The sequence below is a fragment of the Xanthomonas sp. NCPPB 3582 genome (assembly GCF_041475735.2).
Lineage (GTDB): Bacteria > Pseudomonadota > Gammaproteobacteria > Xanthomonadales > Xanthomonadaceae > Xanthomonas > Xanthomonas codiaei.
Map to the genome: position 1 here is coordinate 4,510,075 of NZ_CM192968.1, position 56,636 is coordinate 4,566,710.

At 66.7% G+C, this 56,636-nt stretch carries 51 protein-coding genes, 1 other RNA gene and 2 pseudogenes (1 of these 54 running past the window's edge); 25 read left to right on the forward strand and 29 right to left on the reverse strand.

The genetic code is table 11. From position 1 onward, the window contains the following. Positions 1-262 precede the first annotated feature (262 nt). Positions 263-655: a 30S ribosomal protein S9 gene (rpsI, locus tag ACCQ05_RS19115; RefSeq protein WP_005990700.1), complete on the reverse strand. Its 393-nt coding sequence runs from the start codon at positions 653-655 to the stop codon at positions 263-265. Positions 656-657: 2 nt separating this feature from the next. Further along, positions 658-1,086: a 50S ribosomal protein L13 gene (gene rplM, locus ACCQ05_RS19120; protein WP_016902424.1), complete on the reverse strand. Its 429-nt coding sequence runs from the start codon at positions 1,084-1,086 to the stop codon at positions 658-660. Between the two features lie 181 nt (positions 1,087-1,267). On the opposite strand from rplM, the gene coq7 reads away from it, so the two are divergent. Continuing rightward, complete coding sequence (gene coq7, locus ACCQ05_RS19125) at positions 1,268-1,921, forward strand: 2-polyprenyl-3-methyl-6-methoxy-1,4-benzoquinone monooxygenase (RefSeq protein WP_372392118.1); 654 nt, start codon at positions 1,268-1,270, stop codon at positions 1,919-1,921. A gap of 496 nt (positions 1,922-2,417) precedes the next feature. Here the strand turns inward: coq7 and ACCQ05_RS19130 are convergent, their stop codons facing one another. Both ACCQ05_RS19130 and speD read right to left on the reverse strand, forming a co-directional pair. After that, a complete protein-coding gene (locus ACCQ05_RS19130) occupies positions 2,418-2,732 on the reverse strand; it encodes a DMT family transporter (protein ID WP_104541689.1) in 315 nt (104 codons plus the stop codon). A 162-nt stretch (positions 2,733-2,894) separates the two neighbouring features. Continuing rightward, complete coding sequence (gene speD / locus ACCQ05_RS19135; RefSeq protein WP_007967854.1) at positions 2,895-3,689, reverse strand: adenosylmethionine decarboxylase; 795 nt, start codon at positions 3,687-3,689, stop codon at positions 2,895-2,897. 137 nt (positions 3,690-3,826) lie between these two features. On the opposite strand from speD, the gene crp reads away from it, so the two are divergent. After that, positions 3,827-4,519, forward strand: coding sequence for a cAMP-activated global transcriptional regulator CRP (gene crp, locus ACCQ05_RS19140; protein WP_372392119.1), 693 nt, complete (start codon positions 3,827-3,829; stop codon positions 4,517-4,519). 366 nt (positions 4,520-4,885) lie between these two features. Here crp and ACCQ05_RS19145 read toward each other — a convergent pair whose 3' ends face one another. The 12 genes from ACCQ05_RS19145 to rpe form a co-directional block, all read right to left on the reverse strand. Beyond that, positions 4,886-5,602: a haloacid dehalogenase-like hydrolase gene (locus ACCQ05_RS19145; RefSeq protein ID WP_228964865.1), complete on the reverse strand. Its 717-nt coding sequence runs from the start codon at positions 5,600-5,602 to the stop codon at positions 4,886-4,888. Continuing rightward, positions 5,595-6,392 carry an indole-3-glycerol phosphate synthase TrpC gene (trpC, locus tag ACCQ05_RS19150; RefSeq protein ID WP_104541693.1) on the reverse strand — a complete coding sequence of 266 codons (798 nt, stop codon included), beginning with the start codon at positions 6,390-6,392 and terminating at the stop codon, positions 5,595-5,597. Before trpC ends, ACCQ05_RS19145 begins: the two co-directional genes overlap by 8 nt. 135 nt (positions 6,393-6,527) lie before the next feature. Next, the gene (gene trpD / locus ACCQ05_RS19155; protein ID WP_372392122.1) at positions 6,528-7,565 is read right to left on the reverse strand and encodes an anthranilate phosphoribosyltransferase; all 1,038 of its coding nucleotides are present in this window, start codon (positions 7,563-7,565) and stop codon (positions 6,528-6,530) included. Between the two features lie 120 nt (positions 7,566-7,685). Continuing rightward, positions 7,686-8,318 (reverse strand): flavin reductase family protein, encoded by a 633-nt coding sequence (locus tag ACCQ05_RS19160; RefSeq protein ID WP_372392124.1) that lies wholly within the window; start codon positions 8,316-8,318, stop codon positions 7,686-7,688. A gap of 169 nt (positions 8,319-8,487) precedes the next feature. Continuing rightward, entirely contained in the window at positions 8,488-9,066 is a 579-nt protein-coding gene (locus tag ACCQ05_RS19165; protein WP_104541699.1) for an anthranilate synthase component II, read from the reverse strand. Between the two features lie 10 nt (positions 9,067-9,076). Continuing rightward, positions 9,077-9,838, reverse strand: coding sequence for an SIMPL domain-containing protein (locus ACCQ05_RS19170; protein ID WP_372392125.1), 762 nt, complete (start codon positions 9,836-9,838; stop codon positions 9,077-9,079). Positions 9,839-9,869: 31 nt separating this feature from the next. Continuing rightward, positions 9,870-10,931, reverse strand: a complete 1,062-nt coding sequence (locus ACCQ05_RS19175) for a threonine aldolase family protein (RefSeq protein WP_372392126.1) — start codon at positions 10,929-10,931, stop codon at positions 9,870-9,872. After that, positions 10,931-12,406, reverse strand: coding sequence for an anthranilate synthase component I (trpE, locus tag ACCQ05_RS19180; RefSeq protein WP_372392128.1), 1,476 nt, complete (start codon positions 12,404-12,406; stop codon positions 10,931-10,933). The genes ACCQ05_RS19175 and trpE overlap by 1 nt, the downstream gene beginning before the upstream one ends. 237 nt (positions 12,407-12,643) lie before the next feature. Then, complete coding sequence (gene yegS, locus ACCQ05_RS19185) at positions 12,644-13,573, reverse strand: lipid kinase YegS (protein ID WP_372392130.1); 930 nt, start codon at positions 13,571-13,573, stop codon at positions 12,644-12,646. 228 nt (positions 13,574-13,801) lie between these two features. After that, positions 13,802-14,782 (reverse strand): hypothetical protein, encoded by a 981-nt coding sequence (locus tag ACCQ05_RS19190; RefSeq protein WP_372392132.1) that lies wholly within the window; start codon positions 14,780-14,782, stop codon positions 13,802-13,804. Positions 14,783-15,037: 255 nt separating this feature from the next. After that, positions 15,038-15,529 (reverse strand): GNAT family N-acetyltransferase, encoded by a 492-nt coding sequence (locus tag ACCQ05_RS19195; protein ID WP_228964874.1) that lies wholly within the window; start codon positions 15,527-15,529, stop codon positions 15,038-15,040. Next, on the reverse strand, positions 15,526-16,227 hold the full coding sequence (rpe, locus tag ACCQ05_RS19200; protein WP_228964875.1) for a ribulose-phosphate 3-epimerase: 702 nt from the start codon (positions 16,225-16,227) through the stop codon (positions 15,526-15,528). Before rpe ends, ACCQ05_RS19195 begins: the two co-directional genes overlap by 4 nt. 373 nt (positions 16,228-16,600) lie before the next feature. On the opposite strand from rpe, the gene ACCQ05_RS19205 reads away from it, so the two are divergent. Beyond that, positions 16,601-17,440, forward strand: coding sequence for an outer membrane protein (locus ACCQ05_RS19205; protein ID WP_372392133.1), 840 nt, complete (start codon positions 16,601-16,603; stop codon positions 17,438-17,440). Positions 17,441-17,542: 102 nt separating this feature from the next. Here the strand turns inward: ACCQ05_RS19205 and ACCQ05_RS19210 are convergent, their stop codons facing one another. Continuing rightward, a complete protein-coding gene (locus ACCQ05_RS19210) occupies positions 17,543-17,872 on the reverse strand; it encodes a J domain-containing protein (RefSeq protein ID WP_104541715.1) in 330 nt (109 codons plus the stop codon). 209 nt (positions 17,873-18,081) lie between these two features. Between ACCQ05_RS19210 and ACCQ05_RS19215 the strand changes: the two genes are divergently transcribed. From ACCQ05_RS19215 to ACCQ05_RS19240, 6 genes are all read left to right on the forward strand, one after another. Beyond that, on the forward strand, positions 18,082-19,008 hold the full coding sequence (locus ACCQ05_RS19215; RefSeq protein WP_372392134.1) for a phosphoribosylaminoimidazolesuccinocarboxamide synthase: 927 nt from the start codon (positions 18,082-18,084) through the stop codon (positions 19,006-19,008). A gap of 196 nt (positions 19,009-19,204) precedes the next feature. Continuing rightward, a complete protein-coding gene (locus ACCQ05_RS19220; RefSeq protein WP_372394187.1) occupies positions 19,205-19,855 on the forward strand; it encodes a hypothetical protein in 651 nt (216 codons plus the stop codon). Positions 19,856-19,915: 60 nt separating this feature from the next. Continuing rightward, a non-coding RNA gene (locus tag ACCQ05_RS19225) (sX9 sRNA) lies at positions 19,916-19,992 on the forward strand. 270 nt (positions 19,993-20,262) lie between these two features. Continuing rightward, positions 20,263-20,757 (forward strand): hypothetical protein, encoded by a 495-nt coding sequence (locus ACCQ05_RS19230; protein WP_372392135.1) that lies wholly within the window; start codon positions 20,263-20,265, stop codon positions 20,755-20,757. A gap of 613 nt (positions 20,758-21,370) precedes the next feature. After that, a complete protein-coding gene (locus tag ACCQ05_RS19235; protein ID WP_228964881.1) occupies positions 21,371-22,966 on the forward strand; it encodes a M4 family metallopeptidase in 1,596 nt (531 codons plus the stop codon). Between the two features lie 108 nt (positions 22,967-23,074). Then, positions 23,075-23,563 carry an Mpo1 family 2-hydroxy fatty acid dioxygenase gene (locus ACCQ05_RS19240; RefSeq protein ID WP_104541724.1) on the forward strand — a complete coding sequence of 163 codons (489 nt, stop codon included), beginning with the start codon at positions 23,075-23,077 and terminating at the stop codon, positions 23,561-23,563. A gap of 262 nt (positions 23,564-23,825) precedes the next feature. On the opposite strand, the gene ACCQ05_RS19245 is transcribed toward ACCQ05_RS19240, so the two are convergent. Beyond that, positions 23,826-24,728 (reverse strand): NAD-dependent epimerase/dehydratase family protein, encoded by a 903-nt coding sequence (locus tag ACCQ05_RS19245; RefSeq protein ID WP_228964895.1) that lies wholly within the window; start codon positions 24,726-24,728, stop codon positions 23,826-23,828. Between the two features lie 167 nt (positions 24,729-24,895). Here ACCQ05_RS19245 and ACCQ05_RS19250 point away from each other — a divergent pair, with 167 nt between their 5' ends. Genes ACCQ05_RS19250 through ACCQ05_RS19275 form a run of 6 tightly spaced genes read left to right on the forward strand, consistent with a single transcriptional unit; the run spans position 24,896 to position 30,842 of the window. Further along, a complete protein-coding gene (locus ACCQ05_RS19250; RefSeq protein WP_372392136.1) occupies positions 24,896-27,724 on the forward strand; it encodes a monovalent cation/H+ antiporter subunit A in 2,829 nt (942 codons plus the stop codon). Further along, the gene (locus tag ACCQ05_RS19255; protein ID WP_372392138.1) at positions 27,724-28,098 is read left to right on the forward strand and encodes a Na+/H+ antiporter subunit C; all 375 of its coding nucleotides are present in this window, start codon (positions 27,724-27,726) and stop codon (positions 28,096-28,098) included. The genes ACCQ05_RS19250 and ACCQ05_RS19255 overlap by 1 nt, the downstream gene beginning before the upstream one ends. Next, positions 28,095-29,639: a monovalent cation/H+ antiporter subunit D gene (locus tag ACCQ05_RS19260; protein WP_372392139.1), complete on the forward strand. Its 1,545-nt coding sequence runs from the start codon at positions 28,095-28,097 to the stop codon at positions 29,637-29,639. The genes ACCQ05_RS19255 and ACCQ05_RS19260 overlap by 4 nt, the downstream gene beginning before the upstream one ends. Then, positions 29,636-30,142 carry a Na+/H+ antiporter subunit E gene (locus tag ACCQ05_RS19265; protein WP_228964884.1) on the forward strand — a complete coding sequence of 169 codons (507 nt, stop codon included), beginning with the start codon at positions 29,636-29,638 and terminating at the stop codon, positions 30,140-30,142. The genes ACCQ05_RS19260 and ACCQ05_RS19265 overlap by 4 nt, the downstream gene beginning before the upstream one ends. Further along, entirely contained in the window at positions 30,139-30,423 is a 285-nt protein-coding gene (locus ACCQ05_RS19270; protein ID WP_228964885.1) for a K+/H+ antiporter subunit F, read from the forward strand. The genes ACCQ05_RS19265 and ACCQ05_RS19270 overlap by 4 nt, the downstream gene beginning before the upstream one ends. After that, the gene (locus ACCQ05_RS19275) at positions 30,420-30,842 is read left to right on the forward strand and encodes a Na+/H+ antiporter subunit G (protein WP_228964886.1); all 423 of its coding nucleotides are present in this window, start codon (positions 30,420-30,422) and stop codon (positions 30,840-30,842) included. The genes ACCQ05_RS19270 and ACCQ05_RS19275 overlap by 4 nt, the downstream gene beginning before the upstream one ends. Before the next feature lie 153 nt (positions 30,843-30,995). Here ACCQ05_RS19275 and ACCQ05_RS19280 read toward each other — a convergent pair whose 3' ends face one another. Then, positions 30,996-31,610, reverse strand: a complete 615-nt coding sequence (locus tag ACCQ05_RS19280; protein WP_372394189.1) for a lectin — start codon at positions 31,608-31,610, stop codon at positions 30,996-30,998. 165 nt (positions 31,611-31,775) lie between these two features. Between ACCQ05_RS19280 and ACCQ05_RS19285 the strand changes: the two genes are divergently transcribed. Next, complete coding sequence (locus ACCQ05_RS19285; protein WP_372392141.1) at positions 31,776-32,330, forward strand: hypothetical protein; 555 nt, start codon at positions 31,776-31,778, stop codon at positions 32,328-32,330. 214 nt (positions 32,331-32,544) lie between these two features. On the opposite strand, the gene hmgA is transcribed toward ACCQ05_RS19285, so the two are convergent. From hmgA to hppD, 3 genes are all read right to left on the reverse strand, one after another. Continuing rightward, positions 32,545-33,849, reverse strand: coding sequence for a homogentisate 1,2-dioxygenase (gene hmgA / locus ACCQ05_RS19290; RefSeq protein ID WP_372392143.1), 1,305 nt, complete (start codon positions 33,847-33,849; stop codon positions 32,545-32,547). Positions 33,850-33,915: 66 nt separating this feature from the next. Then, positions 33,916-34,308 (reverse strand): endonuclease domain-containing protein, encoded by a 393-nt coding sequence (locus tag ACCQ05_RS19295; RefSeq protein ID WP_372392144.1) that lies wholly within the window; start codon positions 34,306-34,308, stop codon positions 33,916-33,918. A 272-nt stretch (positions 34,309-34,580) separates the two neighbouring features. After that, positions 34,581-35,696, reverse strand: coding sequence for a 4-hydroxyphenylpyruvate dioxygenase (hppD, locus tag ACCQ05_RS19300; RefSeq protein ID WP_372392145.1), 1,116 nt, complete (start codon positions 35,694-35,696; stop codon positions 34,581-34,583). Positions 35,697-35,818: 122 nt separating this feature from the next. Between hppD and ACCQ05_RS19305 the strand changes: the two genes are divergently transcribed. Continuing rightward, positions 35,819-36,307, forward strand: a complete 489-nt coding sequence (locus ACCQ05_RS19305) for a MarR family winged helix-turn-helix transcriptional regulator (RefSeq protein ID WP_228964891.1) — start codon at positions 35,819-35,821, stop codon at positions 36,305-36,307. 536 nt (positions 36,308-36,843) lie between these two features. On the opposite strand, the gene ACCQ05_RS19310 is transcribed toward ACCQ05_RS19305, so the two are convergent. From ACCQ05_RS19310 to ACCQ05_RS19320, 3 genes are all read right to left on the reverse strand, one after another. Further along, positions 36,844-37,434 carry a thioredoxin family protein gene (locus ACCQ05_RS19310; protein WP_228964892.1) on the reverse strand — a complete coding sequence of 197 codons (591 nt, stop codon included), beginning with the start codon at positions 37,432-37,434 and terminating at the stop codon, positions 36,844-36,846. 11 nt (positions 37,435-37,445) lie between these two features. Continuing rightward, the gene (locus ACCQ05_RS19315) at positions 37,446-38,966 is read right to left on the reverse strand and encodes a peptide MFS transporter (protein WP_372392146.1); all 1,521 of its coding nucleotides are present in this window, start codon (positions 38,964-38,966) and stop codon (positions 37,446-37,448) included. Between the two features lie 380 nt (positions 38,967-39,346). Further along, positions 39,347-40,243, reverse strand: coding sequence for a tryptophan 2,3-dioxygenase (locus tag ACCQ05_RS19320; protein ID WP_372392147.1), 897 nt, complete (start codon positions 40,241-40,243; stop codon positions 39,347-39,349). Between the two features lie 665 nt (positions 40,244-40,908). On the opposite strand from ACCQ05_RS19320, the gene ACCQ05_RS19325 reads away from it, so the two are divergent. From ACCQ05_RS19325 to ACCQ05_RS19355, 7 genes and pseudogenes are all read left to right on the forward strand, one after another. Next, complete coding sequence (locus ACCQ05_RS19325) at positions 40,909-44,490, forward strand: lamin tail domain-containing protein (protein WP_372392148.1); 3,582 nt, start codon at positions 40,909-40,911, stop codon at positions 44,488-44,490. A 177-nt stretch (positions 44,491-44,667) separates the two neighbouring features. Then, positions 44,668-45,756 carry a pyruvate dehydrogenase (acetyl-transferring) E1 component subunit alpha gene (gene pdhA, locus ACCQ05_RS19330; protein ID WP_372392150.1) on the forward strand — a complete coding sequence of 363 codons (1,089 nt, stop codon included), beginning with the start codon at positions 44,668-44,670 and terminating at the stop codon, positions 45,754-45,756. Further along, a complete protein-coding gene (locus ACCQ05_RS19335; RefSeq protein ID WP_228962129.1) occupies positions 45,749-46,819 on the forward strand; it encodes an alpha-ketoacid dehydrogenase subunit beta in 1,071 nt (356 codons plus the stop codon). The genes pdhA and ACCQ05_RS19335 overlap by 8 nt, the downstream gene beginning before the upstream one ends. 1 nt (position 46,820) lies before the next feature. Beyond that, on the forward strand, positions 46,821-47,204 hold the full coding sequence (locus tag ACCQ05_RS19340; RefSeq protein WP_104541782.1) for an SH3 domain-containing protein: 384 nt from the start codon (positions 46,821-46,823) through the stop codon (positions 47,202-47,204). After that, positions 47,201-47,881: pseudogene (locus ACCQ05_RS19345) on the forward strand (biotin/lipoyl-containing protein); the annotation flags it as partial. The gene ACCQ05_RS19340 and the pseudogene ACCQ05_RS19345, both read left to right, overlap by 4 nt. 189 nt (positions 47,882-48,070) lie before the next feature. Further along, a pseudogene (locus tag ACCQ05_RS19350) lies at positions 48,071-48,904 on the forward strand (dihydrolipoamide acetyltransferase family protein); the annotation flags it as partial. 311 nt (positions 48,905-49,215) lie between these two features. Continuing rightward, on the forward strand, positions 49,216-50,493 hold the full coding sequence (locus ACCQ05_RS19355) for a DEAD/DEAH box helicase (protein ID WP_372392151.1): 1,278 nt from the start codon (positions 49,216-49,218) through the stop codon (positions 50,491-50,493). 314 nt (positions 50,494-50,807) lie between these two features. On the opposite strand, the gene ACCQ05_RS19360 is transcribed toward ACCQ05_RS19355, so the two are convergent. From ACCQ05_RS19360 to ACCQ05_RS19375, 4 genes are all read right to left on the reverse strand, one after another. Further along, positions 50,808-51,140, reverse strand: a complete 333-nt coding sequence (locus ACCQ05_RS19360; RefSeq protein ID WP_029218563.1) for a DUF6172 family protein — start codon at positions 51,138-51,140, stop codon at positions 50,808-50,810. Between the two features lie 434 nt (positions 51,141-51,574). Continuing rightward, positions 51,575-54,664 (reverse strand): efflux RND transporter permease subunit, encoded by a 3,090-nt coding sequence (locus ACCQ05_RS19365; protein ID WP_372392152.1) that lies wholly within the window; start codon positions 54,662-54,664, stop codon positions 51,575-51,577. Further along, on the reverse strand, positions 54,661-55,797 hold the full coding sequence (locus tag ACCQ05_RS19370) for an efflux RND transporter periplasmic adaptor subunit (protein ID WP_372392154.1): 1,137 nt from the start codon (positions 55,795-55,797) through the stop codon (positions 54,661-54,663). The genes ACCQ05_RS19365 and ACCQ05_RS19370 overlap by 4 nt, the downstream gene beginning before the upstream one ends. A gap of 76 nt (positions 55,798-55,873) precedes the next feature. After that, positions 55,874-56,491, reverse strand: a complete 618-nt coding sequence (locus ACCQ05_RS19375) for a TetR/AcrR family transcriptional regulator (RefSeq protein WP_104541768.1) — start codon at positions 56,489-56,491, stop codon at positions 55,874-55,876. 88 nt (positions 56,492-56,579) lie between these two features. Here ACCQ05_RS19375 and ACCQ05_RS19380 point away from each other — a divergent pair, with 88 nt between their 5' ends. Next, on the forward strand, positions 56,580-56,636 hold the start of the coding sequence (locus tag ACCQ05_RS19380; RefSeq protein WP_372392155.1) for an efflux transporter outer membrane subunit. The gene runs 1,404 nt beyond the window's last position; 57 of the gene's 1,461 nt are visible here — the first part of the coding sequence; the start codon lies at positions 56,580-56,582; its stop codon lies beyond the right edge, outside the window.

The window sequence follows — 56,636 nt, forward strand, 5'->3', positions numbered from 1 at the left end:
AGCAGCGCCCACCACGCCGTGAGGCGCATCCGGCGCCAGCAGCTCAACGGCACCCGCGAGCGATGCCGCCCTCAATTCCCGATCCATCCCGCCCGCAACGTCATTGCCGCCCACACGCCATCGGCATGACGCCACCTGGCTGCCCTGCCGGTGGCGACCCGAGCGCAGGATGCACCGCAAGCCCCAAAACGACAAAAGCCCGGCATGGCCGGGCTTTTGAAGCAGGCATCCCGGCGAACCGGGACGCACCAAACGCGATGGATCAGCGCTTGGAGAACTGGGTCGCGCGACGGGCCTTGTGCAGACCGACCTTCTTACGCTCGACTTCACGGGCGTCGCGGGTCATGAAGCCGGCCTTGCGCAGCTCGGACTTCAGGGTTTCGTCGTACTCGACCAGCGCACGGGCGATGCCCAGACGGATCGCACCGGCCTGGCCGGTGGTGCCGCCGCCGGACGCGGTGACCAGGATGTCGAAGCTTTCGGTGTTCTTGGTGAGCTCCAGCGGCTGACGCACGATCATGCGCGCAGTCTCACGGCCGAAAAACTCGTCCAGCGGACGGTCGTTGACAGTGATCTTGCCAGTGCCCTTGCGCAGGAACACGCGAGCGGTGGAGGACTTGCGGCGGCCAGTGCCGTAGTTTTGCGTGATAGCCATGATTAGATATCCAGAACTTGCGGCTGCTGGGCGGCGTGCGGATGCTCGGCACCCGAATAGACCTTGAGCTTGCGGTACATGGTGCGGCCCAGGGGGCCCTTCGGCAGCATGCCCTTGACGGCGATTTCGATCACGCGCTCCGGGTGGCGCTCCAGCGCCTGCTCCAGGCTCTCGGTCTTGAGGTTACCGATGTAGCCGGTGAAGCGGTGATACTTCTTGTCTTTCAGCTTGTTGCCCGTGACGACGATCTTCTCGGCGTTGATCACCACCAGGTAATCGCCGGTATCGACGTGAGGGGTATAGACCGGCTTGTGCTTGCCGCGCAGGCGGCGGGCCAGTTCGGTGGACAGACGGCCGAGCGTCTTGCCGGCGGCGTCGACGAGATACCAGTCGCGCTGGACGGTCTCGGACTTGGCGGTGAACGTAGTCATGAGAAAACTCTTGAGTGGTCGGGCGGATTGCAGCGGCAATGACCGCTGGAACTTTGCCACGCGTTGTGAAGGCGAAACAGAAGAGGCGGGATTGTACGGGACGGCCCGGGGCGGCGCAAGTTGCCCGACCAGGCAGCGGCTGGCGGTTGGCAGCGGCACGGTCGAAGGCCAGAATCCGGACATGACCCAGACCTCCCCTATCCGACAGCAGAACCCGCTCGACCGGCTGCTGATCGAAGCCCAGCGCGCGCTGGAGACGGTGTTCGGCAACCCGCCGGCGCAGCGCCCCAACCCCGCTGCCGACACCCCGGACGCCGACTTGACGGCCCCGCAGCGTGCGCACGCCGCCGGGCTGATGCGCATCAACCACGTCGGCGAGGTCTGCGCGCAGGGCCTGTACTTCGGCCAGGCCGCGGTCGCCCGCGACGCGCATACCCAACAGCACCTGCTCGAAGCGGCGCAGGAAGAGACCGACCACCTGGCCTGGTGCGCCGACCGCCTGCACGAGCTGGACAGCCGCCCCAGCCTTTTCAACCCGCTCTGGTATGCCGGCAGCTACGCGCTCGGCGCCCTGGCCGGGCTGCGCGGCGACGACTGGAGCCTGGGCTTCGTGGTGGAAACCGAGCGCCAGGTGGAAGCCCACCTGGACGAGCACCTGGAAACCCTGCCGGAGATCGATCAGCGCAGCCGCGCCATCCTGCGCGTGATGAAGATCGACGAAGCCCGCCACGCCGACCACGCAGAACAGGCCGGTGCCCGCATCCTGCCACCCCCGATCCCCAGCGCCATGGCCCTGGCCTCCAGGCTGATGAAGACGGTGGCCTATCGGCTGTAGCCGGGAATCGGGAATCGGGAGTGGGGAATCGGCTGCGGGCTGCAAGCGCTCAAGCCCGGCAACCAACCTGCGCACGCACCAGGGTGAAAGCCGGTAAGGCGCAGGCTGAAAGTGACTGCACGCCTGCTGACGATATCCAGGCAGACAGCCGGAAACACAGCTCTGTCCGGCACGGCACCAAAGGCGTCCAGGCTGCAGCGCAGGACAGCGGCGGGCCACATTCGGCCTGGGAGCCAGTGAAACCGAGGAACACACTCGCCTCAACCCCATGTCGCCCCCGCCCCCCGCCTATCACCCCCTGGGGTAGAGCCCCTTTGTAAGCGGGCGTGTCGATTGGGGGGGGATTAGGGGTGCCAAGGAATCGGGGCCCACGGTTCGCGAAGCAAACCGCCTGGCGGGCGCGGCCACGGCCGAAGGCGGGGCTCAGGGTGCCGCGCAGCCGGGGCCCCAGGTTTGCGCAGCAAACTGGGGGAGCAGGCCCGCACAGCGGGGCCGACTAACCGACCAGCTTCAAGCCGATCACACCCGCCACGATCAGCCCGATGCAGGCCAGGCGCGACCACGAGGCGCTATCGCCGAACAGGGCGATGCCGGCGATGGTCACGCCCAATGCGCCAATGCCGGTCCAGATCGCATAGCCAGTACCCACCGGGATGGTCTTCAACGCCTGGGTCAGCAGCCACAGGCTGATACCGGCCAGGCCAACCGTGAGCACGGTGGGCCACAGCCGCGTAAAGCCGTCGCTGTATTTCAGGCCCATGGCGAAGCCGATTTCGAACAGGCCGGCCAATAGCAGATAGATCCAGGGCATTGCGGTACTCCTCGACAGAAAAAACGGACAAAAAAAAAGCGACCCAGTGTCTGCACACTGGGCCGCCGTCGGCTGTGGAACGCGAGGTCATCGCGTGGCGGGCCGTCCCGCCTTGCATGTTGGGCACGCCTGCGAGCAGGCGGGCCAGAACGTCAGCTGCGCTTATTCGCTCAGGTTGCGTCCGTGGAACAGCTCTTCGATCTCGCGCTTGAGCAGCGTCTCGATCTTCATGCGCTCCTTGAACGAGAGGTTCTTGGCGCGCTCTTCGAACAGATATTGGTCCAGATCGAAGTCCTTCAAGTGCATCTTGGTATGGAAGATGTTTTCCTGATAGACGTTCACATCGAACATCTCGTAACGCGACTTGACGTTCTTGGCCAGGAACTGCTGGATCGAGTTGATCTTGTGATCGATGTAGTGCTTCTTGCCCTTCACATCACGCGTGAAGCCACGGACGCGGTAGTCCATGATCACGATGTCCGACTCCAGGCTTTCGATCAGGTAGTTCAGCGCCTTCAGCGGCGAGATCACGCCACAGGTGGCAACGTCGATGTCGGCACGGAAGGTGGCGATACCTTCCTGCGGATGCGTCTCCGGGTATGTATGGACAGTGATATGACTCTTATCCATATGGGCAACTACGGCATCGGAGATCAGCTCCTTGCCGGCCTGCTTCTTGTCGATCACCGGCTCTTCGGAGATCAGGATCGTCACCGACGCACCCTGTGGATCGTAGTCCTGGCGTGCGATATTGAGGATGTTGGCGCCGATGATCTCAGCCACATCGGTCAGGATCTGCGTCAGCCGGTCGGCGTCGTACTGCTCGTCGATGTACTCGATGTAGCGCTGACGCTCCTCTTCGGTACGCGCGTAACAGACGTCGTAGATGTTGAAGCTCAACGCCTTGGTGAGGTTGTTGAACCCCTGTAGCCTCAGGCGAGGCAACGGCTTGACCACGTCGGTCTGTCCTTTTGGAAGGCGGGAAAGGAGTCAATTATGAGCCAAAGATCCCAGCAACGAAATGCCGTCATTGAGAATGGTTTACCTTGCATGACTCATGCCGTTAAGCTTCAGGAATTACACGCGGAACTACCATGAGCCCAGGAAACACGACGGTTGTGACTACGACGGTACGTAACGCTACCCCCTCGCTGGCGCTGGACGCAGGCACGATCGAGCGTTTTCTGGCCCACAGCCACCGCAGGCGCTATCCGACCCGGACCGATGTGTTCCGGCCCGGAGACCCGGCCGGCACCCTCTACTACGTGATCAGCGGCTCGGTGAGCATCATTGCCGAGGAAGATGACGATCGTGAGTTGGTGCTGGGCTACTTCGGCAGCGGCGAGTTCGTCGGCGAGATGGGGTTGTTCATCGAATCCGATACCCGCGAAGTGATCCTGCGCACCCGCACCCAGTACGAGCTGGCAGAGATCAGCTACGAGCGTCTGCAGCAGCTGTTTCAGACCAGCCTGTCGCCGGACGCCCCGCGGATTCTCTACGCGCTCGGCGTTCAGCTTTCAAAACGACTGCTCGACACCACCAGGAAAGCCAGCCGACTGGCCTTCCTGGACGTGACCGACCGCATCGTGCGCACCCTGCACGATCTGTCCAAGGAGCCCGAGGCGATGAGCCACCCGCAGGGCACCCAGCTGCGCGTGTCGCGGCAGGAGCTGGCACGCCTGGTCGGTTGCTCGCGCGAAATGGCCGGCCGCGTGCTCAAGAAGCTGCAGGCCGACGGCCTGCTGCACGCACGCGGCAAGACCGTCGTGCTGTACGGCACGCGCTGACGGCTGAAGACCAACGGTCGATGCGGCTGCCGCATCGACCGTTTGCTTGATCGCAGTCGCGCCTGGAAGGTGCCACCCAGGCACAGGCGTGGCCGTGGCCCGCCTACACGTCCAAGCCCAGCTACCTCCCGTGGGCGGACAGATACGCGGCGGGCGAACGAGTTCTGCGGGACGTGCCATTCCTGCCCGCCGACCGGGGCCACCGCGCGTGGTGGCCGGCCAGTGGGCAGGCACGCGCCGACCGTCGTGCAGCGGCCATGTCGCCGCTTGCGCTGGCTTGCCGATGGCGGCACTTGCGCCCGCTGCGACACCCGAGCGTATCGCGGCGCTGTCTTCGCTTACGCCCGCTCGAGGCGTCCGGGCGGACTAGAGCGCCTTGCCACCACGGTCGCGGCAACCCCAGTTGAGGATCGGCGTGCCGGCCGGCAGCACCTGGCGGAACAGGTCTTCGCGATTGGCCTTGGGATTGACCACCACCGGTGCGCGCGCCGCCTTCAGCAGCGGCAGGTCCGCGGTGCTGTCCGAATAGGCGATGGCGATATCGGCATAGCCGCGCTCGCGCAACATGCGCATCTTTTCTTCGTTGTGGCAGTGGCGCCGCGCAGTGACCGCGCCCAGGCGCGGGCCGACCAGGCTGCCGATCACCGGCACGTCCTGATGGGCCACGAAGCCGAGGATGGCGCGCGCCAGCTCGGGCGGTGCGCCGGTGGCGACCACCACGCGGTCGCCCGCGGCACGATGTTCGGTGAACACCTTCAGCGCATGCGGCAGCAGGCGCTGACGGATCTGCGCCTCATGCTTGAGCACGTAGGCATCGATGAAACGATTGAATTCGCGCGCGCGGTGCAGGCCGAAGGTGGCAATCCAGACATAGCCGGACACGCCGCGGCGGCGGGTGGGCAGCATGGCCACCATCGGGCCCAGGACCGGGGAGGCCAGCAGCGCCACCAGCAGGCGCAACGGGTTGCGCTTGATCAACCAGGCAAACAGATGGCTGCCGGAGTCGCCGTCGTACAGGGTGTGATCGAAGTCGAAGACCACCAGCGGTGCGTCTTCGCGCGGGGCGGGAAACGAGTCAGTCATGCGCAAAGAATAGCTGACGCAAGGACTCGCCCGGCTCGGCTGCGCGCATGAAGGTCTCGCCGACCAGAAACGCGTTCACACCGTTGCGGCGCATCAATTGCACGTCGTCGGGGGTAACGATGCCGCTTTCGGTGACCAGGATGCGGTCGCGCGGCACCGCCGCGCGCATGTCCAGCGTGGTCTGCAGCGAGACCTCGAAGGTGCGCAGGTTGCGGTTGTTGATGCCGATCAGCGGCACCGGGACCTGTACCGCGCGCTCGAGCTCGTCGATATCGTGCACTTCCACCAGCACGTCCAGCTCCAGTTGCATGGCCAGGCCGGACAGCTCGGCCAGCTGCGCATCTTCCAGTGCCGAGACGATCAGCAGGATGCAGTCGGCCCCGAGCGCACGCGCTTCGTAGACCTGGTAAGGGTCCACGGTGAAATCCTTGCGCAGCACCGGCAGCGTGCAGGCATCGCGTGCCTGCCGCAGATAGGCATCGGCACCCTGGAAGAAGTCCACGTCGGTCAGCACCGACAGGCAGCTGGCGCCGCCGAATTCGTAGCTGACCGCGATATCGGCGGGGTGGAAATCGGGCCGGATCACGCCCTTGGACGGGCTGGCCTTCTTCACTTCGGCGATCACCGCCGCATCGCCGGCCGCGATGCTGGCCTGCATGGCCGCGGCAAAGCCGCGGGTAGGCGGCAGATCCGCGCAGCGCGCGACCAGCTCGGCCAGCGGCACGCGCGCGCTGCGCTCGGCGACTTCTTCGGCCTTGCGGGCAAGGATGGTGTTGAGGATGTCGCTCATCGTATGGGGTCCTGGCGGGCCGGCATTATCGGTCAAGAAGGCCACGGCGCGCTGCGCTGGTGCGCCGGCGCATGCGGCGTACCCGGTGGATGGCAAGGATGTGGCCGTAGACCTGACCTTTGCGGTAGCACGCGATCACGGCTGCACGGCGATCTGGCGGGTGAAGGCCACATAGGCCTCCAGCCTGGCGCGGGCCGAGCCATCGGCCAGCACGGCGCGCGCGCGCGCGACACCGTCGGCGATGCTGTCGGCCACACCGGCCACATACAGCGCGGCGCCGGCGTTGAGCGCGACGATGTCCAGCGCCGGGCCGGGGATGTTGTCCAGCACCTGCAGCAGCATCGTGCGCGATTCGGCCGCATCGGCCACCTTGAGGTTGCGGCTGGCCGACATCGCGATGCCGAAATCTTCCGGGTGCACTTCGTACTCGCGCACCTGGCCATCGCGCAGTTCGCCGACCAATGTGCCGGCGCCGAGCGAGAGCTCGTCCATGCCATCGCGCCCCCACACCACCAATGCGCGCTCGGCGCCCAGCTCCTGCAGCACGCGCGCCTGGATGCCGACCAGGTCCGGATGGAACACGCCCATCAGGATGTTGGGCGAGCCGGCCGGGTTGGTCAGCGGGCCGAGGATATTGAAGATGGTGCGCACGCCCATTTCGCGCCGCACCGGCGCTACCACCTTCATGGCCGGGTGATGCACCGGCGCATACATGAAGCCGATGCCGGTCTGCGCCAGCGATGCGGCCACCTGCTCGGGTTGCAACTCGATCACCGCGCCCAGCGCCTCCAGCGCATCGGCGCTGCCGGACTTGGACGAGACACTGCGATTGCCGTGCTTGGCCACCTTGGCGCCGGCAGCGGCGGCCACGAACATCGCGCAGGTGGAGATGTTGAAGGTGTGCGAGCCATCGCCGCCGGTGCCGACGATATCCACCATGTGCCGGCGATCGTTCACCTCCACGCGGCGCGAGAACTCGCGCATCACGGTGGCGGCGCCGGCGATCTCGCCGATGGTCTCCTTCTTGACGCGCAGCCCGGTGAGGATGGCGGCGACCATCATGTCCGAGACCTCGCCACGCATGATCTGCCGCATCAGCTCGACCATTTCGTCATGGAAGATTTCGCGGTGTTCGATGGTGCGCTGCAGTGCTTCTTGCGGGGTGATGGGCATGGGGCGACCGTGGAGAGCGTGAAGGAGGAAAGCTGCGTGCGGCAGTGGATCAGATCGCGCCGGTGACCCGTGCGCGCCGTGCGCTGCAGGCATGGACAAATGCGAACCCTGCCAACCGATTCATTGGCCCGGGCGCCGCATCCGGAAGCGCGCCTGCGGCAGCACTTCGAAATAATCGGCCGGACCACCGGCCCGCAGGATGGTCTGCACGGCGGCCGGATCGTAGACCCCGTCCTGCAGCGCAGCGCGCGCCAGATGCACGCCGATCACCTCGCCCAGCACCAGCCAGGTCTGGATCGATTCGCCGGCTGCGGTCTGCAGCGGCACCAGCTGGCTCAGCCGGCATTCGAAACTGACCGGGCTCGCCGCGACGCGCGGCACATCGATCAGCCGCGACGGTGCGGCCTGCAGGCCTGCCAGCACGAATTCGTCGACCTGGGCCGGCACCATCGCCGCGCTGGCATTCATCGCCTCGGCCAACGGGCGCGTGGCCAGGTTCCAGGTGAACTCGCCGGTGGCCTCGATATTGCGCAGGCTGTCCTTGCGGCCGATGCTGGCGAACCCCACGATCGGCGGGGTGTAGTTGAACGCGTTGAAGAAGCTGTAGGGCGCCAGGTTGACCACGCCGTCGGCGCTGCGCGAACCGATCCAGCCGATCGGACGCGGGCCGACGATGGCATTGAAGGGGTCGTGCGGCAGCCCGTGGCCCTGGGCCGGCTCATAGAAATGGATGCTGTCGTCGAACGTGCTCATGGGGATGCGGATCCTGGCACCAACGTCCGAGACGGTAGCGACATGGTCATTCGCCGCCGGCGCAGCATTCGACGCGGCGATGTGCCGGCGGCACGGTCGCCGGTCTTCATTGCATCGACACGACCGGACGCTGCATCGCCGTGGCTGGCAGCTGCATACACCATCGCGATCAGCGCTCCAGGAAGTTTTTCAGCAGGGCGTGGCCGTGCTGGGTGAGGATGGACTCGGGATGGAACTGCACGCCTTCCACCGGGAACTGGCGATGGCGCAGGCCCATGATCTCTTCGATGGAGCCATCCGGATTCTCGGTCCAGGCGGTGACTTCCAATGCCTCCGGCAAGGTGGTCTTGTCCACCACCAGCGAGTGGTAGCGCGTGGCCTCGTAGCTGTCCGGCAGGCCGGCGAACACGCCTTTTCCTTCATGGCGGATCGGCGAGGTCTTGCCATGCATGATGTTGCCGGCACGGATCACATCGCCGCCATACACCTGGCCGATGCTCTGATGCCCCAGGCACACGCCCAGGATGGGCGTGGTCTGGCCCAGCCGTTCGATCAGCTGCAACGAGATACCGGCCTCGTTGGGCGTGCAGGGGCCGGGCGAGATCACGATGCGCTCGGGCCTGAGCGCGGCGATCTGATCGACGCTCATCGCATCGTTGCGCACCACCGTGACCTCGGCGCCCAGCGCCTGCAAATACTGCACGAGGTTGTAGGTGAAGCTATCGTAATTATCGAGCATCAGCAGCATGGCAAAGGACTCATTGCGCGATCAGGAAGACCGCATAGATGTTTTCGGTAAGGGTGAGGCTGCCGGCTTCGAGCGACTCTGCCGTCCGCGCTCGCTGGGCACCACTCACCTGGACAGCATCTAGCGAATTGGAATACGCCGAATTTCGGCGCTCGTTTTGCCAGGTACCTGCCTGGATCCCATAAGCAAAGTTGGGCGCGACCTCGGAAATCGTATATAGCCCGCCTAACGACACGCCGTAAGCGCTGGCCAGCTGGCGCGCGGAGCTACGCGTACGCTCGACCGCTTCACGCTTGAGTTCAGCACGTACTTCGGCTTCCTTGGTATAGGCCGGAACTATTCCGGACACCTGCAACGACTGGGAGGTCTTCAAACCAGCCAGAAACTGACGCACATCGTCCAACGTCGAGAAGTCGGCAGACAAGGTGCGCTCCACCTTGGTGCCCTTAAAGATCTTGCGATCGTCCTCGTACTGATATTCAGGCTCTACTGACAAAGTAGACGCCTGCACGCTCTGGCTTAGCGCATTGTGTTGCGCAAATGCCGTCAAGACCGATGCGGCATCAGTCTGCACACGCGTGCGTGCCAGATCGGGCGATTGATTGGTCGCTTCCAGCGCCAGTTTGACGGTGAAGCGATCAGGGATCACCTCACGCTCGGCCTGCCCCTTTACCAGTAGATGTGGCTGCGACGGCAGGCTATTAACCTGTGCCGTCGCAAGCAACGGCGATGCAAACAACGCGGCCAGCATCCAACGAGCGACCTGCTTCATCTATTATTCCCCTGATGATTGATGCGCATACTTACGGTATGCAGTGATGAAGCGCGGCAATATCCGCGCACAGACGATCGACAGCATCGGCCGTGGTCGCCCACGAGGTCACGAAGCGAATGACCAGCCGGCCATCGCTGCGCGTTTCCCAGCGTTCGAAGTCGTAGCGGCGTGCGAGTTGCTCGGCGTGCTGGGCGGTGACGGCGATGAATTGCTGATTGGTCGGCGAGTCGCTGGCGAACTCCACGCCCGCGGCCAGCAGGCCGGCGCGCAGGCGCTGCGCCATGGCATTGGCGTGCGCGGCCAGTTCGAAGAACAAGCCGTCTTCGAACAGGGTGGCGAACTGCGCGCCGAGCACCATACCCTTGGCCAGCAGCGCGCCGCGTTGCTTGATGAGGTAGCGCAGGTCGGCCTGCAGGTCAGGATGGATCACGACCAAGGCCTCGCCGAGCAACGCACCGTTCTTGGTGCCGCCGATGTAGAACGCATCGGTGAGGGCGGCAATGGTCGGCAGATCCAGATCGTTGCCGTTGGCAGTCAGCGCGGCGCCCAGCCGCGCACCGTCCAGATACAGCAGCAGATCGTGTGCGCGACAGAAACGCGACAAGGCTTCGAGTTCGGCACGGGTGTAGATGGTGCCGCTCTCGGTGCTGTTGGAGAGATAGACCAGCCGCGGCTGCACCATGTGCTCGTTGCCGTGCACCGCAAGCACCGGCGCGATCAAGGCCGGCGTCAGCTTGTCGTGCAACGCCGGCACGGTGAGCACCTTGTGGCCGGTGGCTTCGATGGCGCCGGTTTCGTGCGTGGCGATATGCCCGGCTTCGACCGCAATCACCGCCTGATGCGGGCGCAGGAATGCGCTGATCGCAATCAGGTTGGTCTGTGTGCCGCCCACCAGCAGATGCACGGCGGCCTGCGGTTGCGCGATGGCATCGCGGATCAGTGCGGCTGCACGTTCGCTATGCCGATCGGTGCCATAGCCGGCATTCTGCTCGGCACTGGCCTGCACGATCGCCTGCAGCACACGCGGATGCGCGCCTTCGCTGTAGTCGTTACGAAAACCGATGCGCGCAGCGCTGCCCTGCCCGTCCATCACAGCCCCTTGGCGGCCTGAGCCACGGCGCGAAACAGCGCGCGGCCTTTGTTCATCGTTTCCTGCCATTCCAGGTCGGGGTCGGAGTCGTAGACCACGCCGCCGCCGGCCTGCACGTACAGGTAACCGTCCTGGATCACCGCAGTGCGGATGGCGATGGCGGTATCGGCGTCGCCATGCCAGCCGATGTAGCCGACTGCGCCCGAATACACGTTGCGCTTGACCGGCTCCAGCTCGCGGATGATTTCCAGCGCGCGGATCTTGGGTGCGCCGCTGACGGTGCCGGCCGGGAAAGTGGCGCGTAACACGTCGCTGTAATTGAGCCCGGCCTTGAGCGTGCCGGTGACCTCGCTGACGATGTGCATGACGTGGCTATAGCGCTCGATCACGAACTGCTCGCCCACCTTGACCGTGCCCGGTTCGGCCACGCGACCGACGTCGTTGCGGCCCAGGTCGATCAACATCACGTGCTCGGCGCGTTCTTTCGGGTCGGCCAGCAATTCTTCTTCCAGCGCCTTGTCCAGCTCCGGCGTGGCGCCGCGCGGGCGGGTGCCGGCGATGGGACGCACGGTGACCACGCCATCGCGCAGCCGCGCCAGGATTTCCGGCGAAGAACCGACGACTTGCGTGCCGCCGACATCAAGGAAGTACATGTACGGCGAAGGATTCAACGCACGCAGCGCGCGGTACACATCCACCGGGCGCGCACGGAACGGCACGCGCAGGCGTTGCGAAGGCACCACCTGGAAGATGTCGCCGGCGCGCACGTATTCCTGTGCCTTGCGCACCACCGCGTGATATTCCTCGCGGGTGAACGAGGAATGGAAATCGGCTTCGTCAATGGCATCGGAGATCTGCGCCTGCGGGTATCCCGCGCCGCCCTGACGCAGGCGATGCGCCAGTTCGTCCAGGCGCCGGTTGGCGCGTACATAGGCCTGCGGCTGGCGCGGGTCGGCATGTACGATCAGGTACAGCCGCCCCTTGAGGTTGTCGAACACCGCCAGCTCTTCGGAGAGCATCAGCAGGATGTCGGGCGTGCCCAGTTCGTCGGGCTTGTCGCCGCTGCCCAGGCGCGGCTCGATGTACTGGATGCACTCGAAGCCGAACCAGCCGACCAGCCCGCCGGTGAAGCCGGGCAGGCCGTCGAGTTGCGGCACCGAATGCTCGGCACGCAGTGCATCCACCTCGGCCAGGGGGTCGGCGACGTCGCGGGTTTCGATGACTTCGCCGTGTTCGCTGACCTCCAGCGTGTGGCCGCGGAAGCTGTACACGCGCCGCGCCGGCAGGCCGATGATGGAGTAACGGCCGAAGCGCTCACCGCCTTCGACCGATTCGAACAGATAGGTGTAGGCGCCGTCGGCGAGCTTCAGATAGACCGACAGTGGCGTGTCCAGGTCGGACAGCACTTCGCGGACAACGGGGATACGGGTGTGGCCTTCAGCGGCCTGGCGCTGGAACTGCTCTGCAGTGATCAAGACGACTTTCCTTCCGGGACTCTGTGGCGGGGCGGACGACGGCAACGGGCCACCATCGCCACCAGCGGCGAGCGGAAGAGAAGGAGCGTGGGGTCGTCAGGCGGGACACAGGGCTACTGTAGCGCAACTGCACGCCCAGGGCAGCAGCCGGCACCAAACAACCCCACTCAACCGCGATGGCGCGAAGCGCAGCGCAGCGCTTGCGCCTTTGCGATTCCCGATTCCCGATTCCCAGCCTCATCCACCCAGCAGCGGGCAATGCTCAGGCAGATGCATCCGCAACCGCGCCGGCACGCAGTCGATGCGGAACTGCAATGCGGTTTCCGGTTCGCCGTCCAGGTTCAGCGTGAGCGGCTGATGCGAGGCGATCTCCAGCCACGGCAGCCGGGCGCGCACGGCCACACGTTCGAGCGCAGCCTGCTTGCCGCTGGTCACCAGGGTGCCGAGCGTGGCGGCCACCTCGCCGTTGAGTGCGGGCACGATGGTGACGTCGAGCAGGCCGTCGTCGATCAGCGCGTCCGGGCACAGCGCCTGGCCGCCGCCGGCCTGGCGGCCGTTGCCCAGGCCGAGCGCGATGAACTCGCCTTCCCAGCCGAAGTCCGGGCCGCTGAAGCGTGCGCTGATCGGGTCGATCCGGCCCAGCCGCGACATGCCGGTGATCAGGTAGGCCAGCCCGCCGAGCATCTTCTTCAGGCCTTCGTCGGTTTCCACGGTGACCTGGGTGCCGAACCCACCGCTGGCGATGTTGGCGCACCAGTGTGGCCCGTGCGCGGTGTCCAGGCGCAGCAGGTCGATCGCCTGCGCCGGACGGCTGGCGATCAGGTCGAGCGCGTCGAGCGGTTCGATGGGGATGTTCGCGGCCGTGGCGAAGTCGTTGGCGGTGCCCAGCGGTACCAGACCCAGCGAGGGCAGCGTGGCGGCGTCGCCCTGGCGATGGGCGAGCGCGGCGGCCACCTCGCTCAGGGTGCCATCGCCGCCGGCGGCCACCACGGTGTGCACGCCGTCGGCCACCGCTTCGGCAACATAACGCTCGGCGTCGCCCTCTTCCCAGGTCACCCGCACCTCCAGCAGGATGCCACGCTTGCGCAGGCGGCCGACCGCCTGGCGCAGGTCCTCGTTGTCGGTGGACTTGCCGTTGAGGATCAATCGCCAGTGGGACGGGGCCATGCGCACTGCCGATGGTGGGGATGGGGGTGGTCAGAGGCTAGCAGCGGGTCGATGGGTGAATCGTGAATACGCACATCTGGCGGGTTGTCATGCCCGTGTCATCGCCGACCAGGAGCATGGAAGGCCATAGCAGGGACGACGGGCGGAGGCAGGATCAGCCTCCAATTTTCTTGAAGGCCGCTCCGATGGAGCGGCCTTCCTTTTGTGGCCGCCTACCGGCCTGCATGCCTACTTGAAGAAGATGTGCCCGGTCTTGAAGTCGATCACGGCGGCGTTCTCGAACATCAGGCCCGAGGCGAGCACACCGTGGTAGGAGGATTCGGAGCTGGATGAATCGTAGGCATTGCGGTCCCAGGCCTGCAGTGGGGACGGGCGCAGACGCTTGCCGTCGAGCGTCAGTGTGGCCGGGCCGACGACGTCGAAGACCGGCACGACCGCGCCCGCCGGGCCAGCCTGCTCGTCGCGCCGGGCCTGGAGAGTGAGCCGGTATCTGTCCTTGAACGTGACGTCCACCGCATCGCCGCCCACCGTGCTGACCAGCATCTTCGCCGGCACCCGGTTGATGGACGCCAGCACGTAATAGAGCTTGCCCCCATCGTCCCAGTGGAGGGCGTGCTTGCTGTAGCCGGCCTTGACCAGACCGGCATCGAACGCCTGAGCGACGGCGGCGTTTGCAGGGACGGCCAGTCGCTGGCGCCGGTAATCGATGATGGCGCCGCGGTCGTTCAACCACAGGTTGCCAAGCATGCCATCCTTGCGCTTGCCGTCCGCCGCGTTCTGCGGCACTTCGAAGATTTCCACGCGCTTGCCCCGTGCCACATCGTCGCCAACCGAAAGCTCGCTGGCGTGCCCGTATTGGCGGCCAAGCGCGCTGAGCTTGCCTTCGGACTCGATGCCGAACTTGCGTGTTTCGCCCTCCAGCGCGATCCCCGCCAGGGCCGCGTTGGCGTGCGTGGTCTGCATGTAGAACGACGCCAGCGAGTGCACCATCAACGACACTGGCTGCCCGTTGAGACGCGCAGGCACGAAGGGGCGCATACCCGACGTCTGACGGGTGTCGAACGTGATCCATTGCAGCGGCGCGGCGACGGCGGCCTCGGGGGCTGGCGTGGAGGGCGTCGCCGGCGCTGCCTGCAGCAGGCCCGGCCCGGCGAACAGGCCGACGCCACACAGCGCGGTGACGACACAACAGGTCTTGAAAGCGTTCATCTCGGCAACGGCGGCATGCTTGGGACGCCGATGCTGGAAGCGGGCCGATGCAAGTTCAATCGGTCGAAAGTCACCTGTTCAGGCCGACAGGCATATCCATCGTTCGCGACCACGGCCATGCTGGCGCTGCTCGCGCCGGCACGTACCGCACCGCCAGGATCGTTCAGCCAACCGCACCATGAGGCTTCGCTGCTGAGGCCATCCCTGCGCGTCAGCGCAAGGGTCGAACGTTCCTTGCCGCGTCGACCGCTGCGCTCAGGCGCCTGCGGCAAAGGCTGCCAGTCGCTCGCCATCGAGCCGATACACGGTCCACTCGTCCATCGGGCGGGCGCCGACTGCCTGGTAGAAGTCGATCGCCGGCTGATTCCAGTCCAGCACCGACCACTCGAACCGCCCGCAGCCGCGCTGCACCGCCAGCTGCGCCAGGTGCCGCAACAGCGCCAGGCCTGCCCCCTTGCCGCGCGCCTGCGGGCGCACGAACAGGTCTTCCAGATACAGGCCGTTGCGGCCCAGCCAGGTGGAGTAATTGAAGAAATACACCGCAAATCCCAGTGCCTGGCCGTCCTGCTCGCAGATCAGCGCATGCGCGGTGGCGCCGTCGCCGAACAGGCTGGCGCGCAGATCGTCCTGGGTGGCCGTGACCGCATCGGGCTCGCGCTCGTAGACCGCCAGCGCGGTGATCAACTCATGCAGCAGCGGCACATCGTCTGGCGTGGCCGTGCGGATCTGCGGCGCAGCCGGGCTCATCGCACGGCGTCCACCGCCGCGCGCATCTGCGCGATGACCTGCGCATAGTCGGGCGCGTTGAAGATCGCCGAGCCGGCCACGAAGGTATCGGCACCGGCGGCGGCAATCGCACCGATGTTGTCGGCCTTGACCCCACCGTCGATCTCCAGCCGGATCGGCTTGCCGGTGGCGTCGATCTTGCGGCGGATGGCGCGCAGCTTGTCCAGCGCCGACGGAATGAAGGCCTGCCCGCCGAAGCCGGGATTGACCGACATCACCAGCACCAGATCCAATTCCGGCAGCACCCAGTCCAGAATATCCACCGGAGTGGCCGGATTGAGCACCAGGCCGGCCTGGCAGCCATGCGACTTGATCAGCTGGACGGTGCGGTGCACGTGGCGGCTGGCTTCGGGGTGGAAGCTGATGGTGGTGGCGCCGGCGTCGGCAAAGTCCGGCACGATGCGGTCCACCGGCTCCACCATCAGGTGCACATCGATCGGCGCGACGATGCCGTGCTTGCGCAGCGCCTGGCAGACCATCGGGCCGATGGTCAGATTGGGCACGTAGTGGTTGTCCATCACATCGAAGTGCACCCAGTCGGCGCCGGCCTTCAGGACGTTGTCCACTTCCTCGCCCAGACGGGCGAAATCGGCGGACAGGATGGACGGGGCGATGGCCGTCGGTTGCATGGGCAGCTCGGAAAAATGCAGGAGGCCCATTGTCGCAACCGTGGCCCGGCGAGGAAAGCCGAGCGCGGCGGCAGACGGCCTGAGGCAGCCATGGCGCGACACAGGGGCAACCGCCCTGCCTGGCATCCCGGCATCCGGGGATATGCGCGCCGCAGCGCTGACAGCGCCTACCTCGACGCAACCACGGCGAACGGGGGGAGGAACCCGCCCTGCCCCGCATGGCGACCGGGCCGACGGCGCCGCCGGGCGTGTGCGCCGGCATTGCCTGCCGCATTGCCGCGGCCACTGCCTGGCGGCCCCAGCAGGACGACCACTGCTCAAAACATCATTGCCAGTGCATCCGTAGCGGACCCAAGCGCGTAGGTACTGAACCGGCGCACTGCGTCAGCTGCAAGGAGACTGCATGAAAACCACCCCGCTCGCTTCCGTCGCCACCGTGCTGTTGGCGCTGTCGCCCGCTGCCTGGGCGCAATCCGGCCCGGCCGACTGGTCCGGTTTTTCCATCGGCGCCACTGTCGGTGGCGCCGATCCGGCCGGCGTGTCTGGCGGCCGCTTCGGCTTCGATACCGACCTGGATGGCCGCGATGGCGACCAGGTCAGCACCGCCACCGGTGCCGATGCCTTCTCCCCGGGCTTTTGCGGTGGCGCAGCGGCCGGGCGTACGCCGGCCGGCGGCTGCAGCAAGGACAAGGGCGGCGCCGAATACGGCGCGCGTCTGGGCTACGACTGGCAGGCCGGCAACTGGGTCTATGGCGTGGTGGCCGAGTACACCCGCAACGACATCCGCGACAGCGTCAGCGCGTTCAGTACGACGCCTGCGCTGTACACCTTCACCCGCCAACTCGATCGCACCGCCGCGCTGCGTGGCCGCATCGGCTATGCCTTCGGCGCGCAAGGCGATTACCTGGCGTATTTCACCGCCGGCGTGGCGCGCGGCGAGTTCGACCACAGCTTTGCCAGCAGCAACACCGCCAACAGCTTTACCGGCCGCGGCGGCGACAGTGCCGATGGCTACCAGGCCGGTGTTGGCCTGCAGCGTCGGCTGAGCGAGCATGTCTCGGTCGGCGTGGAATACCTGTTCACCCGCCTGCAGGACGAAGACACCCGCGTGCGCGTCGGGCCGGGCACGGCGCCGGCCAGCAACCCGTTCCTGCGCGTCAATCCGGCCGGCACCGACCTACGTCGTACCGATACCGATTTTTCGACCAATGCGATTCGCCTGACCCTGGGCTACCGCTTCTAAGCCACGCAGCCGGGCCTGGCCGCCATGGTCAGGCCCGATGACGCTGCAGTGGCGCTTGCCCGCCTGCGGCGACTGACGGCCGTTTTGTCCGGAGTGCGGCGCTCAGCGCTTGCGCATCCGCTGGATGCGGTCGTAGGCGGCGTTGATCTGGCTGGCCTTCTTTTCGGCCTGGCGGCGCGCCTCCGGCTCGGCGTTGGCCACCTTGTCCGGGTGGTAGCGCGACATCAGCCGGCGATAGGCCAGGTCGATCTCGGCGGCGGTGGCGTCCGGCTCCAGCCCCAGTGCTTCGTAGGGATTGTCGGCCCGGCGCTTGAACCAGCCGGCATCCACCGCATGCCCGATCGCCAGGCCGATCATCAGCCCCACGATCGGCGCACCGCGAAACAGCAGGGCGCCGGCCAATGCGCCGAGCAGTTTTCCGTACCAGGACATGGGCGATCGGGGGTGGGGAAGACGGGTTGGCGATCTTACCCGAACCCCCGCCCGGCCTGGCTGACACGCCGTCCACAGCGCGTTTGCGGCGGCAGCCAGATAAATCCAGCGGGGCGCGACGAAGCGCCGTACACTACGCGGCCCGCTGCCCACCCGCGGGCCCGCCGGGTCCCGGGGACAGCGTCATTGCGACGTCCTTAGGAGTGCCTGTGTCGACCACGCTGTTGCAATCCGATCTGCCCGGCCTGCCGTTGCGTCACCGTGGCAAGGTCCGCGATGTCTTCGATATTCCCCGCGATCGCCTGCCCGCCGACGCCCCTCCGGGCGACTACCTGTTGATGGTGGCCACCGACCGCCTGTCCGCGTTCGACGTGGTGCTGCCGGACCCGATTCCGGGCAAGGGCGAAATGCTCTGCCAGGTGTCCAACTTCTGGTTCCACAAGACCGACCACCTGATGCCCAACCATCTGGTCAACATCGGCGTCGAACAGGTGCTGCCCGACGGTGTGGACCCGGCGCTGTACGCCAGGCGCGCGGTGGTCACGCGCAAGCTCAAGCCGGTGCCGGTGGAAGCGATCGCCCGTGGTTACCTGATCGGCAGCGGCTGGAAGGACTACCAGCGCACCGGCAAGGTCAGCGGCATCGAACTGCCCGACGGCCTGCGCCAGGCCGAGAAGCTGCCCGAGCCGATCTTCACCCCGTCCACCAAGGCCGCCGTCGGCGACCACGACGAAAACATCGACTTCGATGCGATGGTCAAGACCGTCGGCGCCGAGCTGGCCGAGCGCGTGCGCGATGCCACCTTGCGCATCTATCGCTTCGCGGCGGACTTTGCCGCCGAGCGCGGCATCCTGCTGGCCGACACCAAGTTCGAATTCGGCACCGATGCCGATGGCCGCCTGTACATCATGGACGAGATGCTGACCCCGGATTCGTCGCGCTACTGGCCGGCCGACCAGTACGAAGTGGGCACCAGCCCGCCGAGCTACGACAAGCAGTTCGTGCGCGATTATCTGGAGACGCTGGACTGGGGCAAGACCGCACCGGGCCCGCGCCTGCCGGCGGAAGTGATCGACCGCACGCGTGCGAAGTACGCCGAAGCATTGCAGCGGCTGGCAGGCATTTCGGTCGATTGATGCGGTAAAGCCCCGACTGCGGGGCTTTGATTTTTTGCGGTCGTCGATCATCGGAGCCGGCACTGGAGCTGCCGGTAACGCATCGATCGATCATGCGCGCTTGAAACAGGACAGTGTGCGCGCTTGATGATGTGCGAGAGGTCTTCCGACGGCTTGTTTCAACAGTGATTACCTACCCAGCAGCCAGGCTTTGACGATGTCGCGTCCTTCAAATGACCGCCTCACTCCGTTGCCTGGCGCCATGCTGCCTGCGCTGTTGTTTGCAGCGATGGCCTGCAGCGCTGGCGAGCCCAATGCGCAGGCCGCAGCGCGCGGGTTACCGGCGGCTCCTGCGCCGGTTACTGCGGTCGGTCAGCAATTGGCAGCGGTGATCCAGGCCAGTGGCGTGACGTGTACCACTCCACTCTCTGGCACAGGCTGCACGGCAGGCAATGTCGATGCAGGCGATTTCTACGATGTGGAGCTGCTACCGGAGTGCGGGGATAAAGGATTCTTCGCAGGCGTTGCGCGCACAAGCGGCGCCGACATTCTCGATGCCGTGCCAGCCACGGGCAGCACTGCAACGGCCACTGCCCACCTGGCGCAAGGTCAACTCATCTGCATACAAGGCATCGCTCGCGCCGGACAGCACCCGCGTTATTACTACGTCGTCGCGATCCCGGCGAGCAGCGTGGCAGCGTGCAAGAACGCGGCACTGTGCCAAACGTATGGCGACAGGCCGATCAAACGTTTGCAGCCCACTGCCGGCGCGGCCTGCCGGCCTGCTGCGCAGGGCCGCGATGCAGGCGACTGCGCACGGGGCTGGGTCGATGCAGCTGCATTGGACGTTTTTTCGAACGGTATCTAGGGCAGCTGACAGAACCACTGCCCTCATCGCCAGGCGGGCGCAGCCGATGCTTGATCAGGCATGTACTACTCGTGCAGTCCGATTCCAAGCGCGCAGTCCACACCTACCTGGCGACTGCTCGCTACGTTTTGCTAGCCGCTCGCAGGTACGTTCGGCACATCGAGAGGTAGAGGGGAGCATGCTGCGCGCGTGTGCCGACATGAGGTGCCACGACACATCCGCTCGGCCGCTGAGCGTGCGCGGCGCACCGGAACGAGCGTGTACCTTGGGACCACGGCTCCGCGCGTTGATGCGCAGCGCCTTCACTGGCACCGATGCTTCGACTGAAGGACGTTCACACACCACAACCTGGCCGCCGATAGACTCTCGCCGCGCTGATGCTGCCCCGACACGATCAGGAGGATCGATTGGCTGGTTACCGTACTACTCTGACGGCTCTAGCATTGAGCCTCGCGCTTGCGGCTTGCTCCGCGCAGGCGCCGCCGGCAGCTCCAGGCGCGCCGACAGCCGCCGCGTCGGCGACCACCGCCGCAGCTGCGGCGCCGGCGCCGGTAGCGAATTGCCCGGATGCCGACTTCTCCTCGTTCTTGAAACGCTTCGGTGCGGAGATCGCGGTGCAGGAGAAGGCCACCGCCGATCCGCTCACCATGATCCAGCTCGACCTGGAGGCGCAGCCTGAGCCGGCACCGGTGGTGCGCGAGGTCCCACTCGCGACGGTCGAGTGGCCGGTCATCCCTAACCTGGATGCTGCCCGCAAAGGCGGCCGCGAGGTCGTCGTCTCCGAGGACGCTGGCGGTCGCCAGGTGCTGGTCCGTACACCGGACACCGGTGGCCAGCAGGTCTACCATTTTGCACAGCGCCCCTGCTGGACGCTGGTCAAGGTGGACGACCAGTCGCTGTAAATCCGGCAGGCCGATGGAATCCGCGTTGGCGAGGTCAAACTGGATACGTCGACGGAACTTCCGTGGCCAAGTGAACCGCCAGCATTCGTTCCGATGGAGTGGGCACAGGGGCGCAGCCACTTCGATGAAATCTCCAAGGAGGCCAACTGATGCGATGCGACATGTTTCTGCTACCTGTGCTCGCTGTGCCTATCGGCCTGCGGTGACAAACCGATGTCTGAAACGAGTGCACCAAGCGCGCCAACGACGGCGCCGCCTCGACGTCCTGCGGTGGAGCGTTGAATTCATGGAACCGTGTCATTCACCGCGATCGTCTGCCGCATTGCCCACGCGTCGGCGCATCACCCACGCAACCTGCTGAGCGCATCAGAGGGATTGCGCATCCGCAAGCCGGCTGATGCCCTGTGCGCAATGGGATGGGCACATCTCTGCGATGCGGTCCGCAGCGCAAAGCGGCCGGGCGCACAGAACGCGATACATCTGTAATTTTTACTACTGCCCAGTTCGGGACTGTGCAAGCGTAACTGCCGGCACCGAGGTGCCACCGGCGACCGGCCGTCGGGGGGGGGTGCGGCAGGTCTTTGCATTGCACGTTTTCTGGGAGAGAGTCGTCATGCAATTTCATGTATTGGGCGCGGCGATCTGCTGCGCGCTGTCGTTTTCTGCTGCCGCCACGGCGGCGGACCTGTCTGCCAACGCGGCGGTGTCGCGTGCACAGGCATTGCTCGGCAATTCCGCATCGGCTATGGCACATCGCGCGCCGGCCGATGTCTTCATTGCGCGCGAGAGCATCGTCGATGCCGATGGCAGCGAGCACGTGCGCTTCGATCGCACCTACCGGGGCTTGCCGGTGATTGGCGGCGACGTGGTAGTGCATTCGCGGCGCGGGGTGATGCGTCAGTTGAGCCAGACCCTGGACACGCCGGTGCGCCCTAGCCTGGTGCCCGGCATCGATGCCGACACGGCGATGCGTGTGGCCGGCGCGCAGTTCGACGTGCCGCAGGATGCGCCGCCGCGTGCCAGCCTGGCGCTATACGCACGCCAGGGCGCCCCACGCCTTGCGTATGAGGTGATCTACAGCGGCATCAAGCCCGATCAGACGCCGACCGAGATGCATTACATCGTCGATGCAGTGGATCAGCGCATCCTGGAGGCCTGGGATACGGTGCATACCGCCTGCGCGGGAGGCACCAGCGCCGCCGGCAGCGGACGCTCGCTGTACGCGGGCAGCGTGGCGCTGGCGACCACGCGCTGCAGCAACGGGTTCGAACTCACCGACCTCGGGCGCGGTGGTGGCGCCACCTACACCATGCGCAACAGCACTTCCGGCAACGGCACGCTGGTCACCGATGCCGACAACGCCTGGGGCAACGGCGCCAACAGCGATACGGTGACCGCGGCGGTGGATGCGCATTATGGCGTGGCGTTGACCTGGGACTACTTCAAGAACACCCATGCGCGCAGTGGCATCGCCAACGATGGCAAGGGCGCACGCAGCCGTGTGCACTACGGCAGCCGCTACAACAACGCGTTTTGGCAGGACAGCTGCTTCTGCATGACCTTCGGCGATGGCGACGGCAGCACGTTCACGCCACTGGTGTCGGTCGACGTTGCCGGGCACGAGATGACCCACGGGGTGACCAGCCGCTCGGCGCGCCTGGTGTATTCAGGCGAATCCGGCGGCTTGAACGAAGCCACGTCCGACATCATGGGCGCGATGGTGGAGTACTCCGCCAATAACATCGCGCAACCGGGCAATTACCTGATCGGCGAGAAGATCGTTCCGGGCAACAGCAGCGGAACGCTGGCCTTGCGCTACATGTTCAAGCCCAGCCTGGATGGCGACTCGCCCGATTGCTATCGCAGCAACCTGGGCTCGCTCAACGTGCACTACAGCTCCGGCGTGGCCAATCACTTCTACTATCTGCTGGCCGAAGGTGCGGTGGTGCCGGGCGGCTTCGGTGCGGGCACCAGCTACAACCTGACCCCGGCCAGCCTGGTCTGCAACGGCACTACCGCATTGACTGCGATCGGTCGTGCCGCGGCCAGCCGCATCTGGTACCGCGCGCTCACGGTCTATATGACCTCCTCCAGCAACTACGCGGCCGCGCGCCGGGCCACGCTGAGCGCGGCCACCGACCTGTATGGCAGCAACTCCACGCAATACCGCGCCGTGGCGGCGGCCTGGAGTGCGGTATCGGTGAACTGATGTACTCCGGCGCTGCCACGCAATCGCCGCGTGGCAGCGTCCGGTATCTCGCACAGTGCCACCATGGCCGTTCGCACGCGTATGCTTGGGTCATTCCTGGGAGGGAACATGACCGAACGCACCACCACCACCGCACGCGTGATCGACCGCTATTTCGCCAGCTACTCCGACGACCATCGCAACGCCACCAACCAGCACATCCACGTGGTGGCGGTGCCGGCCATCCTGTGGTCGGTGGTGGCCTTGCTGTGGTGCATCCCGGTCGGCGGCACCTGGTTCAGCAGCGGGGTGTGGGCAGCGCTGGCGATGTTTGCGGCATGGTCGTACTACAACCGGCTCTCTCGCCCGTTGGGGCTGGGCATGCTGGCGATCTTCTTTTTCTTCGGCTGCCTGTGCCGGCTGATCGAAGGCCGGGTCGGGCTCAACGGGCTGTTCGCCGCCGGGATCTCGGTGTTCGTGGTGGCCTGGATCGCCCAGTTCGTCGGCCACAAGATCGAAGGCCGCAAGCCGAGCTTCCTGACCGACCTGACCTATCTGCTGATCGGTCCGATCTGGGTGCTGGCCAAGGCCTATCGCCAGCTGGGCTGGCGCTACTGAGCGTGGCCGACGACAGCACGCGGGCAGCGCCCGCGCGTTAGGCCGCTCCCGTGCCGGTGCAGGCGGGTCTCAGGCAACGCCAGGTTGACCTGTCCGTGCATCGGGTAATGCGCGCAAGCAAGGGCCCGAGCACGACGGAAGCCACCACGGCGTGATATCGCCCGCATCACCGCGCAAGGTTGCAGGTACTCAAGCAATCGCTGCGATTACCGACAGCTGGGCAGAGGCAGAGGCCGCGCCCATTCCCGCCCCACCTGCTGCATCACTCGCCGATGCCAAGCTCTTCCGGCAGTGGCTGGAACGCGCGTGGTGCGTAGCCGAAATCGCGACGCGCCGGCTCCAGATCGAAGACCAGGTCTTCGCGCATGCGCTGCAACGCGGCGGCATTCATGCCACGCAGGCGGCCCAGGCGATGGGCGGCCGTGAGCGCAAACCCGAACAGGCCCGGTGGCACCTGGTATAGCCGCGCCGGCCGCGGCAGCGCGGCCAGCACACGCTGCACCATCTGCGTGTAGGCCAGCACTTCGCCACCGCCAACGGCATAACTGCGTTGCTGGGTCGCCGGCTGGCCGATCACCGCCAGCGCCGCGCTGGCCAGATCGTCCACATGCACCGGCTGGCGCAGGCCGGTGGCATCGACGGGCAGCACGAAGGCACCGGTGCGCTGCGCCAGGCCTGCGATCTGGGTCAGGGTCTTGTCGCGCCCGGCGCCATACACCAGGGTCGGGCGCAGCACCGTGGCCGTGGCGCCGCGCGCCTGCGCGGCCGAGAACAGCGCTTGCTCGGCGTTCGCCAGCCGCTGCGCCACGTCCCGCTCAGCGGCATCGACCGAATGCTGCTTGACCTCCAGGCTGGTGGAACCGAACGCCACGATACGCGGCGCACGCACCGGATTTTCGGCATACCAGCGTGCGAAGTGGTCCAGCGGACCGCAACTGAAGATCGCTTCGAAGGTCTCGCCTGGCGCTGCCGGCACCGCCAGATCGCCTTGCCGCCAGATCAGGCCCGGGCGCGCGGCGCGCGGCTGGCGCGACCATGCGGTGACCTGCCAGCCGCCGCTGAGCAGCCGGGCCAGCAACCGCTCGCCAATCTGCCCGCTGCCGCCGAAAACCAGGGCGCGTGGCGCGGATGCAGCGGCGGTTGGGGCGGGATTGGCAGCGGTCACAGGACGGAAGAGACGAGTCACGGTGACTGCAGCATACCGAGTACGCCATGCCAATGCGTCGCCGTTCGGCCACGTCGGCAGCGCGGACGCAGTGCCGACGTTGACACTGGCGTCAGTCAACGATTTGTTAAGCTCTCTGGCCTGCTCGCGAATCTTGTGTTCCCTGCATGTCTTTCCCGCTGGAAATCCTGCTTGCGCTGCCGTTCCTGATGGCCGCCGCCGCTGCGCTGTCCTGGCGCGCGCGCCGTTCAATCACTGCGTGGTTGGCCGCGGCCGCGCCGTTGGCCGGATTGTTGGTGCTCGCCTCGCTGACGCCGGCGGTGCTGCGCGGGCAGGTGATCGCCAGCGCGCATGCATGGTTGCCGCAGATCGGCTTGCTGTTCTCGCTGCGGCTCGATGGCCTGGCCTGGATGTTTGCGCTGCTGGTGCTGGGGATCGGCGCGCTGGTGGTGATGTACGCGCATTACTACCTCAGCGCGCGCGACAGCGCATCGCGCTTTTTTGCCTATCTGCTGCTGTTCATGGGCGCGATGCTCGGCATGGTGCTGTCGGGCAATCTGTTGCTGCTGATGGTGTTCTGGGAACTCACCAGCATCAGTTCCTTCCTGCTGATCGGCTTCTGGTCGCAGCGCCGGGATGCGCGCGAAGGCGCGCGCATGGCCTTCGTGCTCACCGCCGGCGGCGGGCTCGCCCTGCTCGGCGGGGTGCTGATGATCGGCCGCATCGTCGGCAGTTTCCAGCTGGACGCGGTGCTGGCCGCCGGCGATGTCATCCGCGCCAGCCCGCTGTATCCGTACGCGCTGGGCCTGGTGCTGCTGGGCATCTTCACCAAGAGCGCGCAGTTTCCGTTCCATTTCTGGCTGCCGCATGCCATGGCTGCGCCCACCCCGGTGTCGGCGTATCTGCATTCGGCCACGATGGTGAAGGCCGGCGTCTTCCTGCTGGCGCGCCTGCATCCGGCGCTGGCCGGCACCGATCTGTTCTTCTACACGGTCACCAGCATCGGGGCGATCACGCTGTTGCTGGGCGCGTGGCACGCGATCTTCCAGCACGATCTCAAGGGCGTGCTGGCGTATTCGACCATTTCGCATCTGGGCCTGATCACCATGCTGTTCGGCCTGTCCACGCCGATGGCGGTGGTGGCGGGGGTGTTCCACATCCTCAACCACGCGGTGTTCAAGGCTTCGTTGTTCATGGCCGCCGGCATCATCGACCATGAAACCGGCACGCGCGACATGCGCAAGCTGGGCAATCTGCGCCGCTTGATGCCCTTCACCAGCGCGCTGGCGATCACCGCCTCGCTGGCCATGGCCGGCATTCCGCTGCTCAACGGTTTCCTGTCGAAGGAGATGTTCTTCGCCGTGGCGCTGGAGACCGATGCACCGCAGCTGATGCGCGTGCTCGCCAGCATCGCCGCGCTGCTGGCCGGCCTGCTCGGCGTGGCCTACAGCCTGCGCTTCGTCCACGACACCTTCTTCGGCGATGGCCCGCTGGATCTGGACACCACCCCGCACGAGCCGCCGCGCTGGATGAAGATTCCAGTGGAAGTGCTGGTGCTCATCTGCGTGGCCGTCGGCATCGTGCCGGCATGGACGGTGGCACCGGTGCTGCGTGTCGGCGCCGGCGCCATCCTGGGCGACAGGTTGCCCGACTACAGCCTGGCGCTGTGGCACGGCTTCAACTGGCCGCTGGCGATGAGCATCGCCGGCATGGTCGGCGGCACGCTGCTGTACATGGCGATCCGCCGCACGCTGGACCTGTATGCGGTGCAGAACCGTTCGCCCGGCAAGGCGCTGTTCCACTGGAACCTGCGCGCCCTGTTCGCGGCCACCGCACGCATGACCGACGCGGTGACCAACGGCAACCTGCAACGCATGCTGATGCTGCTGGTCCTGAGCGCGGTGGTGGTGGCGCTGCTGCCGTTCCTGCAGGGCGGCGCGCTGCCGGCCTGGCCGGCGCCCACGCCGATGCCGCTGCTGGGCTGGACGGTATGGCTGCTGTTGATCGCCTGCGCGCTGGGCAGCGTATTCCTGTACAGGCAGCGCCTGCTGGCGGTGCTGGTGCTGGGCGGTACCGGCCTGGCGGTCAGCCTGACCTTCGTGTTCCTGTCGGCTCCGGACCTGGCACTGACCCAGCTGCTGGTGGAAATGGTGACGCTGGTGCTGATGCTGCTGGCGATGAACTATCTGCCCGAGCGGTCGCCGCCCGAGCGCGCGCGGCTGCGCAAGATCCGCGATATCTGCCTGGCGGTGGTCGGCGGTGCCGGCCTGGCGGCGCTGTCGTATACCTTGATGACGCAGGCCAGCCCCACCATGGCCGGCGAGCTGCTGCAGCGCGCCTTGCCCGAGGCATACGGGCGCAATGTGGTGAACGTGATCCTGGTGGATTTCCGCGGCTTCGACACCTTCGGCGAGATCACCGTATTCGCCATCGCCGGGCTGGTGGTGCACGGGCTGTTGCGGCGCTCGCGCATGGCGCCGGAACGCACCATGCCGGGGCCACCGATCAAGCTGCCGGTGCCGGCCGATCTGGCGCAGATCATGTTCCCGCTGACGCTGACGGTGTCGTTGTTCCTGTTCCTGCGCGGCCACAACGCGCCGGGTGGCGGCTTCATCGCCGGTCTGGTGCTGGCGGTGCCGTTGCTGATGCAGTACGTGATCCAGGGCACCGCCTCGGTGGAGTCGCGCTTCGGCTTCGACTACATCCGGCTGATCGGCATCGGCCTGCTGTGCGCGCTGGTCAGCGGTGCGGGTGCGTTTGTGTTCGGGCGCCCCTTCCTGACCAGTGGGCACCTCGATCTTGCGGTGCCGCTGCTGGGCGAGCTGGAGCTCGCCAGCGCGCTGGGGTTCGATATCGGCGTGTATCTGGTGGTGTTCGGTGCGGCGATGTTGATGCTGTCGATGATGGGCACGATCAAACCGTCTCGCACGCGCGCCTCGCAGCGCGGCGAAATCGATCCCACCCAACGTTCGACACGCACCGCGGAGCAGCATTGATGGAACTGGCAGTGGCAAGCGCGATCGGCGTCCTCACCGCATTGGCGATCTATCTGCTGCTGCGTGCGCGCAGCTTCGATGTGATCCTGGGCATGACCTTCCTGTCGTATGCGACCAACCTGCTGATCTTTGCCGGTGGGCGGCTGCGCAGCGGCCAGCCGCCGGTGCTGCGCGAGGGCGTGCCGGTGGATCTGCAGCACTACACCGACCCGTTGCCGCAGGCCCTGGTGCTGACCGCGATCGTGATCGCCTTCGCAATGACCGCGGTGAGCCTGGTGCTGGCGATCCGCAGCCGCAACGACAACGGCAGCGATCACGTGGACGCGCATGAAGATGACATCAGCGGCGCCGACACGCGGCAGGCGCGGCGATGAATCATTTGCTGATCCTGCCGATCCTGATCCCGATGCTGGGCGCGTCGGCGTCGCTGTTCGTCGAACACCGTCGCTACGGGCCGCGCGTGCAGCGCAGCGTGGCGTGGACCAGCATGGCGGTGCTGGCGGCAGCGGTGATCGCGCTGTTCGCGCGTGCCGCCGAGGGTGGCGTGCTGGTCTACCTGCTCGGCGACTGGCCGGCGCGGCTGGGCATCGTGCTGATGGGCGACCGGCTCTCGGCATGGATGCTGTTGACGAGCCTGATCCTGGGCGCGGCCTGCCTGCTGCATGCCTGCGCCGGCTGGGATCGGCGCGCACCGCACTTCCATGCCCTGTTCCAGTTCCAGCTGATGGGCTTGAACGGGGCCTTCCTCACCGGCGACATCTTCAACCTGTTCGTGTTCTTCGAGGTGATGCTGATCGCCTCCTACGGGCTGCTGCTCAGCGGCGGGCGCGGCCTGCAGATGCGGGTGGGCCTGCATTACGTGGTGTTCAACGTGTGTGCGTCGACGCTGTTCTTGGTTGCGCTGGGCTTGCTGTTCGGCGTGTTCGGCACCCTCAACATGGCCGAACTGTCGCAACGCATCGCCGAGCTGCCGGCGCAGGACGTACCGCTGGCCAAGGCCGCATTGGGCTTGTTGCTGCTGGTGTTCTGCAGCAAGGCGGCGCTGTTGCCGCTGTATCTGTGGCTGCCGGAAACCTATTCGCGCGCACCGGCCGCAGTGGCGGCGCTGTTCGCGATCATGACCAAGGTCGGGCTGTATGCGACCTTGCGCGTGTCGGCGCTGTGGTTTGGCGCCGGTGCCGGCGCGCTGCAGGGCTTTGGTCGGCATGCCCTGCTGTGGCTGGGCATCGCCACGCTGTTGATGGCGGCGTTCGGGGTGATGGCCGCATCGCGGCTGCGAGTGATGGTGTCCTACCTGGTGGTGTTTTCGGCAGCGACCTTGTTCATCGCGTTTTCGCTGGACGATGCGGGCGCGCTCGGCGCCGGCCTGTACTACCTGCCGCACAGCAGCTTCGTGGCGGCAGCCTTGTTCATGGTCTCGGACCTGATCCGGCGCCGCCGTGGCAACGCCAGCGACCGCAAGGAAGTGGTGGCGCCACTACCCGGGCGGGCGATCCCCGGCAGCATGTTCCTGATCGCCGCGGTCGCAGTGGCCGGCCTGCCGCCCTTGTCCGGCTTCCTGGCCAAGGCCGCCTTGCTGCAGCACGTGCCCGCCGGCCTGGTGGGCCCGGTGTGGGGCGCGGTGCTGGGCAGCAGCCTGCTGGTGGTGATCGGATTGACGCGCGCCGGCGTGCGCCTGTTCTGGCGCGTGCCCGCCGCGGTGGAGGATGCGCCCGAGCTGCAACCGCCGCGCCGTGGCCGCATGCGCCCGGTGGAAACCGCCGCCACGGTCGTGCTGCTGACCGGGCTGGTGGCGATGACGGTCGGCGCCGAGCCGCTGATGCGCTACACCGATGCCGCCGCCGCGCAGTTGCGCGATCCCGGCGCCTACGTCGAGCAAGTGCGCGCCACCACCCCGCTACGGAGGCAGCCATGAACGCACGGGTTTCATGGCGACGCCGGCTGTTTCCCTCTGCACCGCTGAGCGTGACGGTCTTCGTGTTCTGGCTGCTGCTCAGCGACAGCTTCGGGCCGCAGCAATGGGCGCTGGGTGCGCTGCTGGGCGTGGTGGTGCCACTGTTCGCGGCGCGGCTGGACCGCGAGTTCGCGCGCATCGGTTCGTTGCGCTCGGTGCCGCGCATGCTGCTGGTGGCGGCCGGCGACATCGTACGATCCAACATCAAGGTCGCCATCCAGGTGCTCGGGCCGGAATCGCGCATCCATCCCGGATTTATCTGGGTGCCGCTGGATATCGCCAACATCCATGGCATTGCCGCGCTGACCAGCATGATCACGCTCACGCCGGGCACGGTGTCCGCAGCGTTGTCGGACGACCGCAAGTACCTGCTGGTGCACGTACTGCATCTGGACGACCCGGACGCGCTGATCGCCGAGATCAAGACCCGCTACGAGAAGCCCCTGATGGAGATCTTTCCATGACCGGTCACATGTTCATCGAATCGACCATCGTCATCTGCATGCATGCGGTGGGGCTGGCCATCGTGATGGCGCTGTGGCGCCTGTTGCGCGGCCCCACGGTGCCCGACCGCATCCTGGCACTGGATACGCTGTCCATCACCGCCATCGCAGAGTTGATGCTGTTGGGCATGTACCTGGATTCGCCCATCTACTTCGAAGCGGCGCTGGTGATTGCGATGCTGGGTTTCGGCAGCACCGTGGTGCTGAGCAAGTTCGTGCTGCGCCGGGATATCGTCGAATGATCGCGCTCACCGAATATCTGCTCAGCGCGCTGTTGCTGATCGGCACCTTCTTCATCCTGATCGGTGCCTTCGGGCTGGTGAAGCTGTCGGATTTCTTCAAGCGCCTGCATGCACCGACCAAGGCCAGTACGCTGGGCGTGGGCTGCGTGCTGCTCGCTTCGGTGGGTTACCACCTGTTCCTGGGCGTGGACCCGCAGCCGCGCGAATTGCTGATCACCGTGTTCCTGTTCATTACCGCGCCGATCAGTGCGCACATGATGGCCAAGGCTGCGCTGTCGCTGATGATGGAAGATCGCCCGGAAGTACCCAACCACGGCCAGATGAAGAAGGAAGGTCTGCCAACACCGGCGGCCGAGGGCGATATCGGCGAGAACGAAGAGACCGCACGAGAGCATGAGCGCCCGTCTTCGGGGCAATGAACCCACGCGGCGGTGTGCTGCGAGCGCGCTGCATAGTCGATCGCATGCGATGCATGGTTGCAGGGGTCCAGCTCACGCCATCCTACAGCTCGCTACACGTGGCGAGATTGCAAGCGCAGCACTGGCATGCAAGCGCTGCGATGACGGCGACACTCAGCCGCACCCCTCCACATAATCCACCTGCGGCGCCTGCCCTACCCGCCAGCTGCTGACCTTGCCCTCGGCATCGGTCTCGAACACCAGCGCCGACTGGGTGGCAGCGTCGGCGTGCCGCAGCGTCTGCGCGCCGGGCACATATTTGTGTGGCTGCGCCTGCAGACCATCGGGGTACAGTGCGCGCAGCCGGTCCAGCGTCATGCCGACCTTGCCGCCGCCAGGCGCCACTTCCTTCGGCTCGCTGGTCTGGTAGCGGACCAGGCGATCGCCTTCGAACATGAAACCGAATTGGCGCGCATCGTCTGCCCACTGCGGGCGCAACAGATAGCAGCCGCCATCGTTGGCCGCATCGCCGCGCAGGTCGCCACCCCAGGCTGCGCGCGCTTGCGCAGCGTCCTGGCCCAGGCGCAGGTCGCCGTAGCCATCCATGCGCGCCAGCGTGGTCGGCTGCTGCCGCAGATCGGGCGGAAACGTGCCGGCCGGCGCCGTGGCCGGTGGCACCGCGCCGGTGGGCTGATCGCTGGCCGAGGCGGGCTGCGCAGCGGCGGATGCGGGCGCCGCTGGCGGCTCATCGGCGCGATCGCAGCCGGCCACGACCAGCATCAGGCCCATCACGCCAAGCAGTCTGGATGTCATCGAAGCGCTCCCTTATGCGAACGTGAAGCCTACACAGCCGGGATCGCGGCGGTGTGCAGGCCGCCATGACATCGCGTCGCACCGATGTCATCGGCGCTTCATTGGCAGCGGTCACCCTGTCGGCTTCGCAGGACCGCCGCCATGACCCCACGCAAGACCGAACTCGCCCTTGCCGCGCTGCAATCGCACCGTAGTCCGCTGACCCTGCTGCAACGCCGTGCCCTGATCCTCGCCGACGGGCAGCGCGATCTGGCCGCGCTGACAGCGCTGCTGGGAAACGCGGGCGGTACGCTGGTGCAGACGCTGTGCGCGATGGGCTATCTGGAACCCGCTGGAGGCGATGCGAGCGATGCAAGACGCGGCAGCGCGCCCATTGCGGCAGTGGCGCCGGCTGCAGCAGCTCCGGCCACGGTGCAGGCGCCACCGGAGCCAGCCAGCGAGGACGACCTGCAGCGCCTGCGTCGTCGCGCAACCACCAATGCCCGGCTCTATCTGCTGGACATCCTGCAGTTGCAACGCAATCCGGTGGCCGTAGTGCTGCACCGGCAACTGCAGGCCGCACGCGCCGAAGACGCGATCGCCACCGCGATCAATGCGGCTCTGCGTGAGCTGCCGCAGTTCACCTCGCCCTCGTATGCCGAGCGCGTGCGCACGCGCATCGGCGAGCTGCTGCCGGACACGTTACAGGCCGCGTGAGGCAGCAGGCGCAGGTCGCTGATGATCGCGCCCCGCGCGCTGGCATCGCTCGGCTGCGGTAGCGAGGCAGTGTCGTGTCCATGATCGGCGGCGACGCACCGCCGTCGCCGATACCGACACTCTGGCACACCCGCGCCATGCGACAGCACGCGCCGGCAGTGTGCAACTGTGGTGCGTCGCTGGCTGGAGTGTCGCCCTTGGTCGTTCAGTCTGCCTAGCCGATTGCCGGCGCCTTGAACCCGGCACGCAAACCCTCCCAGCAGCGCTGATAGTCGGCCTGTCGATGCGTGGCCTGCAGTGCCTGCTGGGTGGGCCGCAGCACGGCGCGGGTTTCGAACATGAAGGCCATGGTGTCGACGATGACGTCCGGGCGCGACAGATCGGCCTGCGAGGCCTTGTCGAAGGTCGCTGCGTCCGGGCCGTGCCCGCTCATGCAGTTGTGCAGCGACGCGCCGCCCGGCGCGAACCCCTCGGCCTTGGCGTCGTAGACGCCGTGCACCAGGCCCATGAACTCGCTGGCCACATTGCGATGGAACCACGGCGGGCGGAAGGTGTGCTGCGCCACCAGCCAGCGCGGCGGGAAGATCGCAAAATCCATGTTGGCGGTGCCGTGCGTGTCGCTGGGCGAGGTCAGCACGGTGAAGATGCTGGGATCGGGATGGTCGAAGCTGATCGAGCCGATGGTGTTGAAGCGGCGCAGATCGTAGCGATACGGCGCGTAGTTGCCGTGCCAGGCCACCACGTCCAGCGGCGAGTGATCGATGTCCGCCCGCCACAGATGGCCCTGGAACTTGGCGACCAGCTCGAACGCACCGTCGCGCTGCTCGAACGCCGCATGCGGGGTCTCGAAGTCACGCGGATTGGCCAGGCCATTGGCACCGATCGGCCCCAGATCCGGCAGCCGTAGCAGGCCGCCGAAGTTTTCGCAGACATAGCCACGCGCTTGGCCATCGAGCAGTTCCACCCGGAACCGCACACCGCGCGGTATCACGCCGATCTGCTGCGGCTCCAGGTCGAGCACGCCCAGTTCGGTGCAGACCCGCAGCCGGCCGAGCTGCGGCACCAGCAGCAACTCGCCATCGGCGCTGTAGAAGAACCGTTCGTGCATGGACGCGTTGGCCGCATACAGATGCACCGCCACGCCGCTCATCGCCTCCGGGCTGCCGTTGCCGGCCATGGTGTACAGGCCATCGACGAAATCGGTGGGCGTGACCGGCAGCGGCAGCGGACTCCAGCGCATCTGGTCCGGCGGCACCGGGCCGCTGCCGAAGTCGTTGTGGCATCGGGAGTGATCGATCAGCGAGAAGCGGCCATGCACCGCTGCCGGACGGATGCGGTACAGCCAGCTGCGTCGGTTCGACCCGCGCGGTGCGGTGAAGGCGGTGCCGGACAACTGCTCGGCGTACAGGCCATGGGCCACGCGCTGCGGGGAGTTCTGCCCGAGCGGCAGTGTGCCTGCCACCGCTTCGGTGGCGAACTCGTTGCCGAAGCCGGTCATGTAGGAAGTCTGGTCATGCATGGGCGTGGGCTCTTCGGTTGTGGCACCACCGTTGCAGGGAGGTGCGATATTGGAGAAGCGCAATGCTCAAGCCCCTCTCCCACCGGGAGAGGGGTTGGGGTGAGGGTACGGCGGCGCGACTATCGTGGAGATCGCCTCAACCACAGCATCCAGCGACAGCAGTACATCGTTATTCCAGAAGCGCAGCACGATCCAGCCTTTCGATTGAAGCCACCGCGTTCTTGCCTGATCGAAGGATGCCTGATGTTGCGATCCGTCCAACTCAACAATCAACTTGGCTTCAATGCAACAAAAATCTGCGATGTACGGCGGAATCGGATGCTGCCTTCGGAACTTGAAGCCTTTGAGCTGATTCCCACGCAGACGGCGCCATAGCGCACGCTCTGCGTCGGTCATGTCGCGACGCAATGCGCGTGCGTGGGCGAGTGCACTCGTGGGTAACGGCGGTTTGATTTTCATCGCTCCACCGTACCCTCACCCCAACCCCTCTCCCGTCGGGAGAGGGGCTTTATTCGCGTGCTCTTTCAGCGTTTCATCGCGTCAGACATCTGGCGCGCAAGCAGTGCCTTCTGGATCACGGAGGATTGACTTCCGCGCTGAGTTTTCGCAACACATGCTTTCAGAGATAGCGCATCGCTCAGTTCCTGTCCGTCCAACCACTCGCACCAATCACCAATCACAACGCACCGCTTTAGAACCAATCCCGAATAACCAATCCCCAATCCCAGCCCTCAAAGCACCCCACGCTTGATCTGGTCGCGCTCGATGCTTTCGAACAGCGCCTGGAAGTTGCCTTCGCCGAAGCCCTCGTTGCCCTTGCGCTGGATGATCTCGAAGAAGATCGGGCCGATGCAGTTGGTGGTGAAGATCTGCAGCAGCTTGCGCTGCTTGGTGTCCGGGTCGGCGTCGATCAGGATCTTGTTGCGGCGCAGGCGCTCGACATCTTCGCCGTGCTCGGGGATGCGCAGGTCCACCACGTCGAAATACGTATCCGGGGTATCCAGGAAGCTGACGCCGGCCGCGCGCATCTTTTCCACGCTGGTGTAGATGTCGTCGGTGAAGCAGGCGATGTGCTGGATGCCTTCGCCCTGGTAGGCGTCCAGATACTCGTTGATCTGGCTCTTGGGGTCGGAGGATTCGTTGAGCGGAATGCGCACGATGCCGTCCGGGGCGGTCATCGCCTTGGACACCAGCCCGGTCTTGGCACCCTTGATATCGAAGTAGCGGATCTCGCGGAAGTTGAACAGCCGCTCGTAGTAATCGGACCAACGCTGCATGTTGCCGAAATACAGGTTGTGGGTGAGGTGGTCGATGAAGGTCAGCCCGAAGCCGGCCGGGTGCTGGTCGGCGCCTTCGATGGGCGCGTAGTCGGCGTCGTAGATGCTGCCGGCCTCGCCATAGCGGTCCACCAGATACAGCATGCAGTCGCCGATGCCCTTGACCACCGGCGCCGGCACCGCGCGGGTGTCGGGCTTGTTCTGCACCGCTTCGCCGCCGTTGCCCAGCACGGTCTGCAGCACGGTCTCGGCCGGGGTGCGGAAGCGGATCGCAAACCCGCAGGCGCAGGGGCCATGCGCGGCGGCGAAGTCGGCAGCGAACGAATCGGGATCTTCGTTGAGCAGGAAATTGACCCCGCCCTGCCGATAGACGGTGATGGCGCGGCTGCGGTGACGCAGCACCGCGGTGAAGCCCATCTGGCGAAAATAGTCGTGCAGCTGCGCCCCCTGGCCGGCCGGTGCGGCAAATTCGACGAATTCGAACCCGTCGATCCCCATCGGATTGTCGAAGGTGGTGACCTGCATGCCCGGGTCGGGCCGGTGTGCAGTGGTGTTCGGTTGTGCGCTCATCGTCGTTTCTCCACGCTGGGGTGTCCGCAGGGCTATGCGGAGTGGCAGAAGACCCGCGAGAATGCGCAGGCCACCCTCGGTTTGTAGTTGCAAATGAAACCAAAATCAAGTCACAGCGCAACATGAGCGATCTCGACGCCCCCCCGCCGCCGCACCACCCTGTCCTGCTCAACCTGGAGCAGTTCCTTCCGTATCGCCTGAGCGTGCTGTCCAACCGGATCAGCAGCAATATCGCCAAGGTATACGGCGACCGTTACGGCATGGCGATTCCCGAATGGCGGGTGATCACCATCCTGGCGCTGTATCCGGGCTCATCGGCCAGCGAGGTCTCCGATCGCACGGCGATGGACAAGGTGGCGGTCAGCCGCGCGGTGGCCCGGCTGCTGGAGCGCGGCTTCATCCGCCGCGAGACGCATGGCGACGACCGTCGCCGTTCGATGCTGGCGCTGTCGCCGGCCGGGCGCCAGGTCTACGAGACCGTCGCCCCGCTGGTCAACGAGATGGAACAACGGTTGATGTCGGTCTTCAGCGCCGAAGAGCAACAGGTGCTGGAACGCCTGATCGACAGGCTGGCCAAGGACGGGCTGCCGCGCATGGCCGACAAGGACTGACGGAACGCGCAGCGCCCCCCGTCCGCCCTGCGGGGCAGTCTTCCGCAGGCGGGGAAAGGTAGCGAAGAAGCGAGCGAAGCATTACGCAACCGGACGCATTCTGCTTTTCAGCGCGCGGCAGAAGGCGGTGAAACGCCCCCCATCCGCCCTGCGGGCACCTTCCCCCGCACGCGGGGGAAGGAAGCGAAAAAGCGAGCGAAGCATTACGCAACCGGGCGCATTCTGCTTTCCGGCGCGCGGCAGAAATGGGAAAACGCCCCCCATCCGCCCTTCGGGCACCTTCCCCCGCAGGCGGGGGAAGGAAGCGAAGAAGCGAGCGAACCATTACGCAACCGAGCGCATTCTGCTTTTGTGCGCGACGGCTGCACTCCCTTCTCCCACCCAGAACAATGCGCAACCGACCACACTCCCTTCTCCCGCGTGCGGGAGAAGGTGGCGCAACGCGCCGGATGAGGGCTGCCTTTGACGCGGCAAACAGACGCACCCACCGGCCCGGCCACCTGCTCACACGCACGCAGGCCGCGCCTTGGTCTCACTCAGGCCTGCGGCGGGGCCCACTGCTTGAGGAAGTCGAACAGCTTCTTGCGGTCGAAGCCTTCGCCCTTGCGCAGCTCCGGGCCGGCCTGGGTGGTCAGCAGCTTGCCGTCGTTGTCCAGCACCAGCAGCGAGGGATACTCGTTGAGCTGGGCGAACTGCGCCAAAAACGCGGTGTTTTCGTTGGCGGCGTCGCGGTTGACCTTGACCACCACGAAGTTCGCATCGCGGAAGCTGCGCAGCTCCGCATCGCCCCCCATCACCTCGTCCAGCGCCTTGCATGGCTCGCAGGCGGCGTTGCCGACATTGAGCACGATGCGCTTGCCACCGCGCTTGGCTTCGACCTTGGCCGTTTCCAGGTCCGCCGCCGGATCGCGCGAAGGGTCGTATTGCGCGTTGAGCGCGGCGGCCGCGGCGATGTCGGCGGCGGTTGGCGTGTTGCCCGAAGACACCGGCTGGCTGGGATCGGCGCTGGGCGGCTTCTGCATCGAGGTATCCAGCGGCCGTGGCGCTTGCTGTTGCTCGGAAGGCTGCCCGCAGGCGCTCAACAGGCCGGTCAGCAGCAGGCCACAGACAAGCGGTTTGATCGGCATCGCTCTTCTCCTCACTTCACACCATGCATGAGTTTGTTGATCAGCGGCGCGATCAGGAACAACAGCGCGCCAGCGCCCACCAAGGCCCAGAACCCGAAGGTATACCCGCCCAGCGCCGAGGACACGCTCATGCCTTCGTTCCCGCTGACATGGCCGGCGAAGATCCCCGACAGATTGTTGCCGATGCCGGTGGACAGGAACCAGCCGCCCATGCCGAAACCGACCAGGCGCACCGGCGCCAGCTTGGTCACCATCGACAGACCGATCGGCGACAGGCACAGCTCGCCCACCGACTGGATCACGTAGACCATGAACAAGGTCCAGAACGGGATCTTGCCGGCGTCGTCGACCAGGCTGGACAAGGCAAACATCAGCAGCAGGAAGGCCAGGCCATTGAACAACAGGCCCAGGCCGAACTTGCGCGGAATCGACGGATTGAAGCGGCCGGACTTGACCCAGATCCAGGCCACGACCGGAGCCAGCGCGATGATGGCGATCGAGTTGACCGACTGGAACCAGGCGGTCGGGAAGGTCCAGCCGCCGAGATCGCGGTTGACGATGTTGTCGGCCAGGAAGGTGAACGAGCTGCCGGCCTGTTCGAAGAACATCCAGAACAACACGTTGAACGCGAAGATGATCAGCATCGCGATCACCTTGTCGCGCTGCACCTTGCCTTCGCGGATGCCCTCGACCAGCAGCATCACCGACAGGCCGATGAACAGCACGGTCAGCACGATCTGCAACACGTCCGCACCCACGGCGAGCAGGAAGTACACGCCCGGAATCGCCAGCAGGCAGCCCACCAGCACCATCAGCACGCGGCCCAGGCCCTGCGCCCCCGGCGCCGGCGCGCCGATGCCCTTGAGCTGGACGCGACCGAACCAGAACCACACCAGGCTGATCAGCATGCCCACGCCGGAGGCCATGAACACCATCTTGTAGGACGGCATCGCTTCGGTGCCGAACACCTTTTCGGCCAGCAGCTGGGTCAGCACCGGCGAGATCATCGCGCCCAGGTTGATGCCCATGTAGAAGATGGTGAAGCCGCTGTCGCGGCGCGGATCGGCCACCGAGTACAGCTTGCCCACCATGGTGGAGATGTTGGGCTTGAACAGCCCGTTGCCGACCACCACGGTGGCCAGGCCGATCTCGAACATGGTCTGGTCGGGAATGGCGATCAGGAACAGGCCGGTGGCCATCACCGCCGCGCCGACCAGGATCGAACGCTGGTAGCCGAGCACGCGGTCGGCCACATAGCCGCCGAAGATCGCCGCCGCATACACCAGCGCCAGGTAGGCGCCGTAGGTGCGCCCCGCCGGCGCCTGCCCGGTGGCGTCGCCGCTGAAGAACTGCGCCACGATGTACAGCACCAGCGCCCAGCGAATGCCGTAGAACGCGAAGCGTTCCCAGAATTCGGTCATGAACAGCAACCACAGCGGCCGTGGATGGCCCAGCAGCGTGGGGAACTCGGGAGGCGCAGGCGGCTGCGGCGGTTTGGAGGCGGATGTCGGCGCGGCAGCGTCAACGCTCATAGGGATCCCTTGCGTATTCAGTAATGGCTGGGGCACCAGGGCGAACCCCGGGGCGACGCGCGAGGATCACTTAGACGTCATGTACGCGTCAAATTCGCCGGAGTCGGCGGCTTGATGACGGTAGAGGGGAAGTGCGGGTTTTTGTTGGGGATTGGGGATTGGGGGTTGGGGTCGGGGGTCGGGGGTTGCATGAGTCCTGAGCTGGCTTGCCGGCAGACCAAGGATGACGCTGCCCTTCCGCATGCCCGGCGTCTGGCCCCGGCCCGCACACGACCGGCAGGCTGCCGGACACGATTCAACCTCTGCACCGCCTCCCTTCTCCCGTCGGGAGAAGGTGCCCGAAGGGCGGATGAGGGGGCGACGTCGCCGGGCGGCCCTGATCAGTCCTTTGCAGCGTCCGCATTCCCCTGCGGCGTCCGGCTTTCCATACCCACCGAGGTGCGCACGTCGAACAGTTCCGGGAAGAACGTCAGCGCCAACGCCTGCTGCAGGAAGCCCACGCCGCTGGAGCCGCCGGTGCCGCGCTTGAACCCGATCACCCGCATCACCGTGCGCATGTGGCGGAAGCGCCAGAGCTGGAACTGGGTTTCCACATCCACCAGGTCCTCGCACAGCGAATACTCGCGCCAGTAACAGTCGGTGTTCTCGTAGATGCGTTCGAACACCGGCCGCAGGCTGTCGTCGGCCACATGCGCGGCCGTCCAGTCGCGCGCCTGGTAATGCTGCGGAATCGCATGCCCGAAGCGCGCCAGGTAACGCAGGAATTCCTCGTACAGGCTGGGCGCTTCCAGCACCTCGCGCAGCCGCGCCTGGCCCTGCGGGTCGTAGGCGAACACCTGCAGCATCTGCGGATTCTTGTTGCCGAGCAGGAACTCGATATAGCGGTACTGCAACGACTGGAACCCCGACGAGGGACCGAGCACGTCGCGAAACCCCATGTACTCGCTGGGCGTGAGCGTCTCCAGCACCGACCATTGCTCGGTGAGCTGGCGCAGCACCTGCTTGCTGCGCGCCAGCACCTTGCGGCATTGCCAGACCTCGTCGCGCTGCAGGTGCACGATGGCTGCTTGCAGCTCGTGCGCCAGCAGCTTCAGCCACAGCTCCGAGGTCTGGTGCTGGATGATGAACAGCATCTCGTCGTGGTGCGCCGGCTCGGACAAGGGCTGTTGCGCCGACAGCAGCTGGTCCAGCCGCAGATAGCCGCCATAGGTCAGCCGCCCCTGCAGATCGGTGTGGATGCCGGGTTCCAGGTCACGCAGGTTGTTGTCGACGGGCATGGCGAGGGCAGATGGATCGGGCCGACCAGGGTAGCGCGCTTGGCAGCCGCCGCGGATTCGGGATTCGGGATTCGGGATTCGGGATTGGGGATTGGGGATTGGGGATTGGGGATTGGCGGAGGGCGGAGGGCGGAGGGCGGAGATGATCGTGGCGCGTCGCCGGTTGGATGCGGCTGGAGCACGGACGTCGTGCCTGGATGGATATCGATCTCGGGAGGCGGGCGCGGCTGTTGCGCCGGGTGTCGGCATCGCTGGGGTGGCGGGGACCGTTCGGTAATCGATGGCGTTCGGACGCGGCGGGTCCGATGGCTGCCGGAGTTGTTGCGCCCGGTTCGCAATCGCCTGGGGGTTGGCCGCCTGTCGGCCGCCTGCTTGTTTGCTCGCGGCCGTGGGTCGGCAGGTGCCGGGCCGGTGGGTGCTTGCGTCGGTAGATGCAGAGTCATCAACCCGTCTGCTGCCGCTCCCGGGCCATGGGCCGCCGGCCAACTCTTTCACCCCTGAACCACCTGGCGTGCCGCCGACGCGGTCTCAGCCGCTGCGCCGCTGTCACCTTATCGTCAACCTAGGTCTGCAAATTCATGCAGAATTCAACGGCGCTGCCGGCCAGGGACGTGGCCGGACCAGGGGAGCGCTTCACGTCTCACGGATCAGGGGACTCTTATCTCATGCATGTGTTGCAGCGTCGTGCAGCCTTACTTCTGTGCGGGCTGGCCTGTGCCGGCCACGCCCAAGCCCAAGTCGTCATCAGCCAGGTCTACGGCGGTGGCGGCAATAGCGGCGCCACCCTCCGCAGCGATTTCGTCGAGCTGCACAACACCGGCACGACCACGGTCAGCCTCGATGGCTGGTCGGTGCAGTACGCCTCGGCCGCCGGCAGCAGCTGGCAGGTCACCCCGTTGGCAGGCAGCGTGCCGGCCGGCGGCTATTACCTGGTCAAGCAGGCCGATGGCAGCGGCGGCAGCGTAGCGCTGCCCACGCCCGATGCCACCGGTACGCTGGCCATGAGCGGCACCGCCGGCAAGGTGGCGTTGAGCAATGCCACGGCCGCACTGAGTGGCGGCTGCCCCACCGGTTACGCCGATCTGGTCGGCTACGGCGGCAATGCCAGCTGTGCCGAAGGCAATGCGCCCACCTCCGCTCCCAGCAATACGCTGGCGGTGCTGCGCGGCGGCGACGGCTGCACCGACACCGACAACAACGCGGCCGATTTCGCCACCGGTGCGCCCACCCCGCGCAACAGCGCCAGTGCGGCGCGCCTGTGCAGCGGCGGCGGCCAGCCGGTCGCCACGCTGGCCGATGTCAGCCAGGCCGAGGGCAATAGCGGCAGCCGCAGCTTCGTGTTCACGCTGAGCCTGAGCCAGCCGGCCGGCGCCGGCGGGGTGAGCTTCACCGCCGCTACCGTCGATGGCACCGCCACCGCCGGCAGCGACTATGTCGCCTTGCCCGCGACCACCTTGCGCATTGCCGCAGGCGAGCGCACGGCCACCATTGCGGTGGATGTGCTGGGCGACACCATCGCCGAGCCGGATGAAAGCTTCCGCTTGCAGATCAGCGGGATCACCGGCGCGCTACCGGCCACGCTGAGCGCCGCCGGCACCATCGTCAACGACGATTTCAGCCTGCTGCCGATCCACGCCATCCAGGGCAAGGGCGCACGCTCGCCGCTGGACGGCCAGGTCGTCGCCACCTCAGGCATCGTGACGGCACGCCGCAGTGCCGGGTTCTTCCTGCAAGCACCGGATATTGAGGCCGACGCCGACCCGTCCACCTCCGAGGGCGTCTATGTCTACACCGGCAGCGCGCCGCCGGAAGCCGCCGCCGTCGGCAACCGGGTGCGCGTGCAGGGCACGGTGATCGAATACGTGCCCAGCGCCGACCCCACCCAGCCGCCGCTGACTGAGATCGGCGGCAATCCCACCGTGCTGGCCGATTCCACCGGCAACCCGCTGCCGATGCCAGTGGCGCTCAGTGCGAACTTCCCCAACCCCAACGGTGCCTTCGATCAGCTCGAAGCGCTGGAAGGCATGCGCGTGGCCGCCGCCAGCCTCACCGTCAATGCGCCCACCGGCGGCAACGTCAACGAAACCAATGCCACTGCCACCAGCAATGGCGTGTTCCATGCCGTGGTCACCGGCGTGCCGCGTGCCTACCGCGAACCCGGCGTGCAGTTGCCCGACCCGCTGCCTGCCGGCTCGCCGGCAGGCGTGCCACGCTGGAATACCAACCCGGAAGTGATCGCCGTCGGCAGTGCCGGCGTGGGTGGCGAGCGGCTGGATCTGGCCGCCGGCTGCCAGGTGCTCGACGTGATTGGTCCGCTGGACTACGGCTTCCGCCGCTACACGCTGTACCCGGAACGCACCCCGCAGGTGAACTGCAACGGTGCCGACCAACCACGCCCCGCGCCGCTGCCGCAGGCCGACGACGTGGCCGTGGGCACCTACAACATGGAGCGCTTCTTCGACGACCAGAACGACCCGGCGATCGGCGAACCGGTGCTCACCCCGGCCGCGTTCCAGGCCCGCCTCAACAAGGCCTCGCTGGCGATCCGCAACTACCTGCATACGCCCGACGTGCTGGGCACGGTGGAAGTGGAAAGCCTGAGCGTGCTGCAGACCCTGGCCGCGCGCGTCAATGCCGACGCGGTAGCCGCCGGCCAGCAGGACCCGCGCTACGTGGCGTATCTGCAGGAAGGCAATGACGTCGGCGGCATCGACGTCGGCTTCCTGGTCAAGACCGCCGAGGTTGCCGGCGGCGTGCCGCGTGTGGAAGTGCTCTCCATTGCGCAGGAAGGCAAGACCACGACCTGGACCGAGCCGGCCGGTGGTGTCAGCCTGCTCAACGACCGCCCGCCGCTGGTGCTCACTGCCAACGTGCACCAGGCCGACGGCCGCGTGCTGCCGTTGACCGCCATCGTGGTGCACCAGCGCTCGCTCAACGGTGCCGAAACCGACGATGCGGCCGGTACCCGCATCCGCGCCAAGCGCCAGGCCCAGGCCGAGTATCTGGCGCGCCTGCTGCAGGCACGTCAGCAACTGAACCCTGACGAAAAAGTACTGGTGATGGGCGACTTCAACGCCTTCGAGTTCAACGACGGCTATGTCGACGCGATGGGCACCATCACCGGCAAACCGGCGCCGGATGCGCAGACTGTGGTGGGCGGCGATGGCACCGATCTGGTCGACCCGGACTACACCGACCTGACCTGGTTCAACACGCCCGACCAGAGCTACTCGTACGCCTTCGACGGCAACGTGCAATCGCTGGACCACATCCTGGCCAGCGATGCGCTGATGCGCACGCCGCAGATCGCCTCGCTGTTGGTAGGCCATGCGCGCATCAATGCCGACTTCCCCGGCACCGCGCGCAACGATGCCAACACGCCCACGCGCCTGTCCGACCACGATCCCACCGTGGTGTTGTTGCGCATGCGCAAGCAGGTCAATGCAGACCTGGGCGTGGCGGTGAGCACCGCGCGTCCCGAGGTCACCGAAGGCGAGCGCATCGAGTACACGGTGGACGTGGACAATCGCGGGCCGGAGAGCGCCGCGTTTGCCGCAGTGGCGTTGGCATTCGATGCCGCGGTCAGCCCGCGCGTCAGCGCTGCGCCGGGTTGGGTGTGCCAACCGCCGCAGACCGGTACGCAGACCGTGGTCACCTGCACCATCGCGTCGCTGGCGCCCGGCAATGTGCAGCGTTTTGCGGTGCAGGTGGAGGCCGGCGCCACACTGGCCGGCCGCGCGTTGCTGCTGGCGGCATCGGTGGCTTCGCAGACCCCCGATCCGCAGGTGGACAACAACACCGACACGGCCAGCGTGACCGTGCTGGCGCAGCTGCGCAGCGATCTGGCAGTGCGGCTCGATGGCCCGGCCAGCCTGCCGACCAGCGCCTTCAATGCCAGTTACCGGGTGCTGCTGGACAACATCGGCACTGCCCCGGCACAGCGCCCCAGCGTGGTGATCGAAGGCAATACCGTGTCTGCACTGTCGCTGCTGGTTCCGCCACGCGGCTGGCGCTGCGACAAGCAGCTGCAATCGCTGCGTAGCGCACGCTTCGTCTGCAGCAGTGCGGCGTTGATGCAACCGGGTACGCAGGCGGTGTTCCAGCTGAGCGTTGCAACCCGGCCCGTCCCGGCCGCGGGCGCGGTCCGCGTGCAGGCCAGCGCCACGTCCGCATCGCCGGACGCGAACCCGGCCAACGATTCGGCGCTGATCGTCACTCCGATCGGAGGTGGTGCGGGCCGTCGCTGATCGCACTGCACCACGTCACAGTTACCAATAGTGACAAAGGGCGCGGCCTGGTCCGCGCCCTTTTTTTTGTGCATCCCAGCATCATTGTGTGTTGCGGTGCAGGACGGGGTTTTGCTCCACCGTCCTTAACATGGCAACTCATATCATTTGAAACTTCTTGGTGAAGGTGTCGCCGCAATGAGCGTAGCCGCGCAGTTCCAGATCGACTATCTGCAATACATGGACGCGGACGGCAAGCTCGTCCGCGACGACCTGCCGGCCGACGCCGCCAACCCGCAAACCCTGCTGGCGCTGTTCAAGCGCATGCTGTTCGTGCGCACCTTCGACAGCAAGTCGGTGGCGCTGCAGCGCACCGGCAAGCTCGGCACCTACGCGGCCAGCCTGGGCCACGAGGCCACCCACGTGGGCATCGGCGCGTCGATGCGCAGCGGCGATGTGTTCGCGCCCAGCTACCGCGAATACGGCACCATGTTCGAACGCGGCGTGCGCCCGCGCGACGTGCTGCTGTACTGGGGCGGCGACGAGCGCGGCAGCGATTACCCGCGCAATGCCGATGCGGCGATCGACTTCCCGATCTGCGTGCCGATCTCCACCCAGTGCCTGCACGCGGCCGGTTCGGCGCTGTCGTTCAAGCTGATGGGCAAGCCGCAGGTGGCGGTAGCCTGCTGCGGCGATGGCGGCAGCTCCAAGACCGACTTCTACGCCGCGCTCAATTCGGCCGGCGCCTACAAATTGCCGTTGATCCTTTGTGTGATCAACAACGGCTGGGCCATTTCGGTGCCGCGCGCCGCGCAGACCGGCGCGCAGACGCTGGCGCAGAAAGGCCTGGCCGGTGGCCTGCATTGCCTGCAGGTGGACGGCAACGACCTGATCGCGGTGCTCGAGGCGATGCGGCAGGCGCGCGAGCGCGCCCTGGCTGGCGACGGCGGCACGGTGATCGAGTTCATGACCTACCGCCTCACCGACCACACCACCGCCGACGATGCGCGCCGCTACCGGGGCGAGGACGAGGTCAAGCAGGCCTGGACCCGCGAACCGCTGCTGCGCCTGCGCCGCTATCTCACCGCGCAAGGCCTGTGGGACGAAGCGCAGGAAGACGCCTGGAAGGCCGAGTGCAGCGCGCGCATCGACGAAGAGGTCAATGCCTACCTGAACACCCCGGTGCAGCCGGTGGAAGCGATGTTCGATTACCTCTACGGCGAGCCGCCGGCCGAGTTGCTGGCCCAGCGCGCCGAGGCGATGGCCCTGGAGGCGCGTCATGGATGAGCTCAAACATGTGCCCGCCGATACCTCGCAGCACGCCAGTGCCCCTTACCACGCCGCTGCCACGCGCGGAGAGATCGCCATGAGTTCGCCCATCACCCTGATCGAAGCCATCACCCAGGCACTGGCCTGGGAGCTGGACCACGACCCCACGGTGCTGGTGCTGGGCGAGGACGTCGGCGTCAACGGCGGCGTGTTCCGCGCCACCGCCGGCCTGCAGCAGCGCTTCGGCAGCGAACGCGTACTGGATACCCCGCTGGACGAAACCACCATCGCCGGCCTGAGCGTCGGCCTGGCCGCACAGGGCATGAAGCCGGTGGCCGAAGCGCAGTTCGACGGCTTCGTGTATCCCATGGTCGATCACCTGATCTGCCACGCCGCACGCCTGCGCAACCGGACCCGCGGCCGCCTGCATTGCCCGATGGTGCTGCGCGTGCCGTGGGGCGGCGGCATCCGCGCGCCGGAGCATCACAGCGAAGCCAACGAAGCCATCTTCACCAACGTGCCCGGTTTGCGCGTGGTGTTGCCGTCCTCGCCGCAGCGCGCCTATGGCCTGTTGCTGGCCGCGATCCGCGACCCGGATCCGGTGATCTACATGGAGCCCAAGCGCATCTACCGCCAGTACAAGGAAGTGGTGGCCAACGATGGCGAAGCGCTGCCGCTGGATGTGTGCTTCGTGCTGCGCGACGGCACCGATGTCACCCTGGTGGCCTGGGGCGCGCAGGTCAAGGAAGCGCTGGAAGCGGCCGACAAGCTCGCCGGCGAAGGCATCAGCGCCGAAGTGATCGACGTGGCCACGCTGCGCCCGCTGGACTTCGACACCATCGCCGAATCGGTGGCCAAGACCGGCCGCTGCGTGATCGTGCAGGAGGCCCCGCGCACCGCCGGCTTTGGCGCGGAAATCGCCGCGCGCCTGGCCGAGCAGTCGATGTACGACCTGGTCGCGCCGGTCGAACGCGTCACCGGCTACGACACGCATATCCCGCTGTTCCGGCTGGAAATGAAGTACCTGCCGAGCGTGGAGCGGATCGTCACCGCCGCGCGGCGTGCGGTGGCTGCCGGCTGACATGCGCGCCCGTCTGCTCTGCGAGCACCGCGCCGCCTACGCCAACCCGGTCCGCTTCCACGCTGGTCAGCGGGTCAGCGTCGGCGTGCGCGACGAAGAATGGCCGGCGTTCGCCTGGGTCACCACCGATGGCGGCCGTGCCGGCTGGGCACCGCTGGCCTGGCTGCGCCCGCTGGGCGAGGGCCTGGCCGAAGCGCTGCGCGATTACGACGCACGCGAACTCGATGCCCAGGCGGGCGAGGACGTGTTGCTGCATCACGAACACGGTGGCTGGTGGTGGTCCGAGCGTGCCGATGGCGCGCAGGGCTGGCTGCCGGCGGCCGACCTGGAACTCCTCGAAGACACCCTGCCGCCATTGCCGGCGGCACAAGAGAATCTGCCATGAGCCAAAGCAAGACGTTTCACCTGCCCGACCTGGGCGAAGGCCTGCCCGACGCCACCATCGTCGAATGGTTTGTCAAGGAAGGCGACAGCGTGCGCCTGGACGAGCCGCTGGTGTCGATGGAAACCGCCAAGGCGGTGGTCGAGGTGCCCTCGCCGTTTTCCGGTACCGTGGTCAAGCTGGCCGGTGCGGCCGGCGATGTGATCGTGACCGGCGCGATGCTGGCGCAGTTCGCGCTGGATGCCTCGCAGCCGCAGCGCGCCGATGGCCAGGACACCGGCCACGGACATGGGCACGGTGGCGCGCAGGCGCAGACGCCCAGCACCGGCCAGAGCGCGGCCGGTCCCAGCGAGCGCGTGGTCGCATCCGACAATGGCGGTGAGATCGCCGATGCGGATGCCGGCGCCGATGCACCGGGCGAGCGCGACGATGCCGGCACCGTGGTGGGCGCCATGCAGAGCTCCAACACCGTGCAGAGCGAACAGGCCATTGCCGTCGGCGGCGTACGCGCCATGCCGGTGGTACGTGCGCTTGCGCGCAAGCTGCGCGTGGACCTGGCGCAGGTGCACGCCACCGGCGCGGACGGCACGGTGACGCTGGCCGATGTGAAGCAGGCTGCAGCCGCAGGCACCGCGCGGCCCTCACCCGGCGCGCAGGGCGCGCCGACCTCTCCCGCAAGCGGGAGAGGTGGTCTGGTCGGTGACGGTGGGAGAGGTGGTCTGGTCGGTGACGGTGGGAGAGGTGGTCTGGTCGGTGACGGTGGGAGAGGCGGCCTGGTCGGTGACGGTGGGAGAGGCGGCCTGGTCGGTGACGGTGGGAGAGGCGGCCTGGTCGGTGACGGTGGGAGAGGCGGCCTGATCGGTGACGGTGGGAGAGGTGGCCTGGTCGGTGACGGTGGGAGAGCCAACGGAATTGCTGCAGACGGCAGAGATCGATCGGCAACGACGACCCTTCTCCCGCCTGCGGGAGAAGGTGCCCGCAGGGCGGATGAGGGCAGCACTACCCGCTCCACGCTCTCGGCCAGCGGCAAGCCGATGCGCACCCAATCGCCCGGCACCAGCGTCAAGGGCCAGCCCGAACAGCTCAAGGGCGTGCGCCGCAACATGGCGCGCGTGATGGCCGATGCGCACAGCAAGGTGGTACCCACCACGCTCAACGACGACGCCGACCTGCACGCCTGGCAGCCCGGCAACGACGTCACCGTGCGCCTGGTGCGCGCCATCGTGCGCGCCTGCCAGGCGGTGCCTGCGCTCAACGCCTGGTTCGATGGCGACGCGCTCAACCGCACCCTGCACCACCAGGTCGATATCGGTATCGCGGTGGATACCGAGGAAGGCCTGTTCGTGCCGGCGCTGCGCAATGCCGACATGCTCGACGCCAACGGCATCCGCGAGGGCATCAACCGCCTGCGCCAGCAGGTGGAAACCCGCAGCATCGCCGCCTCCGAACTCAGCGGCTACACCATCTCGCTGTCCAACTTCGGCATGTTCGCCGGCCGCTATGCCACCCCGGTGGTGGTGCCGCCGTGCGTGGCCATCGTCGCCGCCGGCCGCGCGCGCTACCAGCTCGTACCGGTGATGGGCGGCGTGGAGACCCACAAGGTGATGCCGCTGTCGCTGACCTTCGACCACCGCGCCGCCACCGGCGGCGAAGCCGCACGCTTCCTGCGCGCGATGCTGGACGACCTGGCGCTGGCGCAATGATCTGATGCCAGTCGTCGCGGTGGCTCGGCGCCACCGCGACGTGCCACCACATGAATAGCGCCTGCGCCATCGCATCCCGTCGGCGATGGCGCAGTTCTCTGTTCGATTGTTCGATTGTTCGACGGCCGGATTGCCCACTGTCCAAGCGCGCGACGCGAGCCACCCATTACGCGGGGCTCGCTGGCGCAACCAGCGCGATGACGGCTACGTCTGACGCAAGCGCGGTCGTCGTGTCGGCCATCTCGCCCCCAGGGGCCACGCTGCGGGTGCGCCAACGCCCGCTGCCGCGCGAATGCCTGGATAATCGCCGCATGTCATTTGCCCAACTCTCGCTGTCGCCACGGCTGCTGCCGTTTTTCGAGACCGCACTGCGCCAGGCCGGTCATCGCACGCCCACGCCGATCCAGCAGCAGGCGATCCCCCCGATGCTGGCCGGGCGCGATCTGATTGCGATGGCGCAGACCGGCTCGGGCAAGACGCTTGCCTATGCGCTGCCGTTGCTGCAGCAACGCCTGCTCGCCCCGGACGCCGCCCCGCGCGTGCTGGGCGCGCTGGTGCTGGTACCCACCCGCGAACTTGCCGCACAGGTGGAGGCCACGCTGCGCCAGCTGGCTGCGCACCTGCCCCGGCGGCTCAAGATCGTTGCCGCCACCGGCGGCAGCTCGATCAACCCGCAGTTGCTGGCGCTGCGCGGCGGTGCCGACATCGTGGTGGCCACGCCCGGCCGGTTGTTGGACCTGGTGGAACACAACGCGCTGCGCCTGGGCGAGGTCGCCACGCTGGTGCTGGACGAAGCCGACCGCCTGCTGGACCTGGGCTTCGGCGCCGAGCTCGATCGCATCCTTGCGCGATTGCCGGCGCAGCGGCAGAGCGTGCTGGTGTCGGCCACGTTTCCGCCCGCCATCGCCGCGCTGGCCAAGCGCCGGCTACGCGACCCACTGCGCATCGCCGTCGAAGCCACGCCCGAACAGGCGCCGGCGATTGCGCAGCGAGCCATCAGCGTGGATGCCGCCCAGCGCACCCAGCTGCTGCGCCAGTTACTGCTCGATCACGGCTGGCCGCAGCTGCTGGTGTTCGTCGCCAGCCGGCACACTGCGGAAAAGGTCGCTGAAAAGCTGGAAAAGACCGGTATCAGTGCACAACCGCTGCACGGCGAGTTGAGCCAGGGCCGCCGCGAACGCACGCTGTCGGCCTTCAAACAGCAGACTGTGCAAGTGGTGATCGCCACCGATCTAGCAGCACGCGGCATCGATATCGTGCAACTGCCGGCAGTGATCAACTACGACCTGCCGCGCTCCACCGTGGAGTACACCCATCGCATCGGCCGCACCGCACGTGCCGGCGCCAGCGGCGTGGCGATCAGCTTCGTCACCGCCGACAACGCGCAGCAATGGCGGTTGATCGAAAAACGCCAGGGCCTGCGTGTCGCCGCCGAGGTGATCGCCGGCTTCGAACCCACGCCCAGCGATGCGCCCGCCGCGGGCACGCCAACACGTGCCGCCGGCGACAACGGCGGCATCAAGGGCAAGCGGCCCAGCAAGAAGGACAAGTTGCGCGCGGCCGCGCAGGCCGCGACCAAGCCCGACTGACCTGCGCAGCGGGCGCGGCACATCGCGGTGCGGATGACGCCCTTCAAGTCGCTGGCAGCGCATGGTCGCCAGAGGCGTACCGCGGGGCTGGCGCGCTGCTTAGGCTCGTCAAACCACGCAATATGGCCGCAGGCGCCACTGTGTATGCAGACTGTACTGGGATGGCGGGCAACGCCAGGCGAGCAATCGCCCGGCAGGTGCGGGCGACACGGACAGGACACGATACCGGCGGAGGACGGCAGATTTCAGCAGCCGGCTGCGCCTGCCTGGCAGCGGCGCCGTCATCCAGTCATGGGGTCATCTGAAAACCGCGTTCAGTCCTGCTCGAAATCCAGCTCGCCACCGGCCAGCGCCTCGCCATCGGCACGCGGGGTGCGCTTGGCGGGCTTGCGCAGGATTTCCACGAAGAACTGGTCGCCACCGTCGCCGGTGAGCGCATTGATCGAGCGGATCAGCTCTGCCGGCGGCAGCGGCTGCGCACTGGCCTCGTCCACGCCGAAGCGCATGTCGAAGTCCCAGTAATCGGCTCCTTCCGGCAGATCCTTGCGGCGCTCGCGGCGGATGTACTTGCGGATATCGTGCTTGCTGGCTTCCAGCAGACGATCGCGATTCTTGCCTTCGAGGTTGAGCTGGTAGGTCTTGCGCATGGCGACTTGGTTCCGGAACTGGCCGCCTATTGTGAGGCCATGCGCCGGTTCTGGGCGAATCGTCGGCCTTTGCGCGGCTCGAGCCGGCACCGGCGCGCGAATGCGTTGGATTGGGGAGTTGCAGTTGCATTGGCGCGCGTAGCGGTGCCCGCAGGGACTGGCGGCAACGCCGCGCCGTCCCAGTCGCTCCCGACCGATGCAAGAGGATAAGGAGCGTCGCCAGCTCAACCCGGCAGTGCGCGCATGCGCGCACGCCACTCACCCAGCCCGGCCGGTGGTCAGCACGGGAGTCTGCTGTTGCATGGTGATTCCTTCCGGGAGCGCGCAAGACGATCGCAGGCGCAGCCGCGGGCTGCGCGTCGTGCAATGGCGATCGACGAATGCGTGCCGCCCTCCATCGGCAACGGCGGCTGGCCCGCCGTTGCCGGTCCAGCTCAGGTGTGTTGCGTCACCGCAGGGGCGTTGCCGGTGGCGGGCCGGATCTTGAACCAGATCGAATACATCGCCGGCAGGAACACCAGGGTCAACACGGTGCCGGCCAGGGTGCCGCCGATCAGCGTGTACGCCAGCGTGCCCCAGAACACCGAGTGGGTGAGCGGGATGAACGCCAGGATCGCCGCCAGCGCGGTCAGGATCACCGGCCGCGCACGCTGCACCGTGGCTTCCACCACGGCATGGAACGGGTCCAATCCTTCGGCCTCGTTGTGATGGATCTGCCCGATCAGGATCAGCGTATTGCGCATCAGGATGCCCGACAACGCGATCAGCCCCACCAGCGCATTGATGCCGAACGGCTGCTGGAACAGGATCAGCGTCGGCACCACGCCGATCAGGCCAAGCGGGCTGGTGAGAAACACCATCACCATCGCCGAGATCGAACGCACCTGCAGGATGATGATGAGCAAGGTGGCCGCCAGCATGATCGGGAACAACGGCAGCATCGCGGTGGTTGCCTTGCCCGATTCCTCGATGGAGCCAGCCTGGGTGATCCGATACCCGCCGGGCAGGTTGTCGATGATCGGCTGCAGCTGCCTGGTGATCGCCGCCGAGACATCCGGCGGCTGCAGCTGGTCGTCGACATCCCCGCCCACCGTGATGGTCGGCACCCGATCGCGGCGGCGCATCACCGGCTCTTCCATGCGCACATCCACCTTGCCCACCTGCGATAGCGGCACGCGCTGGCCATTGCCACCGGCCAGGGTGAAGTCGGCGATGCGTGCCGGATCCAGGCGCGTGTCGCCGGCCGAACGGGCCACCACCTGCACGCTGCGGATATCTTCGCGCACCAGCGTGATCGGCACTCCGGTCAGCAGGAACTGCAACTGCTGGGCGACCGCGGCCGAGGTCAACCCCACTGCCTGCAGGCGGTCCTGATCCAGGCTGAAGTGCAGCGTCGGCGTGCGCACGCCCCAGTCGGTATTGACGGTGCGCAGCATCGGGCTGTCCTGCATGACCTGCGTGACCTGCGCGGCGATGCCACGCAGCACCTGCGGGTCCGGACCGCTCACCCGGTAGGCCACCGGGAAGTGCGAGTACGGGCCGAAGGTCAGCTGCGTCACGCGCACGCGCGCTTCCGGTGCCAGGCCTTGCGCGATCGCCTCACGCAAGCGCAGCTTCAGCGTATCGCGCTCGTGCCGGTCGTCGGTGCGCACCACGATCTTGGCGAACGAGGGGTCCGGCAGTTCCGGGCCCATCGCCAGGAAGAAGCGCGGCGCACCCTGACCGATGTAGGCGGTCACGATCTTTGCTTCCTTCTGCCTGGACAGCCAGGCTTCGACCTTGGCCGCCGCCGCACTGGTCTGGGTGATCGAGCTGCCGTACGGCAGCTGCACCTCGACCAGCACTTCGGGCCGGTCGGAGATCGGGAAGAACTGCTTCTTGACGATGCCCATGCCGGCGATCGCCAGCACGAACAGCCCTACCACCGAACCGGCCACCAGCCACTTGCGGGCAATCACGCGGCCCAGCGCATCGCGGAAGCGGTTGTAGCGCGGCGTGTCGTACATCGCCGCGTGGCCGCCTTCGATCCTCTTCAGGTCGGGGAGCATCTTGACGCCCAGGTAGGGCGTGAACACCACCGCCACCACCCACGACACGATCAACGCGATGCCCACGATCCAGAACATGTTGCTGGTGTATTCGCCGGCGGAGGAGGCGGCAAATCCGTTCGGCATGAAGCCGACGGCAGTGACCAAGGTGCCGGACAGCATCGGCGCGGCGGTATGGCTCCATGCGTAGGCCGATGCGGCGACGCGGCTGAAGCCTTCTTCCATCTTCACCACCATCATCTCGATGGCGATGATGGCGTCGTCCACCAGCAGGCCCAGCGCCAGGATCAGCGAACCCAGCGTGATGCGGTCGAAATTCTTGCCGGTGGCCAGCATCACCACGAACACCGCGGCCAGCGTCAGCGGCACGGCTGCCGCCACCACGATGCCCACCCGCCAGCCCATGCTGACGAAGCACACCAGCATCACCACCAGCAGCGCGACGAAGAACTTGGTCATGAACTCGCCCACCGACGCGTCGATGTTGACCGCCTGGTCGGTGACCTTGCTCAGGCGCATGCCCAGCGGCAGCTCGGCATTGATTGCGCGCACTTCGCTGTCCAGCGATTTGCCCAGATCCAGGCCGTTCCAGCCATCGCGCATGATGATGCCCAGCAGCAACGCCGGTTCGCCGCCGCTGCGGATCATGAAGGTGGACGGATCTTCGTAGCCGCGTTTGACGGTGGCGATATCGGACAGCTTCAACGTGCGGCCCTGCACCACCAACGGGGTATCGCGGATCTTCTGCAGGCTGTCGAGCGCGCCATCCAGGCGAATGAACACCTGCGGGCCGCGCGTTTCCACCGACCCGGCGGCATTCAAGGCGTTCTGTGCGTTGAGTGCGGCAAACACGTCCTGCGGGCCGACACCCAGCGTGGCCAGACGCTCGTGCGAGAACTCCACAAAGATGCGCTCGGGCTGCTCGCCGATGATGTTGACCTTCTTGACCCCCGGCACGTGCAGGATGCGCTGGCGCAAGGTTTCCGCATCGCGTGCGAGCACTCGTTGCGGCTCGCCCCTGGCCTTCAGCGCGAACAGCGCAAAGGTGACGTCGGCATATTCGTCGTTGATCATCGGCCCGATCACCCCGGCCGGCAGGTTGGCCACTTCATCGCCGGCTTTCTTGCGCGCCTGGTAGAACTGCTCCTGCACCTCACCGGGCGGGGTGCTGTCCATCAAGGTCAGCGTCGTGAACGCAAGACCGGGGCGCGTATAGGTCTCGGTACGGTCGTACCAACGCAGCTCCTGCATGCGTTTTTCGAGCTTCTCGGCCACTTGGTCCTGCATTTCCTGCGGCGTGGCGCCCGGCCAGGCGGTCACGATCGTCATCACCTTGATGGTGAATGCCGGGTCTTCGGCACGCCCGAGCTTGAGAAATGCCACCAGGCCGGCGAGCGATATCAGGAAGATCAGAAACAGCGTGATGGAGCGCTCGCGCACGGCCAGCGCCGACAGATTGAAGCGGCCCTCGCTCACGGCTGCGCTCCTGCCGCCTTAGCGGTGTTGCCAGCGCTGCCGGCAGCGCTGGCAGCGGCGATGCGTACCTGCTCGCCATCGCGCAGCAGGTGTGCACCCAAGGCCACGATGCGCTCACCGCGCGCCAGCGTGCCGGTGACGTTGGCATGGTCATCGTCCAGGCCCAGCACGGTGACCGGCCGCCAGCTCACCTTGGTCGGGTTGCCGGCAATCACCCACACCCCCGGCCCCTTGCCGGCATCGAACAGCGCGGCCAGCGGCACCTGCAGGCCGGCCTGGGTACCGGTTGCGGGACTGCCGGGGACGCGCACGCTGACCGTGGTACCGAGCGGCGCCTGCGCCAGCGCGCCGTCGAGCACGTAGCGTGCCTCGAAGGTGCGCGTCAGCCGGTCGGCACTCTCGGACAGCTGGCGCAAGGTGGCCGGCACGCTGACGGCGGCGTTGCCGAACAGCGTGGCCTGGGCCACCGAGCCAATCGGCGGGCGCAGCGTCTCCGGCAGCTGGATCACCGCCTCGCGCGGGCCGGCATGCGCCAGCCGCACCACCGGCTGCCCAGCCGCGACCACCTGGCCCGGTTCGACCAGGGTCTCCATCACCACGCCATCGGCATCGGCCAGCAGGTCGGAATAACGGTTGGCGTTGCGCGCCACATCGGCCTGGGCCTGGGCGGCGCTCAGTTGCGCCTTGGCCGCATCGGCGGCGGCCTTGATCTGGTCGTAGGTCGAGGCGGAGATGGCACCGGTGCCGCGCAGGTCGCGGTACCGGGCTTCATCGTCGGCGGTCTGCTGGGCGCGGGCGCGGGCAGCGGCCACCGCATTCTGCTGCGCACGCGCGGCCAGCTGCAGATCCACCGGGTCGATGCGCATCAACGCTTGCCCGCGCTTGACGCTCTGGCCGGCATCGACCAGCCGCTGGGACACCTTGCCGGCTACCCGGAAGCCCAGGTCGCTCTGCACCCGCGCCGCGACGGTGCCGGAGAAGCTGCGCGCTGCACTGCTGGCATCGCCCAGCGTGGCCACCCGGACCAACGGGGTGGCGGTGCGTGGATCGGGCTGTGCCTGTCCGCCGCAGGCACTCAGTGCCAGCGGCAGGACAGACAGAGCGGAGCTGACAACAAGGCGGTGCCGAAGCATGGGAATCCCGAAGCGAGCTGATGAAGGCTCGCATCCTGGGACTTGTGACCATATCAGTCAATAGTCACAAACGAATTCATGGCGACAGGCTGCGCAGCACCAGACCCGACAGCAGCACCGGCATCTCTTCGACCTGCTCCAGGTTGTATTGGAGCACCGCCGGATTCATGTACGGGCGCAGCACCGCGTAAACCGCCTGGGCGGCCTCGTCCAGCGGCGTCTTGCGCTCGAAATCGCCATTCAACCGCCCCTGCTGCAGCACGTCGTGCACCAGCTTCTGCATGCGGACCTCATAGGCAACCACCGACTGCCAGCGCTCGGTGGCGGCCGACGCCGCAATTTCGTAAAGCTTGCGGTCCTGGAAGCACAGCCGCAGGCTGGCCTCGGTAATCACCTTGAAAAGCCTACGGATTTTTTCTGGCGCCTGGTCGGTTTCGTCCATCGCGGCACGGACCTCGGTTTCGATCTGGCGCATGCAGTTGGTGCAGATCGACTCGCCGATGGCCTGCTTGGACTCGAAGAACTTGTAGATATAGGCCTTGGAGAACCCGATCGCCTTGGCCAGATCCGAGACAGAGGTCTTCTCATAGCCATAGCGGCTGAAATGGTCGGTGGCGGCGATGACGATCTGGTCGCGCACGTCGTGGTCGACCGGGCCCCGGCCGGAAACTGGATAACTGGATGTCGTGCTCATTCCAACAGCTTAGCGCGGTGGCCCCCGACTTACAAAAGTGACCATTTCGTACTACAGTCACTCACCGTCCTGCCACTCTGGTTCCGTCATGCCCTCACTCCGCACCCTTGCAGCGCTCACTGCCGCCAGCCTCGCCGCAGGCTGT

Excerpts from the sequence above, each read along its gene's own strand:
- rpsI (WP_005990700.1), bottom strand. The coding sequence starts at position 655 with ATGGCTATCACGCAAAACTACGGCACTGGCCGCCGCAAGTCCTCCACC.
- rplM (WP_016902424.1), bottom strand. The coding sequence starts at position 1,086 with ATGACTACGTTCACCGCCAAGTCCGAGACCGTCCAGCGCGACTGGTAT.
- coq7 (WP_372392118.1), top strand. The coding sequence starts at position 1,268 with ATGACCCAGACCTCCCCTATCCGACAGCAGAACCCGCTCGACCGGCTG.
- ACCQ05_RS19130 (WP_104541689.1), bottom strand. The coding sequence starts at position 2,732 with ATGCCCTGGATCTATCTGCTATTGGCCGGCCTGTTCGAAATCGGCTTC.
- crp (WP_372392119.1), top strand. The coding sequence starts at position 3,827 with ATGAGCCCAGGAAACACGACGGTTGTGACTACGACGGTACGTAACGCT.
- ACCQ05_RS19145 (WP_228964865.1), bottom strand. The coding sequence starts at position 5,602 with ATGACTGACTCGTTTCCCGCCCCGCGCGAAGACGCACCGCTGGTGGTC.
- trpC (WP_104541693.1), bottom strand. The coding sequence starts at position 6,392 with ATGAGCGACATCCTCAACACCATCCTTGCCCGCAAGGCCGAAGAAGTC.
- trpD (WP_372392122.1), bottom strand. The coding sequence starts at position 7,565 with ATGCCCATCACCCCGCAAGAAGCACTGCAGCGCACCATCGAACACCGC.
- ACCQ05_RS19160 (WP_372392124.1), bottom strand. The coding sequence starts at position 8,318 with ATGAGCACGTTCGACGACAGCATCCATTTCTATGAGCCGGCCCAGGGC.
- ACCQ05_RS19165 (WP_104541699.1), bottom strand. The coding sequence starts at position 9,066 with ATGCTGCTGATGCTCGATAATTACGATAGCTTCACCTACAACCTCGTG.
- ACCQ05_RS19170 (WP_372392125.1), bottom strand. The coding sequence starts at position 9,838 with ATGAAGCAGGTCGCTCGTTGGATGCTGGCCGCGTTGTTTGCATCGCCG.
- ACCQ05_RS19175 (WP_372392126.1), bottom strand. The coding sequence starts at position 10,931 with ATGGACGGGCAGGGCAGCGCTGCGCGCATCGGTTTTCGTAACGACTAC.
- yegS (WP_372392130.1), bottom strand. The coding sequence starts at position 13,573 with ATGGCCCCGTCCCACTGGCGATTGATCCTCAACGGCAAGTCCACCGAC.
- ACCQ05_RS19190 (WP_372392132.1), bottom strand. The coding sequence starts at position 14,782 with ATGAACGCTTTCAAGACCTGTTGTGTCGTCACCGCGCTGTGTGGCGTC.
- ACCQ05_RS19195 (WP_228964874.1), bottom strand. The coding sequence starts at position 15,529 with ATGAGCCCGGCTGCGCCGCAGATCCGCACGGCCACGCCAGACGATGTG.
- rpe (WP_228964875.1), bottom strand. The coding sequence starts at position 16,227 with ATGGGCCTCCTGCATTTTTCCGAGCTGCCCATGCAACCGACGGCCATC.
- ACCQ05_RS19205 (WP_372392133.1), top strand. The coding sequence starts at position 16,601 with ATGAAAACCACCCCGCTCGCTTCCGTCGCCACCGTGCTGTTGGCGCTG.
- ACCQ05_RS19210 (WP_104541715.1), bottom strand. The coding sequence starts at position 17,872 with ATGTCCTGGTACGGAAAACTGCTCGGCGCATTGGCCGGCGCCCTGCTG.
- ACCQ05_RS19220 (WP_372394187.1), top strand. The coding sequence starts at position 19,205 with ATGTCGCGTCCTTCAAATGACCGCCTCACTCCGTTGCCTGGCGCCATG.
- ACCQ05_RS19235 (WP_228964881.1), top strand. The coding sequence starts at position 21,371 with ATGCAATTTCATGTATTGGGCGCGGCGATCTGCTGCGCGCTGTCGTTT.
- ACCQ05_RS19240 (WP_104541724.1), top strand. The coding sequence starts at position 23,075 with ATGACCGAACGCACCACCACCACCGCACGCGTGATCGACCGCTATTTC.
- ACCQ05_RS19250 (WP_372392136.1), top strand. The coding sequence starts at position 24,896 with ATGTCTTTCCCGCTGGAAATCCTGCTTGCGCTGCCGTTCCTGATGGCC.
- ACCQ05_RS19255 (WP_372392138.1), top strand. The coding sequence starts at position 27,724 with ATGGAACTGGCAGTGGCAAGCGCGATCGGCGTCCTCACCGCATTGGCG.
- ACCQ05_RS19260 (WP_372392139.1), top strand. The coding sequence starts at position 28,095 with ATGAATCATTTGCTGATCCTGCCGATCCTGATCCCGATGCTGGGCGCG.
- ACCQ05_RS19265 (WP_228964884.1), top strand. The coding sequence starts at position 29,636 with ATGAACGCACGGGTTTCATGGCGACGCCGGCTGTTTCCCTCTGCACCG.
- ACCQ05_RS19270 (WP_228964885.1), top strand. The coding sequence starts at position 30,139 with ATGACCGGTCACATGTTCATCGAATCGACCATCGTCATCTGCATGCAT.
- ACCQ05_RS19275 (WP_228964886.1), top strand. The coding sequence starts at position 30,420 with ATGATCGCGCTCACCGAATATCTGCTCAGCGCGCTGTTGCTGATCGGC.
- ACCQ05_RS19280 (WP_372394189.1), bottom strand. The coding sequence starts at position 31,610 with ATGGGCCTGATGCTGGTCGTGGCCGGCTGCGATCGCGCCGATGAGCCG.
- ACCQ05_RS19285 (WP_372392141.1), top strand. The coding sequence starts at position 31,776 with ATGACCCCACGCAAGACCGAACTCGCCCTTGCCGCGCTGCAATCGCAC.
- hmgA (WP_372392143.1), bottom strand. The coding sequence starts at position 33,849 with ATGCATGACCAGACTTCCTACATGACCGGCTTCGGCAACGAGTTCGCC.
- ACCQ05_RS19295 (WP_372392144.1), bottom strand. The coding sequence starts at position 34,308 with ATGAAAATCAAACCGCCGTTACCCACGAGTGCACTCGCCCACGCACGC.
- hppD (WP_372392145.1), bottom strand. The coding sequence starts at position 35,696 with ATGAGCGCACAACCGAACACCACTGCACACCGGCCCGACCCGGGCATG.
- ACCQ05_RS19305 (WP_228964891.1), top strand. The coding sequence starts at position 35,819 with ATGAGCGATCTCGACGCCCCCCCGCCGCCGCACCACCCTGTCCTGCTC.
- ACCQ05_RS19310 (WP_228964892.1), bottom strand. The coding sequence starts at position 37,434 with ATGCCGATCAAACCGCTTGTCTGTGGCCTGCTGCTGACCGGCCTGTTG.
- ACCQ05_RS19315 (WP_372392146.1), bottom strand. The coding sequence starts at position 38,966 with ATGAGCGTTGACGCTGCCGCGCCGACATCCGCCTCCAAACCGCCGCAG.
- ACCQ05_RS19320 (WP_372392147.1), bottom strand. The coding sequence starts at position 40,243 with ATGCCCGTCGACAACAACCTGCGTGACCTGGAACCCGGCATCCACACC.
- ACCQ05_RS19325 (WP_372392148.1), top strand. The coding sequence starts at position 40,909 with ATGCATGTGTTGCAGCGTCGTGCAGCCTTACTTCTGTGCGGGCTGGCC.
- pdhA (WP_372392150.1), top strand. The coding sequence starts at position 44,668 with ATGAGCGTAGCCGCGCAGTTCCAGATCGACTATCTGCAATACATGGAC.
- ACCQ05_RS19335 (WP_228962129.1), top strand. The coding sequence starts at position 45,749 with ATGGATGAGCTCAAACATGTGCCCGCCGATACCTCGCAGCACGCCAGT.
- ACCQ05_RS19340 (WP_104541782.1), top strand. The coding sequence starts at position 46,821 with ATGCGCGCCCGTCTGCTCTGCGAGCACCGCGCCGCCTACGCCAACCCG.
- ACCQ05_RS19355 (WP_372392151.1), top strand. The coding sequence starts at position 49,216 with ATGTCATTTGCCCAACTCTCGCTGTCGCCACGGCTGCTGCCGTTTTTC.
- ACCQ05_RS19360 (WP_029218563.1), bottom strand. The coding sequence starts at position 51,140 with ATGCGCAAGACCTACCAGCTCAACCTCGAAGGCAAGAATCGCGATCGT.
- ACCQ05_RS19370 (WP_372392154.1), bottom strand. The coding sequence starts at position 55,797 with ATGCTTCGGCACCGCCTTGTTGTCAGCTCCGCTCTGTCTGTCCTGCCG.
- ACCQ05_RS19375 (WP_104541768.1), bottom strand. The coding sequence starts at position 56,491 with ATGAGCACGACATCCAGTTATCCAGTTTCCGGCCGGGGCCCGGTCGAC.